Source organism: Paucibacter sp. TC2R-5 (assembly GCF_025717605.1).
Lineage (GTDB): Bacteria > Pseudomonadota > Gammaproteobacteria > Burkholderiales > Burkholderiaceae_C > Paucibacter_A > Paucibacter_A albus.
On sequence record NZ_JAJIRQ010000009.1, the window covers coordinates 1 to 56,165 of the forward strand.

Genomic DNA, 56,165 nt, shown 5'->3' on the forward strand with positions numbered 1-56,165 from the left:
AGGTGGGCGAGTTTGCGGAGCGGGTTATGCAGCGGTCTCTTTTCCGCTAAATCAAATATTGCCTTATTTACGATATTGTCATGGACAAAACAGTAATTAAGGAAATGCAGACGAAAAAAAGCCCCGTAAATCAATGGCTTACGGGGCATTCCTCCTTCAACTGCTACTACCTGCTACACCATTGCTGGTGCCCGAGGCCGGACTCGAACCGGCACACCTTGCGGCGGGGGATTTTGAGTCCCCTGCGTCTACCGATTCCGCCACCCGGGCTGGGTGTTGGCAGGTTTGTCGCTGCTGAAGCCCACGATTATGCCACGAGAATTTCAAAGCTGTAAACACTTATTTGAGTTTGACTGCCACAATGCCGTTCATGAGCAAGAAAATCAGCAAAAAACAGTACCCCAGTCTTGAGGATGTGATCGGCAATACGCCCTTGATCCGATTGCAGCGCCTATTGGAGCCAGAGTTGGCCGCGCGCGGCAATGTGATCCTGGCCAAGCTGGAAGGCAACAACCCCGCAGGCTCGGTGAAGGACCGGCCTGCCATCAGCATGATTCGTCGGGCCGAAGAGCGCGGCGAGATCAAGCCGGGCGATACCTTGATCGAGGCAACCTCGGGCAACACCGGCATTGCCTTGGCGATGGCGGCGGCAGTGCGCGGCTATCGCATGGTGTTGATCATGCCCGAGGATTTATCGATCGAGCGGGCTCAAACCATGAAGGCATTTGGTGCCGAATTGATCCTGACGCCCAGGTCCGGCGGTATGGAATACGCCCGAGATCTGGCCGAGCAGATGCAAAAAGATAGCAAGGGGCGGGTGCTGGATCAATTCGCTAACGCTGACAATCCGCGCGTCCACTATGAGACAACCGGCCCGGAGCTATGGCGTGACACTAGCGGGCAGATCACCCACTTCGTCAGCGCCATGGGTACGACGGGCACCATCACCGGGGTTTCTCATTATCTGAAGGAGAAAAACCCAGTGGTACGCATCATCGGTGCGCAGCCGGCCGAGGGTTCGCGCATTCCGGGCATTCGCAAATGGCCGCAGGCCTACCTGCCGAAAATCTATGACGAGCAGGCCGTTGATGAACTGGTTTTGGTGAATCAGGTCGACGCCGAGGAAATGGCGCGCCGCATGGCCAGGGAGGAGGGCATCTTTGCTGGCATCTCGGCGGCTGGTGCTTGCTGGGTGGCTTTGCAGTTGGCTCGCACGGTGGAGAACGCGACGATTGCATTCATCGTTTGCGACCGAGGTGACCGCTATCTGTCAACAGGCGTCTTCCCTGCCTGAATTGCTGCGGGTGCAATGCGGGCGGGCATTTAAGATAGGCTAGACAGGCGGATAAGCCATCAGCTCATTTAGCCAGATCAAGGATCAGTAGAAAATGGACGTGCAAAAAGAACTCGATACGCGGGGCCTGAACTGCCCTTTGCCTATTCTGAAGGCCAAAAAAGCCTTGGCTGAAATGGAGAGCGGGCAGCTTTTGAAGGTCATCGCGACCGATCCAGGTTCGACGCGTGACTTTCAAGCATTTGCCCGTCAAACCGGCAATGAGTTGGTGGAGCAAAGCACGCAAGCGGATGAATTCATCCATGTGCTGAAGCGGCGCTGAGCGCAAGGCTGAAAACACAAGTCGACTTGGCAAGTTGCATAAAAAAAAAGCCACGCATGCGTGGCTTTTTTGCGTCTGAGCGGGCAGGAAAAGTTCAGAGCTCCAAGGTCTTTAGGAATTCCCTGAAACCTGCGCCCAACTGCGGGTGCGCCATGGCCAATTCGACATTGGCCTGCAGAAAACCTTCCTTGCTGCCGCAGTCATAACGCTTGCCTTCATAGGCATAGGCAAACACCTTTTCGCGACGAAGAAGGCCTGCGATCCCGTCGGTCAGCTGAATCTCGCCACCGACGCCACGCGGCTGGTTGGCAATTTCGTGAAAGACGCCTGGGGTCAAGATGTAGCGGCCGGCGACGGCCATACGGGAAGGCGCATCTTCGGGTGCGGGCTTCTCGACGATGCGCGTCACGTCCATCAGCCTGTCATTGATGTGCGTGCCGGCGACGATGCCGTAACGGCGCGTGTGCTCGGCAGGAACTTCTTGCACCGCCAAGATGGACGCGCGCCAATCGGTGAACTGCTCAACCATCTGTTTGAGCACGGGAGGTCGGCCCACCATCAAGTCATCGGCCAGCAGCACGGCAAAAGGCTCGTTACCGACCAAGCGCTGCGCGCAAAGCACCGCATGACCCAGGCCCAAAGCCTGAGCTTGGCGGACGTAGACGCATTCCATATCGTCGGGCTTGACGCTGCGCACCACTTCCAATAATTCTTGCTTACCCGCCTGTTCGAGGGCTATCTCTAATTCGAAAGTCATGTCAAAGTGATCTTCGATAGGGCGCTTGTGGCGGCCGGTCACGAAAATCATTTCTCTGATGCCGGCGGCGTAGGCTTCTTCGACCGCATATTGGATCAAGGGTTTGTCGACCACCGGCAGCATCTCTTTGGGCTGCGCCTTGGTGGCGGGCAAAAACCGGGTACCTAAACCGGCAACGGGGAAGATTGCCTTCGTGATTGCATTGACTGCCATAACCGTACACTCTCCTATTGGCTGGGCGCATTGTTGCATGTGGAATTATCTGGAGCATTTGCGCTAAAGCCGAGATTACAACATCGAAAAATGACATGAGCCTGCTGATCCTGGAACCGCTTGAATCCGAAGTCATGCAATGGCTGTCGGAGCGCAATAGCGTACGCTTTGCGCCGGAATTGGTGGGCGAGACTGCGCAGCTTTTGGAGGCCTTGCATCAAACCCGAGCCTTGATCGTGCCGCCCAGCGTGGCCGTTGATGCCGCACTTTTGCGTGCGGCGCCGCGTCTGCGGGTGGTCGGGCGCATGAGTGCGGGCGGCGAGAATATTGATTTGGAGGCTTGCCGTGCCGCGCGTGTGGAAGTGATCCGCAGCTTGACGGCCACTGCCAGTGCCGAGGCCGAGTTCGCGATCGGCGCCTTGTTGGCTTTGCTGCGACGCGTGCCGGTCTTGGCCAGCGACGGCATGATGGTGGGCCGCGAGTTGGGCTGCGCGACGATTGGCTTGATCGGCATGACGCCGGCCTCACGCATCTTGGCGCAGCTGCTGCCGGCCTTTGGCACGCGTGTCATCGGTTATGACCCTAGCCTGCACCAAAGTGACCCTCTATGGGCGCAGTGGGGGATTGCGCCACTGCCCTTGCGCGACTTGATGGAGCAAAGTGACGGTGTGTGCGTGCAGCTCGGTTACTTCCCGCGCTACCGTGGCCTGATGGGCGAGCGCGTGCTGGGCTTTGCCAAGCCCGATCAGGTGCTGGTCAGCATCGCTCACTCGGCGATTTTTGATGATCAGGCCTTGGCCGACGCGCTCACCAGCGGCCGCATACTGGCCGTCTGGTTCGACAGCATGGAGCCGGGCCTGCAAGAGCCAGGCTGCCCCTTACACGGCGTGCCTTCGTTCCAGGTCACGCCCAGGTTGGCCAGCACGACACGCGAGTCGCGCGCACGCGCCGCCTGGGGCGTGGCGCGGCGCGTCGACGAGTTGCTGGCGGCGCCGCCGGAGCCGGCGCCAGAGTTCAGAATCAGTGCGCCAGGCGGCTTAGCTGATCCTTTAGCCGAACGACGTTGGCGCTAAAGTCGGTCAGGCGCTGACGTTCCTGTTCGACCACCGCGGCAGGCGCGCGTGCCACAAAGCTCTCGGTGCCGAGCTTGGCCGTGATCTTGACGATCTCGCCTTCCAGGCGTGCGATTTCCTTGTTCAGGCGTGCAGTCTCGGCTTCGACGTCGATCTCCACATGCAAGGCCAAGCGGGCCTCGCCATGCACCAGCACCGGCGAGTTGGCGCTGGCCGCTGCAAAAGCCGCTTCATCCGCGATGAACTGCACCTCGCTGAGCTTGGCCAGTGTCTTCAGGAAGGGCGCGGCCTCGCCCACAAAGCCGGTGTCTCCGCCCACCAGCAGCGGCACGCGCGCCGAGGCCGATAGATTCATTTCGCTGCGCAGGCTGCGGCAAGTGCTGACGATGGCCTTGAGGTTGTCCACCCAGGCACAGGCAGCCGCATCGATGCGCTCGGGCTGGGCGATGGGGTAAGTCGCATTGACCAGGTACTCGCTGGTCTTGCGTCCGGCGATAGGCGCCACCGTCTGCCACAGTTCCTCGGTGATGAAGGGAGCGATCGGGTGCAGCAGACGCAGAATGGTTTCCAGCACGCGGATCAGCGTGCGGCGGGTGGCGCGCTGCTGTGCCTCTGAGCCGTTTTGGATCTGTACCTTGGCGATTTCCAAATACCAGTCGCAGTACTCATCCCAGACGAAGGAGTAAATGGCGTTGGCGACGAAGTCCAGCCGGTATTCGGCAAAGCCTTGGGCCATCGTCTGTTCGACTTTTTGCAACTCGCTGCTGATCCAGCGGTCGGCTTGGCTGAAGGCCAGGTAGCCGTGGAACTCGGCGCCCGGCGCGCACTGCTCCTTGCTGTGCTCTTTCAGGCCGCAGTCCTGACCCTCGGTGTTCATTAGCACAAAGCGGGTCGCGTTCCAGAGCTTGTTGCAGAAGTTGCGATAGCCCTCGCAGCGCTTGGTGTCAAAGCTGATATTGCGGCCCAGCGAAGCCAGCGAGGCGAAGGTGAAGCGCAGTGCATCGGCGCCAAAGGCGGGGATGCCTTCGGGGAATTCTTTTTCGGTCGCCTTGCGCACCTTGGGTGCCGTTTCCGGGCGGCGCAGGCCGTGTGAGCGCTTGTCCAGCAAGGGCGCCAATGCGATGCCATCGATCAGGTCGACTGGGTCCAGCACATTGCCCTCGGACTTGCTCATTTTCTGGCCCTGTGCGTCGCGCACCAGGCCATGGATATAGACATGCTTGAACGGCACTTGACCGTTTGGATGCGCCGCGGACTTGGTGAAATGTTTGGTCATCATGATCATCCGGGCGACCCAGAAGAAGATGATGTCGTAACCCGTTACCAAGACGGAGGAAGGCAGGAACAAGTCTTGCTCCAGCGTCTTGGCGGGCCAACCCAGGGTCGAGAAGGGCACCAGCGCGCTGGAATACCAGGTGTCCAGCACATCTTCGTCGCGGGTCAAGGTGCCCGTGTAGCCGGCGGCCGTGGCCTTGGCGCGCGCTTCGTCCTCATCGCGCGCCACGAACAACTCGCCGCCCGCGCCGTACCAGGCCGGGATCTGATGGCCCCACCAGAGCTGGCGCGAAATGCACCAGTCGTTGATATTGCCCATCCAATGGTTGTAGGTGTTGACCCATTGTTCGGGGTAGAACTTCACATCGCCCGAGGCCACGGCCTCAACCGCGCCCTGGGCGATGCTCTTGCCGTCGGCGCCGGGTTTGTTCATCGCCACAAACCACTGATCGGTCAACATCGGCTCGATCACCTGGCCGGTGCGCTCGCAGCGCGGCACCATCAGCTTGTGTTTTTTGACCTCGACCAAGAAGCCGGCGGCCTCTAGATCAGCGACGATCTTTTTGCGCGCAACGAAGCGGTCCAGGCCTTGGTAGACGGGCGGTGCGGCCTCATTGATCTTGGCATCCAGCGTCAGCACGCAGATCAAGGGTAGGCCGTGGCGCTGGCCGACCGCATAGTCGTTGGTGTCATGTGCGGGCGTGACCTTGACCACGCCGGTGCCGAAGGCGCGGTCCACATAATCATCAGCAATGACGGGGATCTGCCTGTCGCACAGGGGCAGCACGACTTGCTTGCCGATCAAGGCTGCATACCGCTCGTCTTCAGGGTGCACCATCACGGCCACGTCGCCCAGCATGGTTTCCGGGCGGGTGGTGGCGACGACCAGATCGCCGCTACCGTCGGCGAGCGGGTAGCGGATATGCCAGAGGAAGCCGTCTTCCTCTTCGCTGCTCACTTCCAGATCCGACACCGCCGACTTCAGCACCGGGTCCCAGTTGACCAGCCGCTTGCCGCGGTAGATCAGGCCTTCATCGAACAAGCGAACAAAGGTCTCGCTGACGACTTTTGACAGACCTGCGTCCATCGTGAAGTATTCGTGCTCCCAAGATACGCTGTCACCCATGCGGCGCATCTGGCGCGTGATGGTATCGCCGGACTCTTTTTTCCACTCCCAGACGCGAGCAACGAAGTTCTTGCGGCCCAGATCATGGCGGGTTTTCGCACCTTCCTCGCCCTTGTCGGCCAGTTGACGCTCGACGACGATTTGCGTTGCGATGCCGGCATGGTCGGTGCCGGGCACCCACAGGGTGTTGTGGCCCAGCATGCGGTGGTAGCGAGTCAACGAATCCATGATGGTCTGGTTGAAGGCGTGGCCCATATGCAGGGTGCCGGTCACGTTGGGTGGCGGCAACTGTATGCAAAACGACTCGCGGGCGGCGTCCAGCGTGGGCTTGTACAAGCCCTTGGCTTCCCACAAGGGACCCCAATGGGCTTCAAGGGCGGCGGGTTCAAACGATTTGGCGAGTTCGGTCATGATGGCGCTGAAAAGGCAAGGGGCGTCTCCCGCAAAGGAGGCGCCCCATTCAATGAGTGGGAGTGGCTTGATTGTCCTACATGAACAAATGTTCCCCGGCGTTCTGGCTGCGCCGAAACGCCGGCCACCATTGCTCTCTTACATAAAAAGGTGCTCGCCGGCGTTTTGGCTACGCCGGAACGCGGGGTTTCGCGCTTGCGCGCTCATGTGATTGCCTCGCTGCGCCAGTCAATCACATGAACAAATGTTCCCCCGCGTTCTCACCCCCGAGAACAACGTAATTCACCTTGCGCAGGTCCACCAAGGTTTTGCCGCCGGAATACGACACCGAGCTTTGCAGGTCTTCTTGCATTTCTCGCAAGGTGTCGGCCAGCTTGCCTTTGACGGGCTCTAGGATGCGTTTGCCCTCGACATGCTTGTATTCGCCCTTGTTGAAGTCGCTGGCCGAGCCGTAATACTCCTTGAAGAGCTTGCCGTCCACCTCGACGGTGTTGCCGGGCGACTCTTCATGGCCGGCGAAGAGTGAGCCGATCATCACCATTGCCGCACCAAAGCGCATGCTCTTGGCGATGTCGCCGTGGTGGCGTATGCCGCCATCGGCGACGATGGGTTTGGTCGCGACGCGAGCACACCACTTCAGTGCTGATAGTTGCCAGCCGCCGGTGCCAAAGCCTGTTTTCAAGCGGGTGATGCAAACCTTGCCCGGGCCGATGCCGACCTTGGTGGCGTCGGCCCCCCAGTTTTCCAGATCAATCACACCTTCGGGTGTGCCCACGTTGCCGGCAATCACAAAGCTGTCGGGCAGCTTGTTCTTGATATGCGCGATCATGCGTTGCACGCTGTCGGCGTGGCCGTGCGCAATATCGATGGTGATGTAGTCGGCCCCAATGCCTTCGGCGGCGAGTCGGTCAATCACGGCGTAATCAGAGGCCTGCACGCCCGAACTGATCGACACGAACAAGCCCTTGTCCCGCATTGACTTGGCGTAAGCCACGGTGTCGAGATCAAAGCGGTGCATCACATAGAAGTAGCCGTTACGGGCCAAATGCTCGGTGATGCTTTCGTCCACCACGGTTTTCATATTGGCCGGTACTGCGGGCAATTTGAAGCGGCGCGGGCCGAACTGAACCGAGGTATCACATTCGCTGCGGCTTTCTACACGGCATTTACGTGGCAGCAGCAGGATGTTGTCGTAGTCAAAGATTTCCATGATGGAGTGGTTCCGGGTTCGCAAATTTCGGTGTGCGTTCACGCAGTGCACACCTGGGGCTGCGAGCGCTTGACTTGGACGTCCGGTCGGCTGGTCGCGATGCCATCAGCGAAGGATGGTGCGGCCAAAAAAAACCGGGCGCCAATATTTGGGCCCGGTGAGTGATTCTACGCGACTTGCGCGCGGGCCAAGCCGGCCATTTAGGCCATCAGCTTCAGCAATTCATGCGCTACCAATTCGGAAGAGGCCGGGTTCTGCCCGGTCACCAACTTGCCGTCAAGCACTGCATAGGGCTGCCAATCGGCCGCCTTGCTGTAGTCGCCGCCGTGGGCTTTGAGCATATCTTCGACCAAGAAGGGCACGATATCGGTCAATTGCACCGCCGCCTCTTCGCTATTGGTGAAGCCGGTCACGCGTCGGCCTTGCACCAGCGGCGAGCCGTCCGCGTTCTGGGTGTGACGCAAGACGCCCGGCGCATGGCAAACAGCCCCGACCGGCTTGTTGGCGCGGGCAAAAGCTTCGATCAAGGCGATCGAGACTTTGTCCTCGGCCAAGTCCCACAAAGGGCCGTGGCCGCCGGGGTAGAAAACTGCGTCGAAATCCGTCGCTGTAAGGCCGGCCAACTTGCTGCTGTTGGCCAGTACGGCTTGGGCTGCCACGTCAGCGCGGAAGCGCTCGGTCGCTGCGGTTTGCGCGCTCGGGTCGTCGCTCTTGGGGTCCAGTGGCGGCTGGCCACCCAGGGGTGAGGCTACGGTGATGGCAGCGCCTGCGTCCTTGAAGACATAGTAGGGCGCGGCAAATTCTTCCAACCAAAAGCCTGTTTTCAGGCCGGTGCTGCCGAGTTGATCGTGGGAGGTCAAAACCATCAGAATCTTCATTGTGTTTCCTTGCGGGTGTGCGGCTCTGAGAGCCGAGGGGTGTTTGATATTGGGCTTGGCGCTTGTGAAGGGGGGGGCAAGAGAGGCGGCGCTTGAGCGCGCTGCATTGCGCTTCATTGCGCGTCACTGCACTGAATCGGCTCTAGACGCGAGTTGCTTGCGCGTCACCACCAGCGCCTCTTGCAATGCCGAGTCGTCCAGACGCAGCTTGCTCAGCAGGCTCGCACCCAGCCACATTTGATACAGCGCCTGAGCAGCCTGCCCGGCCTCGATATGCCGCCCGACCGAGCCATCTTGCTGGCCGTCAGCTATGCATTCGGCCAGTCGCCTGATCACTTCATCGGTGCCCAAGCGCAGGCTTTCACGCATGCTCTGTGAGAGATCGGCCACTTCGGCCGCCAGCTTGACGACCAAGCATTTATCACCGCCGCCGGGGCCGGCTTGGGCGTGCGTCCACTGCGTGAAGTAGCGCATCAATCTCTCTGACGCGGGCAAGTCCGTCTGCTTGAACAACTCGTCCAGGCGCAGCCTATAGTCGTCGAAGTAACGGTCCAGCACAGCGCGTCCAAAATCTTCTTTGGACGCGAAGTAATGGTAGAACGAGCCTTTGGGAATATCGGCCGCCTGCAGTATTTGAGCGAGGCCCAAGGCCGAAAAACCTTTGCTTTCGATCAAGGGCCGCGCAGCATCCATGATGTGCAGTTTGTTGGCGTCATAGGTGGCTCGCATGACGCCAGTGTAGTTTAAATTAGACCGGTCGTCTACAAGGTGGATCTGCTTGCGCGCCGGACTTGCGCCCGCGCTGCCGGAATCGCCTGCTTTGGCAAGGCCCTCTTTGGGGTGCCCCCAATGTGGGTGCATGCGCTTGGACCCGATCGCGCAGACATTGCGTTCTGAGCGCAGACAAACAGCTGCGTTGGAGCTGATCATGTATTTCGATGAAGTGGACGCCGGGGACTACAGGATTTACGCGGGTGCTACCGACCGGCTCAACGGATATGGTTATGTGGCCGCCGTCGTGGTGGTGCGCATGCGCGCCGGCTTGCCGCGGCAAGAGGCTTTTCGGGACGAGAATCTGGCCGGCGGATTTACTTGGTCGTCGCCGGCAGAAGCCTTGCAGTTTGCGATCAATGCGGGGCGTGATGTGGTGATGTGCCGGGGCGGTGCCCTGGTTTGATCTGGCCGGACGGCCAGGTCGTAGACGCCGACCAAGCGGCGCAGCCGTGGTGAAACTCCGTCCGTTCAGGGCCTGGATCGCGGCCTGTGGACGGTATTCCGTCATTCATCACTTTGAGATCGCCAAACTCTTGGTGCGCAGCTTGCCAGCCCTTACGCTGTGCACATGTCGAATCTTGAAACTCATGCGCCACTTGGGAAAACTCAAGCTGTAGGCGCCAGCTTGCTCAGTCATGCACAGGCTTGGCAAGGCTTTATTGCCTACTTGACGCCGATGCGGCTGGGCCTTTCGCTCGGCCTCTCTGCCCTGGCCGCACTGCTGCTCAACCCCATTTTTGTCACACCCTTGCCTGAGTTGCTGGGGCGAACCTTGGTGATTGGCCTGCTGGCCCTGCTGGCATTTTCAGCTGCAGGTCAATGGCCCCGACGTTTGCCAAACTGGTTAGCGCGCTGGCTGCTGCAAGTGGTCGTGGTGGGTTTGACGGTGCCTTTTGCCACCGTCTTGGTCTACTTGGTGCTGGTCGGAGGCGACATCTCGTCCTTGCTGCAAAACCCGCACCGTATCTCCGGCTTTATTTGGATTGCCGGCTCGGGGCTGATGGTAGGCCCCTTGTTGGCAATGGGGGCGCTCTATCGGCACCGCGACGCAGAGGCCCGCAGCCAAGCACTTTCTTTCGAGTTGGAGCGCAGCGAGTTGGAGCGCCAAGCTTTGGATGCGCGCCTGCGGCTGCTGCAAGCGCAGATCGAACCGCATTTCCTCTTCAACACCCTCGCCAATGTGCGCGCATTGGTGGAAACCGGCTCGCCCCAAGCGGCGCCGGTCTTGCGCAGCCTGATCGCCTATCTGAGGGCAGCAATGCCGCGCCTGCAGAATGAGGCCGCGACCCTGGGCGATGAGTTAACGCTGGTGCGCTCCTATCTGGAGCTGATGCATTTGCGTATGCCAGACCGGCTCAGTTTCCATATCGACGTGCCGGAACAGTTGCGGGCCTTGCGTTTTCCGCCCATGGCCTTGTTGACCTTGGTGGAAAACGCGATCAGGCACGGTATCGATCCCAGCGAGGAGGGCGGGGTGATCGAGATTGGCGCCGAGGCGGCCACGGCGCAGGCACCGGTGCGGGTTTGGGTTCGCGATAGCGGCGTGGGCCTGCAACAAAGCACCGGCAGCGGCACCGGCCTGCGCAATCTGCGGGAGCGTCTGAAGATGTTTTACGGCAGCAGCGCGCGCCTGGATCTGACCGAGAATTCACCCCATGGCCTGCGGGCCGAACTTCTGTTTACCCAATGATTTCGAGCACCTCTCCGGACACAATTCGCCCGACCGCGCTGATCGCCGATGACGAGCCTTTGCTGCGCGAGAGCCTGGCACGCAGCCTGTCCGTGGCATGGCCGGAGTTGCAGATCGTGGGCTTGGCTCGAAATGGCCGTGAAGCACTGGAGCTGTTCGAAAGCCTGCAACCCGAGATTGTCTTTTTAGACGTGCACATGCCCGGCCTGAACGGTATCGAGGCGGCGCGTCAGCTGGCCCGACGGGCGCAGATTGTGTTCGTGACCGCCTATGAGGAATATGCGGTGCAGGCCTTTGAGCAGGGTGCTTTGGACTATCTGGTTAAGCCCATCGATGAAGCCAGGCTGGATGACACCGTAGCGCGGCTGAAAGCGCGGCGGGCCGCGCCTCAGTCCGGCGCGTCACAGTCGACGCAAGTGCTGGAGGCCGTGATTGCCCAGTTGCTGGAGCGGCTGGGTCAGCCTGCTGCTGCGGCTGTAAATGCGTCAAACGCCCCGGGCGCAGCCGAGCCGGCGCCCAAATATTTGCAATGGATTCGCGCATCGGTCGGGTCGACGCTCAAGCTGATTCCGGTTGATGACATCGTCTACCTGCGCTCGGATGAGAAATACACCTTGGTCGCCTGGAGCGAGGGCGAGGCCTTGATACGCACGCCGATCCGCGAGTTGATGGATCAGCTCGATCCGGACAGCTTTGCGCAAGTGCATCGCTCGGTGGTGGTGAACCTGCATGCGATCAGCCATATCACGCGCGGATTGAATGAAACGGCTGATGTGCATCTGAAGGGCCGCACCGAGGTGCTGCCCGTCAGCCGCAGCTACCTGCATTTGTTCCGGCAGATGTGAGCGTTCAGATTGCGCGCCCAGATGGGCTTCAGCGGCTAGGCTGAGACTGCCCTGTGATCACCACGGGGTCGAGGCGCCAGAGCACCGGTGTACTGCCCTCCGGTGTGAAGAACATGGCATCGACCACGCTGACGACAAAGAGCAAGATCAGCGCCGCCAGCAAGGCGGTGTGCAGTCCGGATTCGGAAAAGGTGTGAATCTTGTGGCTGACCATGATGGACTCCTTGATAGAGAGAATATTGATTCCCTCTACTTAACTCTAGGCATTGCAGGCTGATTTCACCAGGGGATCAGGCACAAAAAAAGCGCAGGAAAAACTGCGCTTTTCATTGGTGTTTGCCAATCGTCAAATGTTTTCGGTGCGCAGCATCAGCCAAGCCAGCGCCGGCCCGCTCAACAAAGGTGCCAGCCGCTCCCGCACCACGGCGTGATAGCGATTGAGCCAGGCAATGTTGTCGGCGCCCAAGAGATCGCGGTCGATGCAACGGGTGTCGATCGGGCATAGCGTCAAGGTCTCGAAGGCCAGCATTTCGCCAAACTGGCCGTTCTCGGGCGTTGACTGTGGCACATTGAGCACCAAGTTCTCGATTCGCACACCCCATTTGCCGGGTCGATAGACGCCTGGCTCGATCGAGGTGATCATGCCTTGCTCCATCGCCATATTGGCGTCAGGTACCCCCTTGGAGATGTTTTGCGGGCCCTCATGCACATTCATGAAGTAACCCACACCATGGCCGGTGCCATGGCCATAGTCCAGGCCATGGGCCCACATTGGCGCGCGTGCCAGGGCGTCCAGCATGGGGCCGAGCGTGCCGCGCGGGAAGCATGCACTTGACAGGGCCAGCGTACCTTTCAGCACCAGCGTGTAGTCGCGCTTTTGTTCGGCCGTCACTTCGCCAATCGGCCAGACGCGGGTGATGTCGGTCGTGCCGCCAAGGTATTGCGCGCCGGAGTCGATCAGCAGCAGGCCGTTGCCCTCAATCACCGCGTGAGAGGCGGGCGTGGCGCGGTAGTGCGGCATCGCGCCGTTGGCGTTGAAGCCGGCGATGGTGGGGAAGCTCAGACCTACAAAGCCCGGCCGTTTGGCACGCGCCGCGCTCAAGTGCTCGTCGATACTCAACTCGGTTAAACGCTCGCGGCCCAAGGCTTGCTCAAACCAAGCATAGAACTCGCACATGGCGGCGCCGTCTTGCACCATCGCTTCGCGCACAAACTGCGCCTCGGCGGCGGTCTTGCGGCTCTTGGCCAAGGTGCTGGGGTTGATGGCTTCCAGCACGCTGGCCTGCGCCGGCACGGCCTCGCGCAAGCCCAGCGTCACGCGGCGCGGGTCCATCAACACGCGCGCACCGGCGGGCAGGGCGGCCAAGGCGGCCGCGGCGGCGCCATAGGGCGCCAGGCGCACGCCGTCCAGCGCAAGGCGAGCTTCCAGGGCGGCGTCGATCTTGCCGGCTTCGACAAACAAGGTGATGGCATCGGCGCTGAGCAGGCAGTGCGCCATGAAGACCGGGTTGTAGTCCACGTCGGCGCCGCGCAAATTGAGCAGCCAAGCGCTGTCGTCGACGCTGGAGATGAAGTGGTGGCTGGCCCCCAGGCGCTTCATCGCGGCACGTACATCGGCCAGTTTTTCGGCCCGCGACACCACCGCTTGCGGCGGCAGATGCTCGTAAATCTTGGCTGTCGGCAGGCCCGGCCGGGTCGGCCAGATGCGCGCGATCAAGTCCAGATCGGTGCGAACTTGAATGCCGGCCCGCTGCATGGCGCTGCGCAGCATTTGCGCCAATGCCAGGCCCAGAATTTGGCCATCGACGGCCAGGCTTTGGCCCGGCTGCAACTGCTCGGCAATCCAGTCGATGTAATGCGTGGAGGCGCCGGTCGGAACCTTTTCCAGCGCGATGCCGGTGTGGGCCAACTCGCTGGCGGCCTGCGTCCAGTAGCGGCTGTCTGCGAACACCGCTGCACGCTCCAAGGTCACGACCAGGGTACCTACCGAGCCGGTGAAGCCGGACAGCCACTGCCGCCCTTGCCAGCGCTCGGGCAGGTATTCAGACAAATGCGGGTCGCTGGACGGCACCAAACAGGCATGAACGCCCGAGGTTTTCATCGCGTCGCGCAACTGTTCGATGCGCAAGCTGATTTCAGAAGTGCGGGTATCCATGGCTTGTCTCCGTCGGGGGACGCAGTGCCGGATAGGCGCTGCGCGAACCGAGCTGATGTTGGGGTGGTAAGAAGGCTGGCGCGGATTGTAGGCGGCCGCGATAGGTCAGCCGATCGGCAAACGCAGCTCGAAAATTGCGCCGCCCTGGGGATGGTTATGGGCAGATACGCCGCCGCCATGTGCCACCATGATCTTGCGGCACACCGCCAGGCCAAGGCCGGTCCCGCCTTCGCCTTCTTTAGTGAGCGAGCTTTGGGCGAAGGGCGAAAAAATGCTCTCCAACTCGCCTGCTGGAATGCCGGGCCCCAGGTCATGCACGCTGATGCAGAGCTGCGGACCATCGTGTACCGCTGCGATGGTGATCTGGCTGGTGGCGGGTGCTAGGCGCAGCGCGTTATCCAACACATTACGTAGCGCTTGCTGAAGCCGCCCGGCATCGACCGCTGCCAGCAAGGGCTGGGACGGCAGCTGCAGCTTGAGTTTGATCGAGCGATTGTCGGCCGGGCCGGCAAGCTCATCCACCACGGCCTGTATCAGCGGGGCCAGGTCTTGCTCGGTCAAGACCAGATGGCCGACGGTGCTTTCGAGGCGCGACAGATCGAGCAGGTTGTTGACCAGCTCCAGCATGCGCTGGCCCGAGCTGTGGATACGCGCAAACATGTCTTGCAGGCGGGCGTTCTGGCCGCTGCGGCTGACGCCTAACTCCGAAAATCCGATGATGCTTTGCAAGGGCGTGCGCAGCTCATGGCTCATATTGGCGACGAATTCGGTCTTGATATTGTTGGCCCGCTCGGCCGCGTCGCGGGCCTCGCCGATTTGGCGCTCGGCCTCGACGAAACGGCTAATGTCGATCGCGCTGCCCAGCAAGCCGGCGATCGCTCCATTCGCGTCGGTGAACACGGCCCGGTGCGTCAGGTAGTCACGTTCTCGTTCGCGAATCTCCACATGCTCGCTGCCGCCTTGTGCGACCAGGCTTTGGTCCTGCAGTTCAATCGGTTTGGCCAAGCTCGCCGGCCGCAGCTCGCTGAGCTTGCGGCCCAGCGCCAGGTTCTTGTCGATGCCTGTCATATCGCTCCAGGCCTGATTGACCATCACAAAGCGCAGCCCGCGGTCCTTGGCGAAGAGCGGGATCGGGCAGACATCGATCAGGCGAGCGGTGAAGTCCAGTTGCGCTTGCAGGCGCTGGCGCGCATCCTCGCGCTCGGTGACGTCGAGGGCAAAGCCGACGAATCCCGAGACCTCACTTGACAGCTCACCCCTTAAACCCTTCGGCGCAGCGTCGACCGTGTCGTTGGTGATCAGGCCTTCGTTCGGTTTGATGGGGGTTACCACCACCTCCAGCACACGCTGCCGGCCGTCGGCTGCGTCCAGGCGAAGGATCACCGGCAAGTTCATGAACCCGGTGTTTCTTCGGAACAGCCCGCGCGCCTTGACCCGGTCGCGCATGTCGATCAAAGCTTCAAAGGGCTGGCCCAGGCAGGACTGCACGCTTTTGTTGCCCAAGAAGTCGACGTGGTTGATGAACTGCAACAGGCCGTTGCTATCGGTATGGAACATCAGCTCCTGCACGTTTTGAATCAGCAGGCTTTGCTCGCGTTCTTTACTCGCCAGGCTCATATGGGCGGCCACCAGTTCCCGTTTTGCGTGCTCGTAAGCGCTGAGTGCTCGCCAGGCAATCAGACCCAAGCCCGCCATCAGCATCAAGCCCGTCAAAGTAAGCAGCCCGACCGCTTGCGCATAGCCGGCCGAGCGATCCCAGACCACGGCCTTGGGCAGTTCCAGAATCACCACCAAGGGGTGGCCGTTCACGCGCTGAAAGCTGCCCGAGCTGTCCAGCCCCGACAAACTGTTGCTGGCGCCTGCCGCGCTCGAAATTGAGCTGAAGCGCCCCTGCTCGTGATTGGGCAATAGCTCCTTGAACACGATGTGCTGAGCGCCCGAGCTTGTGGCCGCTCGCTTGAGGTCCCGGCTGGCGGCGATCAGCTCACCCTCTAAGCTAAGCAGAGCCGCAGCTTGCCCGCGATCCTGGACGAGTTGATCCAATATGTTGTCGAAATGCTCGGACTTCAGCACTGCCACCCAGTAGCGCACGCCATGTGCAGTTTGTTGCGCCAGGCTCAGCGGTAGCGAGACTCGGGCCCCACCTTTGGGCGGTTGAGTGGGGGGGGGCGCTTCGGCTTGATTCGCATCGCCTTGGGCCAAGTTCTTCAAGTCAAACAAATCCCGCCCCGGCCATGGGCGACCCAAGCCCGCCGGCTGGGCCTGGCTTGTCAGCTGCAATTGACGCAGTGAAATCTGACGACCGATATTGTTGGGCGAGCTGCTTGCCAGCACCAAACCTTGCGCGTCGAGCAAGGAGAAACTCCTGACCGCAGGCATTTTGGCCAATGACAGGGCCAGCAAGGCGTTCAAGGATGACAGTGGAGCGTTCTCCGCCTGACCGGCCTTGGATTGCATCAACCCCAACAAGGTCAGGTCGATGCTGCCCAGTGTCTGGCTGACTTGGCTTTCGAGGGTTTGCGAATACAGATCGCTTTGCTCGCGGCCAAGTTGCGCTTGCTGTCGGTGCTCGAAGGCAATAAAGCCGGCTGCCAAGAGCAGCAAGGCCAAGCTCAGCACGGCAGCGCCACGAATCGCCAGGTGACGCTTCAACCAAGCGGGCAGGGCGGGCGCGGCTGCCGCCGCCGGCGAAGTCAGCGGTTTTTGAGTGGCAGGACTTGCGCTGGGGGTCGTCATGACTGGGGGGTCTAGCTCAGGTTCGCAAAAATGCCCTTCAAGCCCATAGCTTCGGCACCTGCCGGCAAGACTTGACCCTCGCAGGCCCGGGGCAAGCTTGCCACGAGGCCTCGGCCGACTTTATAGCAAAGGGCTGTGCTTGAGAATCAAGCACAGCCCAAACTTAAAGCTCGGTGCGCAGCGCCCACAGTTCGGGGAACAAGACCACATCCAGCATCTTGCGCAAATAGCCCACGCCCGAGGTGCCGCCAGTGCCGCGCTTGAAGCCGATCACTCGCTCCACGGTGGTGACATGACGGAAGCGCCAGAGCCGGAAGGCGTCTTCCAGATCAACCAACTCTTCGCCCATCTGGTAGAGGTCCCAGTGCTTTTCAGGCTCGCGGTAGACGGTCAGCCATGCGGCTTTGACGCCCTCGTCCAATCCGCGCGGCTGCGTCCAGTCACGCTCCAGCGCGCTTGCCGGTACGCTGATGCCGCGCCTGGCCAACAGCCGCAGTACCTCGTCATACAAAGAGGGCGCGCGCCAAGCGGCATCCACCTCGGCCAGCAAATCGGGCCGATGTGCATGGGGCTTGAGCATGGCCGCATTCTTGTTGCCGAGCATGAATTCGATGCGGCGGTACTGGGCGCTTTGGAAGCCGCTGCTGTTCGACAAGTAGGGGCGAATCGCGGTGTATTCGGGCGGTGTCATCGTGGCCAGCACATCCCAGGCATGTACCAACTGTTCCATGATGCGCGACACCCGGGCCAGCATCTTGAAGGCCGCCGGCAGTTGATCATTCGCCACGCAGGCCACCGCCGCCTGCATCTCGTGCAGCATCAGCTTCATCCACAGCTCTGAAGTCTGGTGCTGAATGATGAAGAGTAGCTCATTGTGTTCGGGCGAAAGTGGCTGCTGTGCGCTGAGGATCTGATCAAGTTTCAGATAGTCGCCGTAGCTCATGTCCTTGGAGAAGTCGAGCTGCGCTTTTTCCTCTTCCACAATTCTTTCGCTTTGGTGTGGGCAGCTCATGTCACTGCTCCTTGTGTATTGAATTCGGGGCGCTTCCATTCTTCGTTTTTCAGCACCTGCACCAGATGTTCAACCGCGTCGTAGACATCGGCAAAGCCGATGTACAGCGGCGTGAAGCCAAAGCGCAGGATGTGCGGTACCTCGTCTAGGCGCGCCGGATCGCCGGCGCGGAAGTCGCCGATCACGCCGCGCGCGATCAAGGCCTGCATCACCGCGTAGCCCGCTTCATGCAAAGGCGCGTCCAGGCTCAAGCAGACTTGGCTGCCGCGCTGGTTTTCGTCGCGCGGTGAGGCCAAACGTATGCCCAAAGCGGCGCAGCGCGACTCTGCCAGTTCGATGAAAAGTTCGGTCAGCGCAATCGACTTTTTACGCAAAGCTTGCATGCCGCCCAAACTCTCGGCGGCCAGCACCGTGTCAACGCCGCACTCCAAGGCTGCCAGCGACAGCAGCGCTGGCGTGCCGCAGATAAAGCGCTTGATGCCGGCCGCAGCTTGGTAGTCAGGTGTGAATTGAAATGGTGCGGCGTGGCCCAACCAGCCCGACAGCGGCTGCCAGCAGCGCTGCGCGTGTTTGGCATGGACCCAAACAAAGGCCGGCGCGCCGGGGCCGCCGTTCAGGTATTTATAGCCGCAGCCCACTGCGAAGTCGGCCTTGGCACCATTCAAGTCGACCGGCACAGCGCCTGCCGAATGGGCCAGATCCCAGATCACCAGCGCCCCCGCAGCGTGAGCGGCGGCGGTGAGGGCCTTCATATCGTGTTTGTAGCCGGTGCGGTAATTGACCTCGGTCAGCATCAGCACGGCCAACTCGGCATTCAGCGTGGCGGCAATGTCAGCCACGTTGTCGACCAAATGCAGGCGTAGGCCCAACTGTTGTGCCAAGCTCTCGGCAATATAGAGATCGGTCGGGAAGTTGCTGCGCTCGGAGACGATGACTTTTCGCTCAGGCGCTTGCTCCAACGAAATGCGCAGCGCAGCCGACAAGGCCTTGTAAAGATTGAGCGAGGTCGAGTCCGCCACGATCAGCTCGCCCGGTGCTGCGCCAACCAAGCGTGCAATCTTGTCGCCGATACGGCCCGGCAAATCGATCCAGCCGGCCGTGTTCCAGCTCTTGATCAAGTCCTGACCCCATTCCTTTTGAATGACCTGCTGCACCCGGCCCAGGGTTTCACGTGGCAGCACACCCAGCGAGTTACCGTCCAGGTAAATGGTTCCAGCAGGCAGGTCGAACTGGTGCTTCAGCTCACGCAGCGGGTCTTCTTGATCCAGCACGTCGCAGTCTTGTCTTGTCGTCATATCGGTTTCTCCAATGGATCAGAGTTCGCGCAGGATGGCGCAGAAATTTAGAGTTCGCGCAGGATGGCGCGAACGGGCGAGGCGCAGGCCCCGGTGAGTTTGAGCGGTAGGGCGATCAACTCGTAGTCGCCCTCGGCCACCTCGTCTAAGACCAAGTTCTCCAGCACGCGCATGTCCAGGCGCAGCAGTTGCTGGTGACTGCTCAAAGTCTTGCTGCTGGCGGGGTCGACCGAGGGTGTGTCTAGACCGATGAGCTTGGCGCCCAGGCCGGCCAGCCATTCGACGGTTTCGGGGGCAAAAGCGCTGAAGTCGGGGTCCCAGTGCATGGCTGCCTTCTGGCAGCAACGCACCAGCACGCGAGCCGGCATCTGGGAGGCTGCATGCCTCAGATGTTCCACCTGAATCAGGGGACCGCAGTTAATCGCATGGATGACGCGGCAGCGGCCCAGGTAGGCGTCGAGGTCAACCTCGGCACTGCTGGCTGCGCCATCGGCGTAATGCAGCGGTGCATCGGCATGCGCGCCGACATGCGGCGACATGGTGATGGCACTGAGGTTGACAGGGCAGTCAGCCGACAGGCGCGCTGTCCATTTGAGGCTGAAGGGCTCGTCGCCCGGAAAGATCGGCGACTGCGCCGAGACCGGCGGAGAGATGTCCCAAATTCGTTTCATGCGTGATGCTTTCTTGTGGCTTGCTTGACGCTTTTCTTGGGGATGAGCTTGGCGGGCCAAACCATAGCAATGCGGCGATCGGCGTGGTGTCGGTTAATTCCAACATCGACCCATTCGCTTGGCAAGCCATGCACGCCACCGGGGCCTTGAGTTACAGCGGAATTCGAATTTCGCTTTGGCGGGCAAACACCCAGAAGGGCTGACTTCCGCAGGCCTTACGATCGCGGGCCTCCTTGCAGCCCACCTATGAACACGACCGAAATTTTCTTGATTGCGATGCTGATCATTCTCAGCGTCCCTTACCTGATCTGGCGCCTTTTTCGTACCGATCATTTCGCCCCCTTGGTGGTGGTGCAAATCATCACCGGCATCTTGCTAGGCCCCGGCGTGCTCGGTGCGGCATTCCCGAACTATTACGAATTTGTCTTCAATCCGGCGGTGATTCAGTCCCTCAACGGCATTGCCTGGTGGGCGGTGATGCTGTTTGTCTGGATTGCAGGTATCGAGTTGGACCTGAAGGCCGCTTGGCAGCACAGGCGTGAAAGCGGCATCACCGCCGGGCTGGCGCTGGGCCTACCGCTGGCCTTTGGTTGCGTCGCGGCGATCGCCATGTTGGCCAGCCCCGGCTGGATGGGTGAGAAGGCCCTCACTTGGCAATTCGTCTTGGGCGTGGGCATGTCTTGTGCGGTCACCGCCCTGCCGATTTTGATTTTGCTGATGGAGAAGCTGGATATTCTGCGCCGGCCCTTGGGGCAGCGCGTGCTGCGCTATGCCAGCGTTGATGATGTAGCGATCTGGGGCGTCTTGGCGTTGATTCTGATGGACTGGGGCCGAGTCGGACGACAAGCCGGCTTTATCGCCGCCTTTGTCGTCGTCGGCTTCATGTTCCGTTGGTTGATGCAGCGCCTGCCACAGAGCGACCGTTGGTTTGTCGGGCTGGTCTGGCTGGCGGCCTGCGCTTTCGGCGCCGACTGGTCGGGCCTGCATTTCATGGTCGGTGCGTTTTTGGCCGGCGCCATCATCGATGCCGACTGGTTCGATCAAAAGCAACTCGACGGCCTGCGACACAACGTCTTGCTGGTCATCATGCCGGTGTTTTTCTTGAGCACCGGACTGCGCACGCAATGGGGCGTGGGCGGCGCGGCGGTCTTTGTGGCGGCGGCTTGGTTGCTGCTGGCTTCGGTGGCCGGCAAGCTGATCGGCGTCCACATGGCCGGGCGGGTCTTGAAATGGGAGAAGGGCGAGGCCTCCTTGATCGGCTGGCTTTTGCAGACCAAGGCTTTGATCATGATCATTTTCGCCAACATCTTGCTGGACAAGAAGATCATCACCAACGAGACCTTCACCGCGCTCTTGTTGATGGCGGTGGCGAGCACCATGCTGACGGTTCCCATGGTCACACCGATGCTCAAGCGCCTGCGGGCATTGCTTGAGCGCTCGAGCTGAGCGGCAGCGGGTTTGGCTTGACGGTGGTGCGGCGCGGCAACGATGGCAAGGCCGATAAGCTGGCCTTTCTGCCGTTACGTCGCTGCAATGCGTGAGCAGCGCCAGCATTGCGCCCGACCGTCCTCGTTTTGCCATCCGGTCTGTGCAGACGGGTGGTCTTTTTTTGCACTTCGTCGCAAGCGCTTTGCCGGCTCAGGGCGGCTTCAATAGCATGCGCTCAGTCGGTTCATTTGGGCCGCATCAAGACAGGAAACCCATGATCCAACGTTTCAAGCTTGCCCGCCTAGCGGTCTTTGCATGTGTCGCCTCCGCCGCTTTCTTGAGCGGCTGCGCCATCCATATCACCACCACCAAAGACGGCGACAGCGCTACCGTCAAAAGCCCCGGTTCAGCCAAAATCGAATGTGTGGCCAGCCCAAGCGGCGAGTGCAATTACGTGCTCTTTACCAGCCGCTGTGAAACCGTAGAGGCGGACGCAGGCAAATCCACCACGACCTGCACGCATCAGGTGTTTGATCAGTTCAAGCTTGCCACGGGGCAGTCACGCCAACTGGCGAATTTGCCGGCCGGCTATAAGCAATGCATGAAGTCTGCCGGCAAACCGGAGTTGCCAAACTGCGATTGATGTTGCAGCCTTGGCTGCGGCTGAGGCCTTCGGCAAGACAAAAGCCCCTGCAGCCGAACGCTGCAGGGGCTTTCTCAATTTGTAGCCAGACCTGCGGGCCGACTTACTTCTTTTTCGGTGGCATCAGGACTCGGTCAACGATGTGCACCACGCCATTGCTGGCTTTGATGTCGGCTTGCTGCACCATGCCGTCTTCTACCGTGACAAAGTCGCCTGCGCGACCCAGTGCCAGTTCCGCACCTTGGACGGTCTTCACATTGCCGTTCTTGACGTCGGCAGCATTCAATTGTGCCGGCACGATATGAAAGCCGAGCACCGCCTTCAGTTGCTCTTTGTCTTTGGCCAAGACTTCCATGGTCTTTGCCGGCACGGCCTTGAAGGCCTCGTCGCTCGGGGCAAACACGGTCATCGGTCCAACGGCTTGTAGCGCCGACTTCAGCTCTGCTTGTTCAACCAGCCGATTGAGGGTGCTCAGCTGCGGGTTGGCGGCGATGGTGTCGGCCACGGTGGCGGGCACCGGTGCGGTGGCGCAAGCACTCAACAAGAGGGTCACTGCAGCGGCGCTGGACAGGGCGAGGGAACGGAGGGCTGTGATGGTCATAGGAGCTCTAGTGGAAGGAGTACAGCTTCTCAGCTTAGAGAGCGAATGTGACAGTCCAATGAATTTTGTATGTCAATCAACTCCGGAATAGTCCGTTCGGCTCTGGTCGAATTACAGTAGCACTCGGTCACAACAATGTCATATTCAAGTCATACGATGACGTTTGTTGTTAAACAAGCCCTCATTTGACAAGGCCACTCATGAAATTCACACAGATTCGCAATGGATTGTTCTTTGCCGCCGGCATGGCTGTTTTGCCGCTGCTGCATGCTCAAGACGTGACGGGTGCCGGCGCTACCTTCCCCGCGCCTTTGTATGCCAAGTGGGCTGATGCCTATAACAAGGCGACCGGTGTGCGAATCAATTACCAATCGGTGGGTTCGGGTGCTGGTATCAAGCAGATCAAGGCCAAGACGGTTGACTTTGGTGCAACCGACATGCCTTTGAAGGATGAAGAGCTGGCCAAGGACGGCATGATTCAGTTCCCCACCGTCATCGGCGGCGTGGTGCCAGTGGTCAATATCAAGGGCATCGCTCCAGGCCAGTTGCGCCTGACCGGTCAAGTCTTGGGTGATATCTATCTGGGCAAGATCGCCAAGTGGAATGACCCAGCCTTGGTTGCACTCAACCCAGGTGTTCCGCTGCCTGATGCGGCAATTTCGGTGGTGCGTCGCGCCGATGGTTCGGGCACGACATTCGTGTTCACCAACTATCTGTCCAAGGTGAACGAAGAGTGGAAGTCCAAGGTTGGTGATGGCACTGCCGTGAACTGGCCAACTGGTGCGGGCGGCAAGGGTAACGAAGGCGTGGCCGCATTTGTGCAGCGTCTGCCTAACTCGATCGGTTATGTCGAGTACTCGTATGTGTTGCAAAACAAGATGACATACACCTTGATGAAGAATAAGGATGGTGTGTTTGTGCGTCCTAGCGATGCGGCTTTCAAGGCGGCTGCTGCAGGTGCGGACTGGAACAAGACTTTCTTCCAGGTCACGACCGAGCAGGCCGGCAAGGACACATGGCCTATCACCAACCCGACCTACATCCTGATGTACAAGTCGCAAGACAAGCCTGCCAATGCCAGCGCAGCCTTGAAGTTCTTCGAGTGGGTCTATAACAACGGCGACAAGATGGCCGACGAGCTGGACTACGTGCCTTTGCCAGACTCGGTCAAGGAACTGGTGCGCAAGCATTGGGCTGCCAATATCAAGGACGCATCGGGCAAGGCTATTTCTTACAAGTGAGTTTGACTTGACCCTCTGCAACAGCCCGTCAGCCTCGGCTTGATCGGGCTGTTGTTGAATCAGGCGAGCCTTTTTTCTTTAACGCAGAACATGCGGAGGCCCTGTGGCCGCAATACTTCCAGCCAATAATTTCGAAGCCGGCCGCTCGGCAGACCTGGTTCAACCCCAGGGCCTGCCGCCAGCGCGCCGCAGGGTCGCCCCTTGGGCCGACACTGCATTTTCTCTGCTTGCCCATGGAGCAGCCTGGCTTACCCTGGCCTTGCTTGTGGGCATCATCCTGTCCCTGATCGTGGGTGCGGCGCCCGCAATCAAGGAGTTTGGCCTGGGCTTCTTGTGGACCACCGAGTGGGACCCCGTCAAGGAGAAGTTTGGCGGCCTGGTGATGATTTACGGCACCTTGATGACCTCCTTCATCGCTTTGCTGATCGCGGTGCCGGTCAGCTTTGGCATTGCCTTGTTCTTGACCGAGTTGTCGCCGAGTTGGCTCAAGCGCCCCCTGGGCGTCGCGGTGGAGTTGTTGGCGGCCGTGCCTTCCATCGTTTACGGTATGTGGGGCCTGATGGTGTTTGGCCCCATCTTGGCGACCTATGTGCAGCAACCCTTGCAAACCCTGCTGACCGGCGTGCCATTTTTGGGCAGTCTGGTGTCGGGTCCACCGGTTGGTATCGGTATTTTGTCGGCCGGCATCATCTTGGCCATCATGATCATTCCCTTCATCGCTTCGGTGATGCGGGATGTGTTTGAGGTGACGCCGCCGATGTTGAAAGAGTCAGCCTACGGCCTGGGTGCGACGACCTGGGAAGTGGTGCGCAATGTAGTTTTGCCATACACCAAGACGGGTGTGATGGGCGGCATCATGTTGGGTCTGGGGCGCGCTTTGGGTGAAACCATGGCGGTGACCTTTGTGATCGGCAATATGAATCAGCTCAATTCCCTGTCAGTGTTCGAAGCAGCCAATAGCATCACATCGGCATTGGCGAATGAATTTGCCGAGGCGGGCGAAGGCTTGCACCAGGCTTCCCTGATCTATCTGGGCCTCGTGTTGTTCTTCATCACCTTTGTCGTGTTGGCTTGCTCCAAGGTCTTGTTGTCGCAACTGAAGAAGAATGAAGGGGCACGTTCATGAGCGTTCCTGCAACAAGCGTGGCGACTGCCGCCAGCCAGCAACACGCCAAGCGTTTGGCCATGCATGCCAAGCGCAAGCGCGTCAATATGGTGGCCTTGACCTTGTCATTGGCCGCGATGTCCTTCGGCCTGTTCTGGCTGATGTGGATCTTGTTCGAGACCGTGGTCTTGGGACTGGGCGGCCTGCAACTGGCAACCTTTACCGAAATGACACCACCGCCGATGGCCGAGACTGGCGGCTTGGCTAATGCGATTTTTGGCTCGCTGATGATGGTCGGTCTGGCGACTCTGCTGGGTACTCCAATCGGCATCATGGCCGGCATCTATCTGGCCGAGTATGGCCAGAGGACTTGGCTGGGCGGCACCGTGCGCTTCATCAATGACATCTTGCTGTCAGCGCCGTCTATCGTGGTGGGGCTGTTCATTTACGGCTTGGTGGTGACGCGCATGCTGACCTTCTCGGGCTACGCCGGTATTTTGGCTCTGGCTTTGATCGTCATTCCGGTGGTTATTCGAACCACCGAGAACATGTTGAGCCTGATCCCTAATGCCTTGCGCGAGGCGGCCTACGCCTTGGGTACGCCAAAGTGGAAGGTCATCATTTCGGTGACGCTGAAGTCGGCCCGCGCCGGCGTGCTAACTGGCATCTTGCTGGCACTGGCGCGTATCTCCGGGGAAACGGCGCCGCTGTTGTTCACGGCCCTGTCCAACCAATTCTGGGCCACCGATTTGAGCAAGCCAATGGCTACTTTGCCGGTGACGATTTTCAAGTTCGCCATGAGTCCCTATGAAAACTGGCAGAAGCTGGCCTGGGCAGGTGTTTTCATCATCACGATGGGTGTGCTGGCGCTGAACATTCTGGCGCGCGTACTTTTCAAGAACAAGCATTGATAGATAGAGAGAGCGGAATTCACCATGGACGCAAAAGTTGATATGCCTGTCACCGAGCGGGCAAAGCTCTCGGTTCGGAATTTGAACTTCTACTACGGCAATTTCCTTGCCCTGAAGAACATCAATCTGGATATTCCTGAGAAGAAGGTGACGGCGTTTATCGGCCCGTCGGGCTGCGGCAAGTCAACCTTGCTGCGCACCTTGAACCGCATGTTCGAGCTTTACCCGGAGCAGCGTGCCGAGGGTCAGATCTTGCTTGACGGCAACGACATCCTGACCAGCAAAGACGATGTTTCGCTGATCCGCGCCAAGATCGGCATGGTCTTTCAAAAGCCCACGCCATTCCCGATGTCGATCTACGACAACATCGCCTTTGGTGTGCGTCTTTTTGAAACTCTGCCGCGCGTGGAAATGGACGAGCGGGTTGAGTGGGCGTTGAAAAAAGCTGCACTCTGGGCCGAGGTCAAGGACAAGCTCAACCAAAGTGGCTCCGGTCTGTCCGGCGGTCAGCAGCAGCGCCTGTGCATTGCGCGCGGCATTGCGATCAAGCCGGAAATCTTGTTGCTCGACGAGCCTTGCTCGGCGCTCGATCCGATCTCCACCGGCAAGATCGAAGAGCTGATCCATGAGTTGAAGAACGACTACACGGTCGCCATCGTTACCCACAATATGCAGCAAGCAGCGCGTTGCTCGGACTACACGGCCTATATGTACCTGGGTGATTTGATCGAGTTTGGCCCGACGGCCGAACTGTTCATGAAGCCCAAGCGCAAAGACACCGAGGACTACATCACCGGGCGCTTCGGCTGATCGGTCCCTTTGATCGCACTGGTCGATCGTTCAGACGGATGGGCCCGCAAAGTGGCCCTCCATCAACGCTGTTGTTAAACCAAAAATATTCAGGATCAAATCATGGGTGAAAAGCATCTTTCGACGCAATTCGACGCTGAGCTGAGCGGCATTTCCACGCGCGTGCTGGAGATGGGGGGCTTGGTTGAATCTCAGGTTGCACAGGCTGTCTTGGCGCTGACAACCTTCAGCGGCGAAATCGCCAGCGCTGTGCTCAAGCAAGAAGAGCAGGTCAATGCGATGGAAGTCGAGATCGACCGCGACCTGTCCAGCATCATCGCCCGGCGCCAGCCTACGGCACGCGATCTGCGTCTGTTGATCGCCATCTCCAAGACGATTGCCAATTTGGAGCGCGTCGGAGACGAAGCGGCACGGATCGCCCGCACGGTGCAGCGTTTGATCAATGCCGGTGTGTCGAGTCGGCTGCGTTTGCCCATGAGCGATTTGTCGTTTGAGGCCGAACTGGCAACGGCGCTGCTGCGCAAGGCACTTGACGCGTTTGCGCGTCTGGATGTCGAGCGTGCGGTCGAGGTGCTCAAGCAGGATGACCAGATCGACAAGGAATTCGACGGTCTGATGCGCAAGCTGATCACCTACATGATGGAAGACCCCCGCACCATCTCCTCATCGATCGACTTGATTTTTGTGGCCAAGGCGATCGAGCGGGTCGGCGACCATGCGAAGAATTTGGCCGAAGTCATCATCTATGTGGTCAAGGGTACGGATGTGCGTCACAACACGCCCGAGGCCGTTGAGACCATGGTTCGCTGAAGCGAAGAGGAGCTGTACATGAGCCGAGTTCTTGTGGTGGAAGATGAGTCGGCGATTGCCGAACTGATCTCCATCAATCTGCGCCATGCGGGTTTTGAGGTCACGATCGCTGCCAGCGCCGACCAGGCGCAGTATGAAGTTGATCGCATCTTGCCTGATCTGGTAGTTTTGGATTGGATGCTGCCCGGCCAATCGGGTCTGGCCCTTGCCCGACAATGGCGCGGCGCGGCTCGCACCAAGGAAATGCCCATCATCATGCTGACGGCCCGGGCCGAAGAGTCTGACAAGGTGTCCGGCCTTGACGCTGGTGCCGACGACTATCTGACCAAGCCGTTTTCGACCAATGAGCTGCTGGCGCGAATTCGCGCCGTGCTGCGGCGCAAGGCGCCCGAGGCGCTGGACACTCTGGTCGAAGTCGGGGGCTTGAATCTTGATCCGGGTACACGCCGCGTCAGCCGCGACGGTGCCGAGGTCAAACTCGGCCCCACCGAGTTTAGGCTGCTGCACTTCTTCATGACGCATCCCGAGCGCGTGCACAGCCGCTCGCAGCTGCTGGACCGGGTCTGGGGCGACCATGTCTTCATTGAAGAGCGTACGGTGGATGTGCATGTGAAGCGTCTGCGAGAGGCGCTGGAGCGTGTGCAATGCGCTCGCATGATCGAAACGGTACGCGGCGCGGGTTACCGTTTGACGCAACAGTCGGCGGTCTTGCCCGCCTGAGCATGAGCCCCGGATTGCGTGAAAGACCGGGGCTTTTTTTGGAGTTGGCGTGAATTGGCTGTTGCCTCGTTTTGTATTGGCCACGCTGGTGGCTGTCGCTGGTGTTTTGATCGGTCACTGGATGGGGCGTTTGTTGCCCTGGCCCTTTTTGGGTGAAGCGCTGAGCGCTGTCAGTGCAATTGCCGCTCTGGTGGTTCTGGATGCAGTACGCGGGCACCGTTTGCTGAAATGGCTGCGCGGCTCGCAGCTCGACGATGCGCCGCGCGACAGGGGCATCTGGGGCGAGCTGGGCTATCGGATCGAGCGCGCGGTGCGCGAGCGGGACAAAACCATTGCCGCCGAGCGGCTGCAGTTGCAGCAGTTTTTGTCGGCGATCGATGCCTCGCCCAACGGCGTGCTGATGTTGGACGCGCAGGATCACATCCATTGGTGTAATCGCGTCGCTGCCGATCATTTTTCGCTCGATCCGGTGCGGGATTTGCGCCAGCGCGTTACCAATTTGCTGCGCTCCCCTGCCTTTGTCTCTTTTCTCAGCACTGAGAGTTATGAGACGCCCTTGTTGTTGAATAACGTGCGCGGCTTCAGCACATTGTCAGTCATCGTAAAGCGTTATGGGGACGGCATGAAGTTGGTGCTGTCGCAAGACATCACCGAGCGCGAGCGAGCTGATGCGATGCGACGGGATTTCGTCGCCAACGTCTCGCACGAAATTCGCACCCCTCTGACCGTTTTGTCGGGTTTTATCGAGACCATGGTGTCGCTCTCCTTGACGGCTGCCGAACGCACGCGGGTGCTGACCTTGATGGGGCAGCAAACCGATCGCATGCAAGGTTTGGTCAGCGATTTGCTGACCTTGGCTCAGCTGGAGGGTAGTCCGCGGCCGACCGCAGACCGCTGGGTAAGCTTGGATGCCCTGCTGGCGCGGATCAACTCCGACGCGCAGGCCTTGTCCAATGACCGGCATCAATTGAGGATTCAGCTGGATACCCATATTGAGCTGGCCGGCATCGAATCGGAGCTGCTCAGCGCGGCGGCAAATCTGGTCAATAACGCCGTGCGCTACACACCGGTGGGCGGCGAGATTGACGTGTCCTGGCGGGACCTTGGTGATGGCTCGGGCGAGCTCTGTGTCAGTGATACCGGCTTAGGCATCGCGCGCGAACATCTGCCGAGACTGACCGAGCGCTTTTACCGGGTTGATGGCAGCCGCTCCCGAGAAACGGGCGGCACCGGCCTGGGCTTGTCCATCGTCAAACATGTGATGCATCGCCATGGCGGTGAGCTGCAAATCGAGAGCGAACCCGGCCGAGGTTCGAAGTTCCGCCTGACCTGGCCGGCGGTGCGCGTGCGTCATTTGGGCGAGCCCGCACTCGGCGTCGAGGCTGCCAACTCACCTCTGCATTGAGCACCGGCCGCGGCGGCCTACCTGGCTCGCCGTAAAACGGCAAAGCCGGTCGCGCGGTCCGTGGGGCGCCGCACAAGGGCGATCTTTTCCCAGCCTTCAGGTATCTGCGCCTGGCTGGACTGCAGCGCGTAACTGCAAGGGCTGATCGCCAGTGCGTGAACGCCGTCAACCCGCCAGTGCCCCTGAAACTCCAGCGCGGCCGATGTCGAAAGTGCTTGATCCGGGGTCGCAATGCAATCGACGTGGGCCGGAATCGTCTTCTGCAATTGCTCCACCAAGGGTCGGTTGCTGCGCGCATAGTCCAGCGGCGGCAGCAGCAAGGTCATGGCCAAAAGCCAGCCTAGGGCGACGCCGCCGGCCGGCAGGACCAAGCTTTTCCAAAGCGCATGCTGATGCCGGGCGGTGCGCCAGCGCACCAGCGCCAACCAGGCCAAGGTGGCCAGCACGGCAAAAAAGAGCGCCAAAGCATTGAAGTGGGGCTGGAATCCGGTTGCGAGCCTCCGTAAATTGGCCAGCGGCACGGCTGGCCAACCCAGCTGCATGGAGCTGTAGTAAACCCAAAAGAACAGCGCACCGGCACTGAAAAAGAAGACCGAAAACCAATCGATGGCCGCAGCGAAGCCGCGCTGCAAGGTCGGCAGAGCAAAGGCCGCCAGCAAAGCCAGGGCGGGCAGAGCCAAGAGTAGCGCGCGGTCCGAGCCGCCCATCAAGATGCTGGTGACGATAGGGATCAAGGCGCATACCAGCGGCAGCAAGATATGGCGGCGCTGCCAGTGGCTGCGCCAGCGCCAGATTGTCCAAGCTGCCAGCGGGCCTGCCGGCCAAGTGAACCAGGCCAGCAGATTCATCATGCGCTGGCTCAGCTCGACGGGAGCGGCGGTATTGATGCGCCAGGCCCAGGCATTGAACTCCCAGGCGCTCACCGTGGCCAACAAACCGGCCAAAAGCAGCCATTTCACCAGGGCGCGAGCGGGCGCATAGCGCGAGCGATTGCATAACCAGGCGCCGATTGCCGCCAGCACCATGGCCACGATCGGCGCACCACTGGCCGCCAAGACCGGCAGCGACACCAATGCCGCCCAGCGTGCCTTGACGGGGCGAAACGGTGCGGCGGCCAAGCCATATAGGAACAAGGACGAGGCCAGCAGTTGCAAAAGCTCCGGCGTCGTTTCATGACCCAGTTGCAGCAAACCCAGCGTGGCCATCAACGCGAGCAGAGCGCCGTCGGACAAGGCTCTTGCATAGTCGATCGACTGCGCTTCGCCGCCAAAGGCGAAGGCCACTGGCTGCGCGGCCTCTGTGCAAGCCAGGTGAAAGCAGCTGTACCAAACCAACATCAGCGTCAGCATCAAGATGAGCGCGAAGGGCAGGCGGGCGGCAAAGGCTGCGTCGGCGAAGGGCAAGGCCTTGATCGCAAGCGCGCCTATCCAGTAGGGCAGGGGGCCGCCTTCAGCGGGCACGCCTCCAATGGCTGGCTGCCACCAAGGCGCATGGCCTTGGGCGATGCTGGCCATAAAGCCAAAGGAGCTGAGATCGGCTTGCCGCCACGGGTCGCGTCCGAACAGGCCCGGCAAGATGTAGGCCGCACACAGCAGCAAGAGGGGAAATCTGGGCAGGCGCTGTGCGCCGCGCACAGCTACAACGGCAGGGGTAGGTAAGTTCACGCAGCTTTTGATGGTTCTAGTTCAGTGCGACATCATGCCGCATCGCTGCGACTTTTCGCATCCGGCACGACCCAGGATCGCCATGTCCGAGGCGAAAAAAAAGGCAGCCTGAGCTGCCTTTCATCTTCAGCCTCGGAGGGCTTACTTCTTGGTGCTGAAGCCTGCAAACTTGTTGCGGAACTTCTCCACGCGACCGCCCAGCGAGTCGATGCTCTTCTGGGTGCCCGTGTAGAACGGGTGAGTTTCGCTGGTGGTTTCCAACTTGATCAGAGGCAGTTCGCGGCCGTCTTCCATCTTGATGGACTCTTTGCTGCCCATGGTTGAACGTGTAACGAACTTGAAGCCGTTGGACTGATCCACGAAGCAGACTTCGCGGTAGTTAGGGTGAATGCCGTCTTTCATGATGGACCTCTCGCTTTGCGACTTGGCGCTGACGTATCTACAGCCTCGCCACACCATGTGGCGCACTTTTCGACAGCGGCAAAACGCGGATTATAGCCTGAATTTGAGCGCCTCGGCAAGCAAGGCGCTCGGGTGGTGCCTCTAGCGGGCACCATTGAAACCAACCGCTGACGACTTAACCGCCTCGACGCATCATGTCGAAGAAGTCCAAGTTGTTCTTGGTAGATTTCATCTTGTCGAGCACGAACTCCATCGCCTCGATCTCGTCCATGTTGTAGAGCAGCTTGCGCAGGATCCAGCTCTTTTGCAGGATCTCTGGCTTGAGCAGCAACTCTTCGCGGCGGGTGCCGGACTTGTTGATCAGGATCGAAGGGTAGACGCGCTTTTCGGCCATGCGGCGATCCAGATGGATCTCGCAATTACCGGTGCCCTTGAACTCTTCGTAGATCACCTCATCCATGCGGCTGCCGGTGTCGATCAATGCGGTGCCGATGATGGTCAGCGAGCCGCCTTCTTCGACCTTGCGGGCCGCGCCAAAGAAGCGCTTGGGGCGCTGCAGGGCGTTGGCGTCGACGCCGCCCGTCAACACCTTGCCGGACGAGGGCAAGACGTTGTTGTAGGCGCGAGCAAGGCGTGTGATCGAGTCCAGCAGGATGATCACGTCCTTTTTCAATTCGACCAGACGTTTAGCGCGCTCAATCACCATCTCAGCCACTTGCACATGGCGGGCGGCCGGCTCATCAAAAGTGGAGCTGATCACTTCACCGCGCACGGTGCGAATCATCTCGGTCACTTCTTCCGGGCGCTCGTCCACCAGCAGCACGATCAGATGAGACTCGGGATGATTGGCCACCAGCGCATGCGCGATGCTCTTCATCATCTCAGTCTTGCCGGTCTTGGGCTGGGCAACGATCAAGGCGCGCTGGCCTTTGCCGATTGGCGCGATCAAGTCAATGATGCGGCCGGTGACGTTCTCTTCGCCCTTGAAGTTGTCACGCTCAAGCTTGAACTGCTCTCTGGGGAACAGGGGTGTCAAGTTTTCGAACATGATCTTGTGCTTGCTCTCCTCGGGCGTCAACTCATTGACGCGGTCAACCTTGACCAGGGCAAAGTAGCGCTCGCCGTCTTTGGGTACGCGTACTTCACCTTCGATCATGTCGCCGGTGTGGAGGTTGAAGCGGCGGATCTGGCTTGGGCTCAGGTAGATGTCATCGGTCGATGCCATATAGCTGTCGTCGATCGAGCGCAGAAAGCCGAAGCCGTCCGGCAGGACCTCCAAAACGCCGTCGCCGAACACTTGTTCGCCGCCTTTGGCGCGCTTTTTCATGATCGCAAACATCAACTCCTGCTTGCGCATGCGGGCGACGTTGTCGATCTCCAGCGCCTCGCCCATCTTGATGAGTTCGGAGACGTGAAGCGCTTTCAGTTCGGAAAGATGCATGGGTGAGAACCCGGTAGGTCGTCAAAGGTCCTGCCAAGGACCGGGGACAGATACTGCGACAGCCAGTCGACCGCTGATGCGTGGCGACGCCGCTGTTGCCACGGGTGTGGCGGGCGGTGTCGTTGAACAGATAAGGATGCGGGAGCTTGGGCGCCGAGTCCACGCTTCAGAATCACCGTGGTGACATGAGCGTGTTGGCAATTTGGCTGTTGCTGAGTGCCGAAAACTCGGTTGAGTTGCGGCACGCAACAACAAGCTGACGATGATTATAGGTTAGCGTCGAGGAAGGCTGTCAATTGAGCCTTGGACAGCGCGCCAACTTTCGTGGCGGCTAACTGGCCGTCCTTGAACAGCATCAGGGTCGGAATGCCGCGAATGCCGAACTTGGCGGGCACATCGCGATTCTCATCGACGTTCATTTTGGTGACTTGAAGGCGGTCGCCGTAATCTTTGGACACTTCATCCAAGATAGGGGCGATGGCCTTGCAAGGGCCGCACCATTCGGCCCAGTAGTCCACCAGCACGGGCTTGCCGGCTTGGATCACATCGGCGTCAAAAGATGCATCGGAAATATGTTTGATCAGGTCGCTGCTCATGAATTGTCCTTGGGCTAGCCGGTTTGTGTTGCCGGCGTCGCGCTTTCGTGGCTGGTATGGGTGCCAGTTGATTTTGGCACAAAGCGGTGCGGCCCTTGGATTGCCAAACTTTGACGTCAATCGACGGCGCCAAAAAACTTGAACAATCCAAAGGCGCACCGATGCGCAAATTGCAGCGCTTTTCGAAATTTCAAGAAATATCTTGCGGACCTCTCAAAAAGCAGGCTAGAATAGTCATCTTAGTCGGGGCGTAGCGCAGCCTGGTAGCGCATCTGCTTTGGGAGCAGAGGGTCGTGAGTTCGAATCCCACCGCCCCGACCAAGAACAAATTTTAAAGACTTATAGTTTTCGAACTAGAAAGTTTTAAAGAAATTGAATGGCCTGTCACAGTTTTACTGCGGCAGGTTTTTTAATCTCAGTCGGGGCGTAGCGCAGCCTGGTAGCGCATCTGCTTTGGGAGCAGAGGGTCGTGAGTTCGAATCCCACCGCCCCGACCATCAATGAATTGAATAACCCGTTGCAAGCTGGCTTGCAACGGGTTTTTTCATTTCAGAAGCGAAATAAGTTTTCGCGGTTTGATCCGGATGAGCCCTGGGTATCCTCGGCTTTCTCTGGCTAAGCAGGGCGGACAAAATCCGCAGTTCTGGGCGGCACCCCGCCCGCAACCATTTTCCTTTTTCCTCATGGCTATCCAACAACTGACCGACGAGCAGATACGCACCTGGACCCGGGCGCAAAAAGATGAGTGGTGGTTCACAAATGTCTACCGCGGCAGCATGCCGCAGCTGACGCTGCGAGCAGCCTTGACCGGTTTTTTACTTGGCGCCGTATTGGCCGCGACCTCGCTCTATATCGGCGGCAAAACCGGCATCGGTATCGGCGTGGGGCTGACCTCGGTGATTTTGTCCTTCGCGCTGTTTCGGGCGCTGCATGCCGCAGGCCTGGCCGAGGATTACACGATTCTGGAAAACAACTGCACCCAGTCGATCGCCACGGCGGCCGGCTATGTGGTGGCACCGCTGTATTCCAGCCTGGCCGCCTATATGTTGATCACCGGCCGCATCATCCCGTGGTGGCAGATGATGATCTGGATGGTGGTGATCTCCATCCTCGGTGTTTTAGTTGCCTTTCCAATGAAGCGGCGCTTCATCAACGAGGAACAACTGCCTTTCCCCGAAGGCAGGGCCAGCGGTGTTGTGCTTGATTCTCTTTACACCGGCGACGCCGCTGAAGGTGTCTATAAGGCCCGCTTGCTGGGCGTGGTTGCCGGCGGCACGGCGCTCTATCAGGCCATCGTCAGCGACGGTTGGATGAAGCTTTTGCAGTTCAAAGTTCTGCGCATGGATAAATGGGCGGGCATGACCGAGCCCTGGCATTTGCATGAGCGACTGGATACCTACTACTACCAGGCCGCAGCCAAGATGGACTTGTGGATTCCCAAGATCATGGGCGTTGATTTCCGTATGCTGGGGCTTCGCTTCACAATGGACGCGGCCATGTTGGGTGTCGGCGGTTTGATGGGTATCGCGGTGGCCAGCAGTTGCATGTTGGGCTCCTTCATCAACTTCGTGGTCTTGGCGCCCATCATGATCAATGCTGGCGAGATCGTGCAGCGCATTTCGCCGACCGGCGCGGTGGTCCCGATTTCGCGCGCCGAAATTGTCAATCAATGGTCACTCTGGTGGGGTGTGACGATGATGGTGACTGGCTCCATCGTCAGCTTGCTGGCCAAGCCTGAACTCTTTACGAGTATGTTCAAGAAGAAGGACAAGGCAGCTGCCGCCGCGCAGGGGCCTGATGTGCTGGCTGGCATTGAAGTGCCGCTGTGGATTTCCTATGTCGGCGTGCCGATTTTTGGCTTCTTGGGCGCCTGGGTGACGCATGTGTTCTTCGGCGTACCGATGTTCTTGGCCTTGGTCTCTTTGCCGTTGATCTTTGTGCTGACCATCATCTGCACCAATGCGATGGCCCTGACCTCGTGGACGCCGACAGGCGCGCTGTCCAAGATCACCCAATTCACCATGGGCGCAATCGACCGTACGAACCCCGCCAGCAACCTGCTGCCGGCCGGCATGACGTCCGAGATTGCTTCCAATGCCGCCAACCTGCTGTCAGACATCAAGCCTGGCTATATGTTGGGCGGCAAGCCTCGGCATCAGGCGTTTGGCCATGTCATCGGTATTCTGGCTGGCGTGATGGCTTGCGTGCCGCTGTACTTCTTGCTGTTCTTGCCGGCCGACGCAAACGGCGTCAGGTCAGCGGCGACCTTGGTCTCCGAGCAGTTCGCAATGCCGGGTGCATTGCAGTGGAAGGGCGTGGCCGAGTTGATCGCCAAGGGCGTGCAGGGCTTGCCGGCGTCGGCCTTGGTGGCGATGTTTGTAGCCTTCGTTAGCGCGGTGGCGATTGAGATCATGCGCATCGTCAGCAAGGGCCGTTTCCCGCTCTCCTCGGTATCGATTGGCTTGGGTGTGGTGCTGCCTCCGGAATCGGTCTTTGCGATGTGGTTGGGCGCCTTGCTGTTCTGGTACATGGGCCGCAAGCACAAGGCTCCCGGCACACCGGGCCATCGCCTCTGGGTCGATGGCTGCGAGCCGATTTGCGCCGGCCTGATTTCGGGCGCAGCCCTGATGGGCATTGGCAATGCGATCGTCAATGTGTTGTTGAACTGAGTCGCTGCTGGGCGGCAAAGGGCATGAGTTGGCAGCAAGTGCTGCCGGCTCATGTCACAATCGCGGCCCCATTGAGCTTCAAACAGTTCATTTCCGACCATAGCTCAACCGGATAGAGCACCCGCCTTCTAAGCGGGCGGTTGCAGGTTCGATTCCTGCTGGTCGGACCATCTGGGCACACCTCTTTGGCGCGCGTCGCTGCCAATGCGAGTTTCCTGTCTACTGCTGTGGCATGACTTCGAGTTCAACCGGCGTGTGTTGGAGCTTCTCCAACCGGCGGCGCTGGGTCAAGCGATGGCGTAAGAATCAACGCCACAACTGATGCAGCTGGGCTCAGTGTTTCTGGTACTGCGTGTCACCGAACAGGTTTTCGCGTGCGCGTTCGTCTGTCAGCGATTTGCGCTTTTCCGACAGTACGGCCAAGCCTCGCTGAACGGCGGGGCGAGCGGCGATTTCGTCAAACCAGCCTTTCAGATGCGGGTAGTCGCTGAGCTCCACACCCTGGTTCTTCCATGAGCGTAGCCAGGGGAAGACGGCGATATCGGCAATGCTGTAGGTGCGCCCGCCGAGATAGGTGGAGCTCGCCAAGCGCGTGTTCATCACTTTGTAAAGACGCCGTGCTTCACTGCTGTAGCGTTCAATCGCGTAGTTGATTTTTTCGGGTGCGTAGATGCGAAAGTGGTGGGCCTGCCCGAGCATGGGGCCGACCCCGCCCACCTGGAACATCAACCACTGCAACACCTCGTATTTGCCCGCCGTGTCATGGGCCAAGAACTGCCCCGTCTTGCCGGCCAAATAAAGCAAAATGGCGCCGGACTCAAACAGCGATATGGGTTTGCCGTCTGGTCCGGCGGGGTCGGTCAGCGCAGGAATCTTGTTATTTGGACTGATGGAGAGGAATTTATGTTCGAATTGGGCGCCGCTACCTATGTCCACAGGGATCACCCGGTAGGGCAAACCGCATTCTTCCAACATGATGTGAACTTTGTGGCCGTTAGGCGTAGGCCATGAATACACTTCGATCATTTTGTTCTCCACCGGTCAAAGGAGGCGCGGCATGTGTCTTCACCGTTCAGTGCATTGTCCTAGCTCATGTTTTTTAAGCAAGTAAAACACTGGTTTGTTGTGCGAGCGAATGCGGCTCGCTGGCGGTCTATCCATGATTGGGCCGAAGGGCGCAATGCGCAGTTTCGGATTTCCAGGGACGGCCGCGGCTTCCTGATTGAGCAGCCCAAGGCTTTGCCTGGCAGTCTGCGCATCGAGTGGGGGCCGTCGCAGCGCGCCTACATCGAGGGCAACGAGTTGCGCATTCGCTGTGAATTGCGCTTGCATGGCGATCTGCAGATGATGGTGCTTTGTCGCAACCTGATGGACAAGCTGGAGTCTGCGGTGTTCGAGGCCTACACCGACACATTGAAGACCCGTGTGGATACCGACACGCCTGAAGAAATGCGCTGGTTGGTCATGTTTCCAAAATTCGGTCAAATCAGCTCCAAGCTGGTCCGCCAGCGCTTTGGCGCCGTGGGCGTCAACAAGGAATTGGTGGGCGCATGGCTAGAGGGCGATTTGAGCGAGGTCTTGGCGCAAGCAAGCCAGGACCTGCTGCCCGAGGGTCAGCCTTTTGTGCTGATGACGATGCGTGGCAATGCCTATTTGCGCACGGCGATGGCCGAGCCGACCTTGCCGCAGATCCAGGGCCTTGTGAAGCTGCTGGAGCTGGCCTGCCGGGAGTTGCTGCGGGTCAATGAAAGGCTCACCGACCGTGGGCCCTGGCCCACGACCACCTCGATTGCCTGGCAAAGCTCGCGCCCCGACGAGGATCCCGCTCAAGCCTGATCGGCTTGACGCTGCGCGAAGGTCCAGGCCAGGTCGGCCAGCGGTCTGGCGCCGGCGCCAGCGGCTTGGGCCTGTGCACTGGACGCCGTGCCGGTGCTGACGCGTTTGGCAATGCCTTGCAAAATAGCGGCGATGCGGAACAAGTTATAGGCCAGATAGAAATTCCAGTCGCGCTGCAATTGCTCAAGGTCACTGCGGCCGCAGCGCTCGCAGTAGCGGCGCAAATAGTCGGGCTCGAAGGGAATGCCCAGTGCCGCCAAATCCAGGCCGGCAAGCCCCCGCGCCGCCGATGAGCTGTGGATATGCCAGGTCATGCAGTGATAGCTGAAGTCAGCCAGGGGGTGTCCCAAGGTTGACAATTCCCAATCCAGAACGGCGACCACGCGCGCTTGTTCGGGGTGAAAAACCAAATTGTCTAACCTGAAGTCCCCATGGACGATGGACACTTCAGCAGGGTCCAGTGCTGAGGCGGGGATATTGGCCGGCAGCCAAGCCATCAAGCGGTCCATCGCTTCGATCGGCGCGGTGTTGACGGTCAAGGAAGCCAGATACTGCTTGCTCCAGCGTCCGATTTGCCGCTCGAAGTAGTTGCCGGGCTTGCCGTAGTTGCCCAGCCCAATGGCCTGAGGGTTGATGCGGTGCAGGGCCGCGATGACGCGGTTCATCTCCGCGTAAATGGCTGAACGTTCAGGAGCACTCATGCCCGGCAGCGCCGGATCCCACAGAACCCGGCCAGGGATGAACTCCATGATGTAGAAAGCGCGGCCGATGAGGGACTCGTCTTCGCACAAAGCCAGCATTTGCGGTACCGGCACTTCACTGCCGGCAAGTGCCGACATCACCATGAATTCACGCTCGATCGCATGGGCCGATGGCAATAGCTTGGCCACCGCTGCCGGCTTGGAGCGCATCACATAGGCCCGGCCGGACGTGTTCAGCTTGTAAGTGGGGTTGGATTGCCCGCCCTTGAACTGCTCAATGCTCAAGGGGCCGGCAAAGCCGCTCAAATGCTTGCCAAGCCACAGCGCCAAGGCGTCGCTGTCTATCGCTTGCGAAGGGGCTTTTGTTCCGGTGAAGGCTTCCATGAGTCTCTTTAAAGTTGCAAGTCGTTGTATGTCATTTGGCTTAGCGGTTGGCAATCGCCAAGAGCTTCTCCCGACTTAGCACCACCAAGCGCGTGGGCTCGACGCGCACAGCGCCGTCTCGCTCCAGCGCCTTGAGTTCCTGATTGACCCGCTGGCGCGAGGCACCCAAGAGTTGCGCCAAGTCTTCTTGCGCCAACTGCAAGCCGATGCGTATCTCCTCGCCTTGGCGCACCCCATAGGAGCGCGCCAGCAGCAAGATCTGCTTGGCCAAGCGCGAGGCCAGGGGCAGGGTATTGAGGTCTTCCACCGCATTGAACATCAGCCGCAAGCGGCGGCAGTTCAGGCGCAACAGCGCTTCGTAAAGCTCGGTGTGGCGCTGTAGCAGTTCTCTGAAATCCGGCTTGCGCACGATCAGCAAGGTGGTGTCGCCATGCGTCGTTGCGTCGTGGGTGCGCGGCATTCCGTCGAATAAAGAGATATCGCCAAACCATGTTCCGGGCTCTACATAAGTCAAAGATACCTGCTTGCCCGCCAAAGACACCGAGCTGATCCGCACAGCGCCCTTGGCGACTCCCACCCATTCCTCGGCGGCCTCGCCTCTGCAAGACAATAAGACGTCATCGCCCAAGCGGCGCACCGTGGCGCGCGACAAAATGTCCTCGCGCAAGGGCTCCGACAGTTTGGAAAACCAAGAACCGGCGTCGATTTCGCTGCGTTCGCTGAGTGTAAGAACCGTGCTATTCATACTGAGTCGCTGAAGTGACAACAGGGTATTGCCTGCCTTGCTTTCGATTGTCCATGAGTGCGGCGCCGCCGATTCAAGAGCGCGCGCGGGTGCGTCGGCAATGCGCCCCGTCAATTGGGCAGCCAAGCGGCCTTGTTTGCCGCCGCTGATCCTGCGAGCACATATACAACGCCGAGCTAGATGGCCGGATTGATGCGTGGTCAGCCATGCTAGAGTCAGCCGAAATAACATTGGCCCCTGGCATGGACCGAGATAACGCAGTGCCCCCCACTCATTTACGCGGCGCCGCTTGGCGCATTTGCTCGCTCAGCGCCTTGGCATTGGCCCTCATGGCTCAGCTTGGCAATGCGCAAGCCTTGGGGCTGGGCCGTCCACAAGTTCTTTCGGTGCTGGGTCAACCCTTGGTCTTGTCGTTCCCGCTGAGTTTGCGGGCCGGTGAGTCCTTGTCCATGGACTGCGTATCGGCCGAAGTCATGGCAGGTGGCGCGAAGCTGCCTGCCAACAAGGTCGGCGTTCGCCTGGAGGGTGAAAGCGAGACCAGTTTGCGGGCGATTCGAGTTCTCAGCTCGGTGCCGATTGAGGAGCCGATTCTGAGTGTCACCTTGAGCCTTGGATGCCCGGCCCGGTTGACGCGTCAGTTCAGTGCCTTGATGGACCCGCCGAGCGCGCAAGACGGCGCTTCGCCCGAGCCGCATACGAGCGGCGAAAGCCCGCGCGTTTTGTCACCGGCCTTGCGGGCTGCATTGGCCACCACAGACGCCAAACCGAAAGAGCTGCTGGGGGCGAATTTGTCGGATGCCATCGGGCAAGAGCGTCTGACTGCCGCCAAGCCTGCGCCTGCCGGGGGTAGCAAGGCGCAGGGCAAGGCAGGCTCGAAGAGCAGCGCGACTGAATCGGCCGCAAAGTCTGTTGTTAAGCAGTCCGATGCTTTGCCAGAATCGGCGCCGCCAAGCGCCGCAAGCCGCTCGCAAACGACAAAAGCTGCGCCAACTGCAAAGACAGAGAAGACTTCGGTTGCGAGCTTGACCGAGCCGAAGCTGCGTTTGGAAGCCTTTGATCCGAATTCCGCCGCAGCGAACAATTCGGCCGCCGCTGCTTCTGCGGCAGAGGCTGCCCTGGCGCGCTTGCAGAAGGTCGAGTCGGGCCTGCTTGGCTTGCAATCGGAGTATCGCGGTGATGCGCTGAAGCTGAACGCTATGCGGCAAGGTCTCGAGGCGGGGGCGGCGCCAACGCCCGCTAATGCCTTCAGTCCTTTGACATGGGTCTTGGGGGCGCTCGCGCTGCTGCTCAGCCTTGCCACAGCTTATCTGTGGCGCAAGCAGTCTCAACATCAAACGGGTGGCGACAGCAATTGGTGGGGGCATGCGCCCGAAGTCGCTGAGTCTCATGCAGGAAGCTCAAGTGATTCGCGGCCGTCGGGCGAAGCGCAGAACGTGGAGCTAGCGCAGCCACTCAAGGCGGAGCAACTGAACGCCGAAACAGGGGCCGCTGCGCCGCCGATTGCTGCGCCGCAAGAGCAGACGATTGCATTGCCTCATAGCGTCGGCGCCGAATATGCGCCCATTCCGAACACCATGCCGGCCGAGTTGCCCGACAAAGAGTTGTCCAGCTTGGCGCGATTCTCTCAGTTGATGGCCGCCGAGCCCAATCATGAGCCGCTGAGCGTGCAGTTTATTGATCCGTCCGACAGCATTGCCGCCGCATTCGGCGGGGTGGGCGCGGAGGGCACAGCTAAGACTCAGGCAGCCACAGACCAGCACCTTGTCAGCGTTGAAGAGTTGATCGACCTGGAGCAGCAGGTCGATTTCTTCTTGGTCTTGGGGCAGGACGAGGCCGCTGTCGACTTGCTGCATGGCCAACTGAGGCAGGGTGCAGACGGTGCCAATCACTCGGCATTGCCCTATCTGAAGCTGATGGAGATTTGCCAGCAGCGCGGAGACGCGCTGGCCTTTGCCGATATCGCGGGCCGCTACGCCCTTGAGTTCAATACTTCGCCACCAGCCTGGGATGTGAATTTGGAGTTAGGGCAGGGGCTTGAAGCCTATCCCGCCGTGATCAGCAGCCTGCAGTCACGTTGGTCCGACAGTGGTGCCAGCATGGTGGCGCTGCAGAAATTGCTGTCGTCCAGAGACGGGCGATCGGCGAGCTTTGATTTGCCGGCTTTGCGCGATCTTTTGTTGCTCTACAGCGTTGCGCGCGACCGCTCGGAGCATGAGGTGCGCGGCGAAGAAATTGATCTGTTTTTGCCCCTGGAGACCGACTTCCAGGCCGGCCATCCAACTGGTTTTGATCTGATGGCTACCATGGTTTGGCAGGGCAAGCCCGGCACGGGCTCGGACGCTGGCGGATCAGGGGGTAGTAGCGGCGCCGCGCCCCTGGCCAGGGACGTGGACATCGGCGTGGACATCTTGCTCGACGATGTTGTGAGCGCCCATGTGCCTAGCAGCACTGCGCCAAGCACTGGCTCGGGCAAGTTCTGATCAAAGTTGCTGCAGCAGCGCCAGGGCCTGCTGCAGGGTTTCGTCCCGTTTGGCAAAGCAAAACCTGATGATGGTCTGGCTGTCGCCTTCCGAATAAAAGGCCGACATCGGGATCGCCGCGACGCCCAGTTCCCGGATCAGCCACTCGCAAGCACTTTGACCCGGCATGTCACCCAGCCGTGCGACAGCACGGTAATCCACAGACTGAAAGTAGCTGCCCTCGCAGGGCAGCAGTCGCAGATTCGAGCCAGCTAAACCGGCTCGGAACAAATCGCGCTTGCGCTGATAGAAGGCAGGCAGCTGCAGATAGGGCTGCGGGTCTTGCAGGTAAGCTGCCAGCCCGTATTGCATCGGCGTATTGACCGTGAACACGTTGTACTGATGGACCTTGCGGAACTCGTGCATCAAGCTTTTGGGGGCCAGCACATAACCGATCTTCCAACCGGTGACATGAAATGTTTTGCCAAAGCTGCTGACGATGAAGCTGCGGGCCTGCAACTCGGGGTGGGACGCGACGCTCAGGTGCTGGGCGCCGTCATACACCATATGTTCATAGACCTCGTCGCTGAGCACCAGCACCTCGGTGCCACGCAAGGTGTCTGCCAAGGCTTGCATTTCTTGCGACGACCAAACGGTGGCGCTGGGGTTGTGCGGCGTATTGATGATCACTGCACGCGTGCGCGGTGTGATGGCAGCGGCCAGGCGCTCAAAGTCGGGGCGAAAGGTTCCCGGCGTCAAGGGTACTCGCACCGCCACGCCACCGGCCAACTCGATATTGGGCAGATAGCTGTCGTAGCAGGGCTCCAAGACGATGACCTCGTCCCCGGGGTGAACGATGCTCAGCAAAACCGTCAGGATCGCTTGTGTGGCGCCGGCCGTGATGGTGATTTCGTCTTCGACGCCATAGCTGTGGCCATACATTGCCGCCACCTTGGCTGCGACGGCCTGCCGCAGCAAGAGAACACCAGGCATCGGCGGATACTGATTGTGATGGGCCCGCATTGCTGCGTTGACCGCATCCAGCAAGGCCGGGTCACCATCAAAATCGGGGAAGCCTTGCCCCAGATTGACGGCCCCATGTGCTTGGGCCAGGGCCGACATGGTGCTGAAGATGGTGGTGCCGACGCGAGGCAGGCGGCTGCGTAGTTGCGGTGTTAGGGGCGTGAACTTGCTCATCTGGGCAGGGGGCTTCAGCTCAAAGACTGTAATCGGTGGTGTCGCCGCTCATCGCTCGCTCCAGCAGGTGTCGGTTCAGCCGGTCGGACAGCAGTTCGGCAAAGCTGTAGACATAGTTGCGCAGATAGGCGCCGCGCTTGAAGGCGATTCGGGTGACGTTTTGGCCAAACAAATGACCCAGCGGGCGTGCGACGAGATCGCCCCCAGGCGAGTCTTCGCGCACCGCCATCTCGGCCACGATGCCTATGCCCATGCCTAAGCGAACATAGGTTTTGATGACATCGGAGTCGATCGCTTCGAGCACAAAATTGGGATGCAAATTGCGCGCCGCAAAGGCTTTGTCGATGCGGGTGCGGCCGGTGAAACTGGGGTGATAGGACACGATGGGTTCACTGGCCAACTGCTCAAGCGTCGGCCGCTCGACCTGCGCCAGCGGATGGCCAGCCGGGACGACCAAGACATGCTGCCACTCGTAGCAGGGCAGGCTGACCAGCTCCTCGATATGGGCGAGCGATTCGGTCGCCAGGCCCACATCAGCGCTGTCGTCCAGCAGCATGCGCACGACTTGGTCGGGCGTGCCCTGATGCAGGCTGACGCGCACCAAGGGCAGTTGGCGGCGCAGTTGCGCCACCGGCCCTGGCAACACATAGCGGGCTTGCGTATGGGTGGTGGCGATCGAGAGCGTGCCGCTGTCTTGCTTGGAGAATTCCTCGCCGATGCGCTTCAGATTGCCCACCTCGCGCATGATGATCTCGATCGCGGCCAGCACTTGCTGGCCGGGTTCGGTGATGCGGCGCAGGCGTTTGCCGTGGCGCGAGAAGATGTCGATGCCCAGCTCTTCTTCCAACTCCAGAATCGCTTTTGAAACGCCGGGCTGGGATGTGAACAAGGCCTTGGCGGTCTCGGTCAGGTTGAGATTGCGCCGCGCCGCTTCCTGTACAAAGCGGAATTGATGCAGATTCATGGTCTTGCGTCGGGGCTGCCGGCAGGTCCGTCCAGCCAGGCAAGGCTGGCCTCGGTCATTGCCTGCACCACCGTCTCTTGATCGCCCAAAGCCGGGTGCAGCAGCCATTCGACCGCAGGCCCGCAGGTTTCGCGCAAGCGCTCAAGCAGCGGCGGGATATCGCGCCGCACATGGCCGCCGGTGCCGAGAAACATGGGCACGATGTGGATGCGCCGGCAGCCCATAGCAACCAACTCGTGGGCGGCGGTTTCCAGCTCGGGCTGCATGAATTCCAGAAACGCCAAGCGCATGGCCAGCTGGGGCCGGCGCAGCGCAATTCGTTTGCTGACTTCATGGAAAGGCCTTGCCCAATCGGGGTCGCGCGCGCCATGAGCAAACAGGAGTAAGCCGTCCATCGTGTGTGTTTCTTTCAGCGGTAACGCACCAGCCAGCCGAAGGCGGCCAGCGACAGGGCGAGGTAGAACAAGCTGGGGCCGGTCGCAACCAGCCAGGGAACCCAGTTTTGCAAGATGCCGACATGGCCTGCGACGTTGTTGAGCAAGACAAAACTGATGCCCAGCATGATGCCGCCAAAAACCTTCAGGCTGATGCCCCCGGCACGACCATGGAGATAGGCAAAGGGCAGCGCCAAAGCGACCATCACAAAGCAGGCAAAAGGATAGATGGCCTTGCGCCAAAACTGAATCTTGTGGACTTGAGCTGACTGCTCCTGGGCCGACAGATGTTGGGTGTAGCGGTAGAGCTCCAAGGTTGACATAGAGGCGGCGGGCAAGACCGCCGCAGCGATCACGCCGGCATGCAGCGAGCTCTTCCAGTTCAGCTCGGCCAACTTGGTTTCGCGCACCACCCGCAGCGTTTCCTTGTCGCCCACAGATGCCGGGGAATTCACCTTGTCGCTGACACTGACCCATTCGGTTTGCGTCACGTCCGACAAGCGCCAAAACCCTTTGGCATCCACCATGGCATGGCTTGCGGCCAAGCGTGCAACCAGACCACCGGCATGATCAAACTCGAAAATTCGCACGCCTTGCAAGCGGCCCGATGCATCCGCTTGGCTGACATTGATCGAGAAACTGCGCTCTTGGCCATCGATCAGTTGATGGTCTTTGAGCCAGGCGCCTCGCCGGGTCTGTTCGGCGGCGCCGACGAATCGAGCTCGCATGGTATCCGCCTGCAAGTCGAAATAGGGCACGGCCAAATCACCCACCAAAAATGTCAGGGCCGCAAAGGCAGCTGCCAGATAGGCCAGCAAGCCAAGTGCTCGCCCTGGCCCCAAGCCGCCGGTGCGCAGAATCGTGAATTCGCTGGACTGCGCCATGCCCGCCAGGGAGTAAATGCTGCCTATCAACACGGCAATCGGGAACAACTGGTAGAAGTGCCCCGGAATGTCCATCAAGGCCAGCAAGGCTGCTTTGAAGGCGCCGGCTTCGACGCGGCGCATATTGTCGAGTTCGTCGATAAAGTCGATGAAGAAGAACAGCGACAAGAAGGCCAGGGACACAAAAAACACCGAGCCGACGATGTCGCGGTAAAGCAAACGGCGCACCGTCTTCATGCGCGGGCTCCGACCGGCTTGCGCCAAGTGAAATGGATGCGGTTACCTTGGTCGCGCAGCCACAGCAGCGTCAGGGCCAGCAAAAAGATGCCGCCGTGAACCGACACCAGGGCCACAGCCATGCTGGTGCGCGCATTGCTGACCCAGCCTTGGCTCAAGCCGACCAGGTTGAAATAGACCACAAAGCTCAGCAGCGCAAACAGCAGGTTCCAGTTGTTTGGGCGGCGAGGGTTGGTGGCGGCCAAGCCCAAGCCCAGCAGCACCATATTGAAGCAAGCCAGGCACATGCCAATCCGCCAAGTCAGCTCGCCGTCATTGGCCGGCGAGGGCGCACGCAAGAGATCCAGCGTGGGCGTTGCCTTGGGTTTCAATTGGTCTGCGCTGCGCAGCACTTGGCTGTCCGCAAGAATCCGGTACTGCTCAAACTTTGCCCGCGTTCGCTCGCCCGTCACGGCATTGGCTTCATTGCGTTGACCTTGGTTCAGCACCAAAAAGCGGTCGGTGTCGGTCAACTCGATATGCCCCCGGGCCGCGGTGGTGACGGATTCGGTTTTCTCTTTGCTGGACAAGATGAAGACATTGCGCCCCGTGCGCTCATCCTTGGCGTCACGTTCGATGAAAAACACACTGCTGCCGTCCCTCGAGGACTGGAATTGGCCAGGAGCCACGCGCGAGAGGTCACTGCGTTTTTGGTATTGATCGCGCAGTTGAGCGCTATTTTGATTGCCCCAGGGCCAGATGATCAGTTCCAGAACAATCACCAACAACAAGATCGGCAAGCTCATGCCCATCACCGGCTTGACGAAGCGGCTCAGGCCGATACCGCTGGAGAACCAGATCGTCATTTCCGACTCCCGGTACATCCGGCCCAAGGTCGCCACCACTGCAATGAAGAGCGACAAGGTCAGCATGGTGGGCAGATGAGCCAAGGAGGCGTAGGCCATCAGCAACATCACGTCTTGCGGGGCGACATTGCCGCCGGCGGCTTGACCCAGGGTGCGAATCAACATCATCGTCAGCACGATGGTGAGGATGACCACAAAGGTAACACCGAAGCTGCGGGTGAGTTCTGAGCGTACTGAGGAATCGAATAACATCCGGGCACTTTATCTATTCGGCGACATTATGGACTTTCGTACACAGACTGCGTCCTTCGACGCATTGGCCGGCACCAACGCAGATGCCTTGATCGTACTGATAGCCGGTGAGGTGCTGCCTACCGACTTGGATGCTGGCCTGGCCTCGCTCGCCGCGGACGCGCTGAAGCTGGGCGACTTTGAACTCAAGGCGGGCAAGGCGATTGCTTTGCAGCGCCCGGCAGGCGTGAAGGCTCCACGCCTGGTGTTTGCTGCCGCCGGCAAGCCCACTCTGAAGGCTGCTCGTGCCGCGTTGCAACTCGGCCTGGCGCAACTGAAAGGGCGCGGCGCCGTGCATGCCGCTGTTGCCTTTGTTGGCTTCGACGCCATGACGGAAAGCCTGGCCGAGCAGTTTGTCTTGGCCGCCAGTGACTCGCTCTATACCTACCGGCACACCAAGCCCAGCGCACCTGAAGCGGGCAAGCTGGCAAAGCTGACTTTGCTGACGAACAAGGCCGATGCGGCCGCGCCCAAGGCCGCCAAAGCCGGTATGGCACGTGGTCAGGCGATTGGTGCCGGCATTGAGTTGGCGCGTGAATGCGCCAATCGCCCTGGCAATTACGCTACGCCGACCTACCTCGGTGAACAGGTCAAGGCCTTGGGTCGCACTCATGGATTGAAGGTCGAAGTGTTGGACAAGAAAGCGGTCGAGAAGCTCGGCATGGGTTCTTTCTTGTCGGTGGCGCAAGGCTCGGATGAGCCGCTGCGTTTCATCGTGGCACGCTACGACGGTGCGGCGAAAACGCAGGCGCCGGTGGTGTTGGTCGGCAAGGGCATTACCTTTGATTCGGGCGGTATTTCCCTGAAGCCTGGCGCCGAAATGGACGAGATGAAGTTTGATATGGGCGGCGCCGCCAGCGTCATCGGTGCCTTGCGCGCTGTTGCCGAACTCAAGCCCAAGCTCAACTTGGTGGCCATCATCGCTGCTTGTGAAAACATGCCCAGTGGCCGGGCACTCAAGCCGGGCGATGTGGTGACCTCAATGTCGGGTCAGACCATCGAGATTCTGAATACCGATGCGGAAGGGCGCTTGGTGCTGTGCGATGCCCTGACTTATGCCGAGCGCTTCAAGCCTGCGGTGGTGGTGGATGTGGCGACGCTGACCGGCGCTTGCGTGATCGCTTTGGGCGGTGTGCGCAGCGGCATGTATGCAAGCGATGACGAACTGGCAGCGTCCTTGTCAGCGGCTGGCGAGGCCGCCTTGGACCCTTGCTGGCGCATGCCTTTGGATGACGAGTACGAAGAAGGCCTGAAGAGCAACTTCGCCGATGTGGCTAATGTGGGCTCTCGTGCCGGCGGCTCTATCACGGCGGCCAAGTTCTTGCAGCGTTTTGCGAGCAAGTACCGCTGGGGTCATTTGGACATCGCAGGCACCGCCTGGAAGGGCGGCGCGGCCAAAGGCGGCACCGGCCGGCCGGTTGGTTTGTTGACGCACTTTGTGCTGTCGCAAGTGCGCTGAGAGTCGATCATTTGTTGATTCGGTTCAAGCCATGACTCAGGTGAGTTTTTATACCGGTGTGCCTGAGCGACTGGCCTATGTTTGCCGACTGCTGCGCAAAGCGCAGCAGTCGGGCTCACGGGTCGGTGTGTGCGGCCCTGCAGCCCTGTTGAAACGCTTGGACGCCGCTCTTTGGGCGTTTGAGCCGGCTGAATTTGTGCCTCATCTGGACTTGTCTGCAGGACTTGCAGACTCGTTGCTGATTGCCGCGACGCCAATCCAATTGCATGAGCAGGCCTTGGCGTTTGCTCATCGGGAAGTTCTATTGAACTTGGGTGTCGAGGTGGCCGAGGGCTTTGATCAGTTCCAGCGCGTCTTGGAGGTCGTCTCTCAAGACGAGGGGCAAGTTCAGGCGGGCCGGCGGCGCTTTAAACACTATGAAGCGCTGGGACTGAACATCAGCCACCACAAGGTGCCTGCTTGAACCCGGTGCTTCCCTTGCTGCGGCAAGTGCCGACCCTGACCGAGGTGTTGGAGGAGACCAGCCTGGGGGCGCTGCCCGCGCAGGGGTGGGGGCAAGGGCTTGATCTAGAGTTGGAGGCTCCGGCAGAGGTCATGCCGGGCTACGTTGAAAGCGATGCAGAGCAACGCAAGCAAGCGATTCTTGCCCTGGTGGACAAGGCCATCGAAGAGTTCCGCACCGAGCTCTTGTCGCGGCTGGAGCCTTTGCTTGACCAAGGCTCGGCAACACAGTCGGATTGAAGTGCTGAGTGAACTTGGAATTACGCCCTCGTTATTACGCTCTTTTAAAGCGGCTGTTTCACTCTAACGACAACTAGCCACAACGCCGGCAGGAAGTCTTCGGTTTCCCATGGTTTCCCCATATAGGTTGAGGCAGTTTTTGGGGTATGTTCTTCCAGTTGAGAATTCAACGGCAAAAAGCTCTTCTTCTTCCTATCCGGAGGTAATTCATGCAAGTTAAGTTGAACGTTGTTGTGGGCGCCGTGGCGCTGCTGCTGAGTGGCGCTGCCATGTCCCAAGAGGTGCTGGTCGTCAAGATCGGCCACGTTGGTCCAACCAGCGGCGCTATCGCGCATCTGGGCAAGGACAATGAGTTGGGCGCCCGTATGGCGATTGCTGAACTGAACGCCAAGGGCGTGATGATTGGCGGCAAGAAGGCCAAGTTTGAACTGCTGGCAGAAGACGACGCTGGCGATCCAAAGCAAGGCACTGCAGCCGCTCAAAAGCTGGTCGACTCCAAGGTTCAGGGCGTTATCGGTCACCTGAACTCGGGTACATCGATTCCTGCTTCCAAGGTCTACAGCGATGCAGGCATTCCGCAGATATCCCCATCTGCTACTAACCCCAAGTTCACTCGCAACGGCTACAAGACCACCTTCCGTGTGGTGGCTGACGATGTGCACCTGGGCGGCACTTTGGGCAAATATGCAGTGAAAGAGCTGAAAGGCCAGTCGATCGCAGTGATCGATGACCGTACGGCTTACGGCCAAGGCGTGGCCGACGAGTTCGAAAAGGGCGTGAAGGCCGCTGGCGGCAAGATCGCTGGACGCGAATTTACCAACGACAAGGCAACGGATTTCACCGCCATCCTGACCTCGCTGAAGGCTAAGAAGCCTGACGTGATTTTCTTCGGCGGCATGGACGCCGTGGCCGGCCCGATGTTGCGTCAAATGAAGCAGTTGGGCATTGATGCCAAGTTCGTTGGCGGTGATGGCATTTGCTCGGGCGAGTTGCCAAAGCTGTCTGCTGGCACGATGGCTGACAGCCAGGTCTACTGCGCTGAAGCCGGTGGTGTCGAGGCCGGCGAAGGTCAGAAGATCGCCGAAGCCTTCAAGGCGAAGTTCAAGGAGCAGTACAAGGTTGACGTGCAGATCTACGCACCTTATGTCTATGACGCCGTCAATGTGATGGCCGCCGCCATGGTCAAGGCTGGTTCTTCCGACCCAGCCAAGTATCTGCCTGTGTTGGCCAAGACCGAGGGTTACAAGGGCGTGACGGGTACGATTTCCTTTGACCCCAAGGGCGACATCAAGAATGGCGCTTTGACCATGTACACCTACAAGGGTGGCGCGAAGTCGCAAATCGCCGTCGTGCGTTAATCAGCCGGCGAATATTTCCGCTGATTCGAGTCTCCTGCGGGCTGCAAAGCTCGCAGGTCTTAAAAGCCCGCAGCCTCGCAACTGCGGGCTTTTTCCTTTTCTCCACAAGCTCAGCTGAAGTCTGCGAAAGCGAGGGCGTCTGACGGTTCTGAAGCCATGCGCTTGCGCGCTGAGCCACCAGGTCCGGTGGGCAGAGTTGCTGATAAAAGGAAATCTTTGGTACTTGGATTTGAGGTCAAGCCGCGAGCTTGGCGTCAATAAAGTCCGTCAGTGAACCCACGGTGGCAAAGGTCGAGCCATCGATTTCGCCGTCGTCGACGGTGATGCCGAGCTTTTCTTCCAGGCTGATGAGCAAACTGACCACGGCCATTGAATCGAGCTCAGGGATGGCGCCAAGCAAGTGAGTGTCGCGGTCAAAACCGGCGCTACGGCCGGCCAAGCTCAGGACTTCGTCCAAAATCCTCAATACTTGCTGCTGCGTGTCCATAGTGTTCGAAATCCAGATAACCGAGGCCCGCCCGCTTAAAGGGGATGCAGGCGAAACAAGGGGCAAAGGGGCAGGTTGGGCCTTAAGCCGGTCCTGGCCTGTTGAAAGGTTGCGCATCTTAGCCGCTGCGCTAGCGCCAGGACTTCCATGGCAGTCTTGATCATCTGCGAGGGCTTCACCTGCCATCTCGCTTGTCCGGTGACTTGTCACTGCAAATCGGTGTGCGATACTTTTTTGGCGCCCCACCATATTTCACAACTTGACTGAATCGAACTGCCTGAACGAGCTTTTGTCCTGCGCTGCGGAGCGATTTGCTGATGCGTCGGCGCTGGTTTATGGGCAAAAGCATCAAACATATGCGGAACTCGCTATGGAGGCCGCTGCATTTGCCTCAGGCTTGATGGCTTTGGGTGTGCAGCGCGGGGAGCGAGTCGCCATCTACCTGGAAAAACGTTTCGAGACGGTGATTGCCAGTTTTGGCGCACCGGCCGCAGGCGCGGTGTTTGTGCCGCTGAACCCCTTGCTGAAGGCCGAGCAGGTGAGCTTCATCCTGCAGGACTGCGCAGTGCGTGTGCTGCTGACCTCGCCTGAGCGCTATGCCTTGTTGGGCGAGGCTTTGAAAACCTGCCCGGCCTTGCGCCATGTTGTCTTGACCGATGGCGCACAACAGCCCCAAGCAGGGCAGGGCCATAGCCAGCATGTCTGGCGCGACATGCTGGCGGCGCCTGCGCGAGCCGGCCACCGCGTCATCGACACCGATATGGCCGCCATTCTTTACACCTCGGGCTCTACGGGACGACCCAAGGGCGTGGTCTTGTCACATCGCAATATGGTGGCCGGCGCCAAGAGCGTGGCTTCCTATCTGGACAACAGGCCCTCAGACACTTTGCTGGCTGCCTTGCCCTTGTCCTTTGACGCAGGCTTCAGCCAATTGACCACTGCCTTTCACAGTGGCGCGCGGGTTGTACTGCTGAACTATCTGATGCCGCGCGATGTATTGAAGGCGATGGAGCGCGAGAAGGTGACCGGCCTAACTGCCGTGCCGCCGCTCTATATCCAGCTGGCACAATTGGAGTGGCCCGCCGCCATCAATGAAAATCTGCGCTACTTTGCCAATACCGGCGGGCGTATGCCGCGCGAAACTCTGGATAAGCTGCGGGCGCGCGTGCCCTCCGCCAAGCCGTTTTTGATGTACGGCCTGACAGAGGCCTTCCGCTCGACCTATTTGCCGCCCGAGGAAGTGGATCGCCGGCCCGATTCAATCGGCAAGGCCGTCCCCAATGCCGAGATCCTGGTGCTGCGCGAAGACGGCAGTCTCTGTGACGCCGAAGAGCCGGGCGAGCTGGTCCATAGGGGCGCCTTGGTCGCCATGGGCTACTGGAACGATGCTGAAAAGACGGCCGAGCGCTACAAGCTGCTGCCGGCCGGTGCTCCGGGTCGGCAGGCCGGGTTGCCATTGCCAGAGTACGCTGTGTTCTCCGGCGACACGGTGCGGCGGGACGCCGAAGGTTATCTGTACTTCATTGGTCGGCGCGACGAGATGATGAAGACTTCAGGCTACCGCGTTAGCCCAACGGAAGTGGAAGAGGTTCTTTATGCCAGCAAGCTGGTCGGTGAATGCGTCGCCTTTGGCGTTGATCACCCGACCTTGGGCCAAGTGATTCAGGTGATCGTCACACCACCCAGTGGTGTAGCCGAGCTGGACCTGGCGGCCCTTCAAGCGGCCTGTCGCCAGCATATGCCGGCCTATATGGTGCCGGCCGGCATCGAGGTGCAGGCCGGACCATTGCCGCGCAACCCTAATGGCAAGATCGATCGCAAGCTGCTGTCTGCCGATTGGGTAGAACGCCACCTCGCCTGAGTACTTGAGAGATACCCCAAGCCATGTCTGATGCAGTTGCAGTGAAGCGCGCACCGATCCACGCGCCGATGTCGCAGTTCCAAGTTGAAGCAAGCGGCGAACTCCTGGTCGGCGGCCAGAAGTTGTCCGTGCTGGCCGAGCGGGTCGGCCAAACGCCGTTCTTCGCCTATGACCGCGAGCTATTGCGGGCCCGTGTGGCGCAGTTGCGCAAGGCATTGCCGGCGCAGGTGAAGCTGCATTTTGCGATGAAGGCCAACCCGATGCCGGCGGTAGTCGGTTTGATGGCGGGCTTGCTCGACGGTATCGATGTGGCCTCGGCCGGTGAGCTGAAGGTGGCCTTGGACGCCGGCGCCGACCCGGCCGAGATCAGCTTTGCAGGCCCCGGAAAGCGGGATGTCGAGTTGCGCCAGTCGGTCGCAGCGGGCGTTCTGATCAATGTGGAATCAAGCCGTGAGTTGCCGGTCTTGGCCGAGGCTTCGGCGCGCTTAGGGCTTCCCGCACGCGTGGCGATCCGCGTCAACCCGGACTTTGAGCTGAAGGGCTCGGGCATGAAGATGGGTGGCGGCCCCAAGCAGTTCGGCATCGATACCGAGCAAATGCCCGAATTGCTGGCCGAAGTGGGTCGCCTTGGCCTGGCCTTTGAAGGCTTCCATTTGTTCGCGGGCTCCCAAAATCTTCGGCCCGAATCGATTTGCGAGGCGCAGCAGAAGTCCTATGAGTTGGCTCTGCGTTTGGCGGCGCTGGCGCCGTCTCCGGTCAAGTTCCTGAATCTGGGTGGCGGCTTTGGTATCCCTTACTTCCCAGGTGAGCAGCCGCTCGATCTCGCACCGATTGCTGCCAATTTGCAAGCCTTGGTGGAGCGCGCGGCGACTGAGTTGCCCGAGGCCTCGCTGGTCATCGAGCTAGGGCGTTACTTGGTCGGCGAGGCGGGCATTTACGTCACGCGCATCGTCGACCGGAAAACTTCTCGCGGCCAGGTCTACCTGGTCACCGACGGTGGTTTGAATCACCACTTGGCGGCCTCTGGCAACTTCGGCCAGGTGATTCGCAAAAACTACCCGGTGACGATAGGCAACAAGGCCGGCAGCCTCGAGCGCGAGTCGGTGTCGGTGGTCGGGCCGCTGTGTACGCCTTTGGATTTATTGGCCGACCGGATGGATTTGCCGGCGGCCGAAATCGGCGATTTGGTGGTGGTGTTTCAGTCCGGTGCCTATGGGCGCAGTGCTAGTCCCGAGGGGTTTTTGGGGCATCCGGCCAGTGCTGAGGTCTTGGTCTAAGTCCAGTCTCGTCGAACAGCTTCATTAGCGCGTGATTTCGTGTATTGCGAAGACTGAATTGAAAATTCAAGTCAATTGAGTTTGATTGCGAAGGGTTAAAGTCGAGCCATGCGGCTTGACCTGACCTCCCTCAACCTTGTGCTCGCGATCGAGCAAACGCGCTCGATCACGCGCGGGGCGCAGCAGGAGAATTTGGCGTTGGCGGCGGCGAGCAAGCGGGTGTCGGATCTGGAGGCCAGGCTTGGCGTGCAGTTGTTCGAGCGACGCTCGCGCGGCGTCGAGCCGACCGAGGCCTGCCGGGCGCTGGTGCGCCATATCCGCTCGCTGCATGCCTCGCTGCACGCGCTGGAGAGCGAGGTGGTGGAGTTTGCGCGCGGCATCAAGGGCCATTTGCGCATCGCAGCCAACAGCGGTGCGATTGCCGAATGCCTGCCGCCTGATTTGGCTGCGTTCAGTCAGGCGCACTCCCAAATTCGTATCAGCCTGGAGGACCTGACCAGCGCCGAAGTGCAAGCGGCAGTGGCCGAAGGGCGCGCCGATGTCGGCGTGTTCACTAGCCCTTTGCTGGACAACCGCCTGCAGACTTGGCCCTACCGCAGCAGCCGCTTAGGCGTGTTGATCCCGAAGCGACACGCCTTGGCAGGCCGCGCCTCGGTCAGTTTCAAAGATCTGCTGGACTTCGACCTGGTCGGCTTGCATGCCGGCGCATCGGCGCAACAGTTGATGCGCGAGCAAGCGTTGCTGCTGGGCCGCACGCTGAATGCGCGCTTGGCCGTGCGCGGCTTCGACGCGATTGCCCAATTGGTCGAAGCCGGCCTGGGCGTGGCTGTCTTGCCGGCCGTGCCGGCGGAGCGCTTTTCGCGCGTCTTTGAGGTCAGCCTTCTGACGCTGGATGAGCGCTGGGCCGAACGTGAATATTGTCTGGGCGTTGCCGCCCAAGAACGCCTGCCCGCCGTGGTGCAGCATTTTGTTGATGCGCTCTGCCCGCAGAAAATCGAGAACTGAAAAGGACTAGCCATGACCGCACGCACGCTCTACGACAAGCTCTGGGATGAACATGTCGTCCACACCGAGGAGGATGGCACCGCCACCCTCTATATCGACCGCCATCTGTTGCATGAGGTGACCAGCCCGCAGGCTTTTGAGGGCCTGGATTTGGCCCATCGCAAAGTCTGGCGTTTATCCGCGAACTTGGCGGTCAGTGACCACAATGTGCCGACGACCGACCGCAGCGAAGGCATTGCCGACCCGGTCTCCAAGCTGCAAGTGGATACGCTGGATCAGAACTGCGATCGCCACCAAGTGACGCAGTTCAAGATGAACGACAAGCGCCAAGGCATCGTCCACGTGATCGGCCCGGAGCAGGGCGCCACGTTGCCCGGCATGACCGTTGTTTGCGGCGACAGCCACACCTCCACGCATGGCGCGTTTGGCGCGCTGGCGCATGGCATCGGCACCTCCGAGGTCGAGCATGTGTTGGCCACGCAGACGCTGCTGGCACGCAAGGCCAAGAATCTGCTGGTGCGGGTCGAAGGCGTGCTGCCGCGCGGCTGCGGCGCTAAGGACATCGTCTTGGCCATCATTGGCAAGATCGGCACAGCAGGCGGCACCGGCTACACGATCGAGTTTGGCGGCGCCGCCATCCGTGCCTTGAGCATGGAAGGGCGTATGACGGTCTGCAATATGGCGATTGAAGCGGGCGCTCGCGCCGGCCTGATCGCGGTGGACGACACCACCATCAACTACTGCAAAGGCCGGCCTTTCTCGCCGACCGGTGTGGAGTGGGAGCAGGCCGTTAGCTACTGGCGCGGCCTGCATTCGG

The 56,165-nt window shown here is 60.0% G+C and carries 51 protein-coding genes and 4 tRNA genes (1 of these 55 running past the window's edge); 29 read left to right on the forward strand and 26 right to left on the reverse strand.

Going from position 1 to position 56,165, the window contains the following annotated elements; all coding sequences use genetic code 11:
• Positions 1-185: 185 nt before the first annotated feature.
• Positions 186-270 (reverse strand) — tRNA-Leu (locus tag LNV08_RS19125).
• 100 nt (positions 271-370) lie between these two features.
• On the opposite strand from LNV08_RS19125, the gene cysM reads away from it, so the two are divergent.
• On the forward strand, positions 371-1,294 hold the full coding sequence (gene cysM, locus LNV08_RS19130) for a cysteine synthase CysM (protein ID WP_263535344.1): 924 nt from the start codon (positions 371-373) through the stop codon (positions 1,292-1,294).
• Between the two features lie 94 nt (positions 1,295-1,388).
• Positions 1,389-1,616: a sulfurtransferase TusA family protein gene (locus tag LNV08_RS19135; protein WP_263535345.1), complete on the forward strand. Its 228-nt coding sequence runs from the start codon at positions 1,389-1,391 to the stop codon at positions 1,614-1,616.
• 94 nt (positions 1,617-1,710) lie between these two features.
• Here LNV08_RS19135 and galU read toward each other — a convergent pair whose 3' ends face one another.
• Positions 1,711-2,586, reverse strand: coding sequence for a UTP--glucose-1-phosphate uridylyltransferase GalU (gene galU / locus LNV08_RS19140; RefSeq protein ID WP_263535346.1), 876 nt, complete (start codon positions 2,584-2,586; stop codon positions 1,711-1,713).
• A gap of 95 nt (positions 2,587-2,681) precedes the next feature.
• Between galU and LNV08_RS19145 the strand changes: the two genes are divergently transcribed.
• On the forward strand, positions 2,682-3,659 hold the full coding sequence (locus tag LNV08_RS19145; protein ID WP_263535347.1) for an NAD(P)-dependent oxidoreductase: 978 nt from the start codon (positions 2,682-2,684) through the stop codon (positions 3,657-3,659).
• On the opposite strand, the gene LNV08_RS19150 is transcribed toward LNV08_RS19145, so the two are convergent.
• The 4 genes from LNV08_RS19150 to LNV08_RS19165 form a co-directional block, all read right to left on the reverse strand.
• Positions 3,607-6,471: a valine--tRNA ligase gene (locus LNV08_RS19150; protein WP_263535348.1), complete on the reverse strand. Its 2,865-nt coding sequence runs from the start codon at positions 6,469-6,471 to the stop codon at positions 3,607-3,609. The two genes, LNV08_RS19145 and LNV08_RS19150, sit on opposite strands and share 53 nt — an antisense overlap.
• A gap of 232 nt (positions 6,472-6,703) precedes the next feature.
• Positions 6,704-7,681, reverse strand: a complete 978-nt coding sequence (locus tag LNV08_RS19155; RefSeq protein WP_263535349.1) for a GMP reductase — start codon at positions 7,679-7,681, stop codon at positions 6,704-6,706.
• A gap of 200 nt (positions 7,682-7,881) precedes the next feature.
• On the reverse strand, positions 7,882-8,559 hold the full coding sequence (locus LNV08_RS19160; RefSeq protein WP_263535350.1) for a type 1 glutamine amidotransferase domain-containing protein: 678 nt from the start codon (positions 8,557-8,559) through the stop codon (positions 7,882-7,884).
• A 123-nt stretch (positions 8,560-8,682) separates the two neighbouring features.
• The gene (locus LNV08_RS19165; RefSeq protein WP_263535351.1) at positions 8,683-9,288 is read right to left on the reverse strand and encodes a TetR/AcrR family transcriptional regulator; all 606 of its coding nucleotides are present in this window, start codon (positions 9,286-9,288) and stop codon (positions 8,683-8,685) included.
• Between the two features lie 199 nt (positions 9,289-9,487).
• On the opposite strand from LNV08_RS19165, the gene LNV08_RS19170 reads away from it, so the two are divergent.
• The 3 genes from LNV08_RS19170 to LNV08_RS19180 all read left to right on the forward strand — a co-directional run bounded on the left by LNV08_RS19170 (position 9,488) and on the right by LNV08_RS19180 (position 11,868).
• Positions 9,488-9,736: a hypothetical protein gene (locus LNV08_RS19170; RefSeq protein ID WP_263535352.1), complete on the forward strand. Its 249-nt coding sequence runs from the start codon at positions 9,488-9,490 to the stop codon at positions 9,734-9,736.
• 165 nt (positions 9,737-9,901) lie between these two features.
• A complete protein-coding gene (locus LNV08_RS19175) occupies positions 9,902-11,023 on the forward strand; it encodes a sensor histidine kinase (RefSeq protein WP_263535353.1) in 1,122 nt (373 codons plus the stop codon).
• Positions 11,020-11,868 carry a LytR/AlgR family response regulator transcription factor gene (locus tag LNV08_RS19180; protein WP_263535354.1) on the forward strand — a complete coding sequence of 283 codons (849 nt, stop codon included), beginning with the start codon at positions 11,020-11,022 and terminating at the stop codon, positions 11,866-11,868. The genes LNV08_RS19175 and LNV08_RS19180 overlap by 4 nt, the downstream gene beginning before the upstream one ends.
• Before the next feature lie 28 nt (positions 11,869-11,896).
• On the opposite strand, the gene LNV08_RS19185 is transcribed toward LNV08_RS19180, so the two are convergent.
• From LNV08_RS19185 to kynB, 6 genes are all read right to left on the reverse strand, one after another.
• Complete coding sequence (locus LNV08_RS19185) at positions 11,897-12,082, reverse strand: hypothetical protein (RefSeq protein WP_263535355.1); 186 nt, start codon at positions 12,080-12,082, stop codon at positions 11,897-11,899.
• A gap of 132 nt (positions 12,083-12,214) precedes the next feature.
• Complete coding sequence (locus LNV08_RS19190; protein ID WP_263535356.1) at positions 12,215-14,023, reverse strand: aminopeptidase P family protein; 1,809 nt, start codon at positions 14,021-14,023, stop codon at positions 12,215-12,217.
• Between the two features lie 105 nt (positions 14,024-14,128).
• On the reverse strand, positions 14,129-16,759 hold the full coding sequence (locus tag LNV08_RS19195) for an ATP-binding protein (RefSeq protein ID WP_263535357.1): 2,631 nt from the start codon (positions 16,757-16,759) through the stop codon (positions 14,129-14,131).
• A 163-nt stretch (positions 16,760-16,922) separates the two neighbouring features.
• Positions 16,923-17,771, reverse strand: a complete 849-nt coding sequence (gene kynA, locus LNV08_RS19200; protein ID WP_263535358.1) for a tryptophan 2,3-dioxygenase — start codon at positions 17,769-17,771, stop codon at positions 16,923-16,925.
• Complete coding sequence (kynU, locus tag LNV08_RS19205) at positions 17,768-19,066, reverse strand: kynureninase (protein WP_263535359.1); 1,299 nt, start codon at positions 19,064-19,066, stop codon at positions 17,768-17,770. The genes kynA and kynU overlap by 4 nt, the downstream gene beginning before the upstream one ends.
• 47 nt (positions 19,067-19,113) lie before the next feature.
• The gene (kynB, locus tag LNV08_RS19210) at positions 19,114-19,737 is read right to left on the reverse strand and encodes an arylformamidase (protein WP_263535360.1); all 624 of its coding nucleotides are present in this window, start codon (positions 19,735-19,737) and stop codon (positions 19,114-19,116) included.
• A 246-nt stretch (positions 19,738-19,983) separates the two neighbouring features.
• On the opposite strand from kynB, the gene LNV08_RS19215 reads away from it, so the two are divergent.
• Positions 19,984-21,183 (forward strand): cation:proton antiporter, encoded by a 1,200-nt coding sequence (locus LNV08_RS19215; RefSeq protein WP_263535361.1) that lies wholly within the window; start codon positions 19,984-19,986, stop codon positions 21,181-21,183.
• Positions 21,184-21,439: 256 nt separating this feature from the next.
• The gene (locus LNV08_RS19220; RefSeq protein ID WP_263535362.1) at positions 21,440-21,808 is read left to right on the forward strand and encodes a hypothetical protein; all 369 of its coding nucleotides are present in this window, start codon (positions 21,440-21,442) and stop codon (positions 21,806-21,808) included.
• A 103-nt stretch (positions 21,809-21,911) separates the two neighbouring features.
• Here the strand turns inward: LNV08_RS19220 and LNV08_RS19225 are convergent, their stop codons facing one another.
• Positions 21,912-22,409 carry a fasciclin domain-containing protein gene (locus LNV08_RS19225; RefSeq protein WP_263535363.1) on the reverse strand — a complete coding sequence of 166 codons (498 nt, stop codon included), beginning with the start codon at positions 22,407-22,409 and terminating at the stop codon, positions 21,912-21,914.
• A gap of 245 nt (positions 22,410-22,654) precedes the next feature.
• On the opposite strand from LNV08_RS19225, the gene pstS reads away from it, so the two are divergent.
• The 7 genes from pstS to phoR all read left to right on the forward strand — a co-directional run bounded on the left by pstS (position 22,655) and on the right by phoR (position 29,411).
• The gene (gene pstS / locus LNV08_RS19230) at positions 22,655-23,650 is read left to right on the forward strand and encodes a phosphate ABC transporter substrate-binding protein PstS (protein WP_263535575.1); all 996 of its coding nucleotides are present in this window, start codon (positions 22,655-22,657) and stop codon (positions 23,648-23,650) included.
• Positions 23,651-23,804: 154 nt separating this feature from the next.
• Positions 23,805-24,776, forward strand: a complete 972-nt coding sequence (pstC, locus tag LNV08_RS19235) for a phosphate ABC transporter permease PstC (RefSeq protein WP_409993982.1) — start codon at positions 23,805-23,807, stop codon at positions 24,774-24,776.
• The gene (gene pstA, locus LNV08_RS19240; RefSeq protein ID WP_263535364.1) at positions 24,773-25,666 is read left to right on the forward strand and encodes a phosphate ABC transporter permease PstA; all 894 of its coding nucleotides are present in this window, start codon (positions 24,773-24,775) and stop codon (positions 25,664-25,666) included. The genes pstC and pstA overlap by 4 nt, the downstream gene beginning before the upstream one ends.
• Positions 25,667-25,690: 24 nt before the next feature.
• On the forward strand, positions 25,691-26,476 hold the full coding sequence (gene pstB, locus LNV08_RS19245; protein WP_263535365.1) for a phosphate ABC transporter ATP-binding protein PstB: 786 nt from the start codon (positions 25,691-25,693) through the stop codon (positions 26,474-26,476).
• A gap of 102 nt (positions 26,477-26,578) precedes the next feature.
• Complete coding sequence (phoU, locus tag LNV08_RS19250; protein WP_263535366.1) at positions 26,579-27,286, forward strand: phosphate signaling complex protein PhoU; 708 nt, start codon at positions 26,579-26,581, stop codon at positions 27,284-27,286.
• 18 nt (positions 27,287-27,304) lie between these two features.
• Positions 27,305-28,006 (forward strand): phosphate regulon transcriptional regulator PhoB, encoded by a 702-nt coding sequence (gene phoB, locus LNV08_RS19255; RefSeq protein ID WP_263535367.1) that lies wholly within the window; start codon positions 27,305-27,307, stop codon positions 28,004-28,006.
• A 49-nt stretch (positions 28,007-28,055) separates the two neighbouring features.
• On the forward strand, positions 28,056-29,411 hold the full coding sequence (phoR, locus tag LNV08_RS19260) for a phosphate regulon sensor histidine kinase PhoR (protein ID WP_263535368.1): 1,356 nt from the start codon (positions 28,056-28,058) through the stop codon (positions 29,409-29,411).
• Between the two features lie 17 nt (positions 29,412-29,428).
• Here the strand turns inward: phoR and LNV08_RS19265 are convergent, their stop codons facing one another.
• From LNV08_RS19265 to trxA, 4 genes are all read right to left on the reverse strand, one after another.
• A complete protein-coding gene (locus LNV08_RS19265) occupies positions 29,429-31,075 on the reverse strand; it encodes a hypothetical protein (protein WP_263535369.1) in 1,647 nt (548 codons plus the stop codon).
• Between the two features lie 141 nt (positions 31,076-31,216).
• Positions 31,217-31,477 (reverse strand): type B 50S ribosomal protein L31, encoded by a 261-nt coding sequence (locus tag LNV08_RS19270; protein WP_263535370.1) that lies wholly within the window; start codon positions 31,475-31,477, stop codon positions 31,217-31,219.
• A gap of 175 nt (positions 31,478-31,652) precedes the next feature.
• Positions 31,653-32,918 carry a transcription termination factor Rho gene (gene rho / locus LNV08_RS19275; protein ID WP_263535371.1) on the reverse strand — a complete coding sequence of 422 codons (1,266 nt, stop codon included), beginning with the start codon at positions 32,916-32,918 and terminating at the stop codon, positions 31,653-31,655.
• Positions 32,919-33,184: 266 nt separating this feature from the next.
• Positions 33,185-33,514 (reverse strand): thioredoxin TrxA, encoded by a 330-nt coding sequence (gene trxA / locus LNV08_RS19280; protein WP_263535372.1) that lies wholly within the window; start codon positions 33,512-33,514, stop codon positions 33,185-33,187.
• A gap of 244 nt (positions 33,515-33,758) precedes the next feature.
• Between trxA and LNV08_RS19285 the strand changes: the two genes are divergently transcribed.
• The 4 genes from LNV08_RS19285 (at position 33,759) to LNV08_RS19300 (ending at position 36,353) form a co-directional block, all read left to right on the forward strand.
• Positions 33,759-33,835 (forward strand) — tRNA-Pro (locus tag LNV08_RS19285).
• A 99-nt stretch (positions 33,836-33,934) separates the two neighbouring features.
• Positions 33,935-34,011, forward strand: a tRNA-Pro gene (locus LNV08_RS19290).
• Between the two features lie 186 nt (positions 34,012-34,197).
• A complete protein-coding gene (locus LNV08_RS19295; protein WP_263535373.1) occupies positions 34,198-36,183 on the forward strand; it encodes an OPT family oligopeptide transporter in 1,986 nt (661 codons plus the stop codon).
• A gap of 93 nt (positions 36,184-36,276) precedes the next feature.
• Positions 36,277-36,353: transfer RNA gene (locus LNV08_RS19300), tRNA-Arg, on the forward strand.
• A gap of 163 nt (positions 36,354-36,516) precedes the next feature.
• Here the strand turns inward: LNV08_RS19300 and LNV08_RS19305 are convergent.
• A complete protein-coding gene (locus LNV08_RS19305) occupies positions 36,517-37,209 on the reverse strand; it encodes a glutathione binding-like protein (RefSeq protein ID WP_263535374.1) in 693 nt (230 codons plus the stop codon).
• A gap of 66 nt (positions 37,210-37,275) precedes the next feature.
• On the opposite strand from LNV08_RS19305, the gene LNV08_RS19310 reads away from it, so the two are divergent.
• Positions 37,276-38,019, forward strand: a complete 744-nt coding sequence (locus LNV08_RS19310; protein WP_263535375.1) for a hypothetical protein — start codon at positions 37,276-37,278, stop codon at positions 38,017-38,019.
• On the opposite strand, the gene LNV08_RS19315 is transcribed toward LNV08_RS19310, so the two are convergent.
• Together LNV08_RS19315 and LNV08_RS19320 are read right to left on the reverse strand one after the other, a co-directional pair.
• A complete protein-coding gene (locus LNV08_RS19315) occupies positions 38,010-39,104 on the reverse strand; it encodes a phosphotransferase (protein ID WP_263535376.1) in 1,095 nt (364 codons plus the stop codon). The two genes, LNV08_RS19310 and LNV08_RS19315, sit on opposite strands and share 10 nt — an antisense overlap.
• A gap of 40 nt (positions 39,105-39,144) precedes the next feature.
• On the reverse strand, positions 39,145-39,849 hold the full coding sequence (locus tag LNV08_RS19320; protein ID WP_263535377.1) for a Crp/Fnr family transcriptional regulator: 705 nt from the start codon (positions 39,847-39,849) through the stop codon (positions 39,145-39,147).
• A gap of 260 nt (positions 39,850-40,109) precedes the next feature.
• On the opposite strand from LNV08_RS19320, the gene LNV08_RS19325 reads away from it, so the two are divergent.
• A complete protein-coding gene (locus tag LNV08_RS19325; protein ID WP_263535378.1) occupies positions 40,110-42,329 on the forward strand; it encodes a FimV family protein in 2,220 nt (739 codons plus the stop codon).
• On the opposite strand, the gene LNV08_RS19330 is transcribed toward LNV08_RS19325, so the two are convergent.
• Genes LNV08_RS19330 through lptF form a run of 5 tightly spaced genes read right to left on the reverse strand, consistent with a single transcriptional unit; the run spans position 42,330 to position 47,121 of the window.
• Positions 42,330-43,505 (reverse strand): pyridoxal phosphate-dependent aminotransferase, encoded by a 1,176-nt coding sequence (locus LNV08_RS19330; protein ID WP_263535379.1) that lies wholly within the window; start codon positions 43,503-43,505, stop codon positions 42,330-42,332.
• Between the two features lie 19 nt (positions 43,506-43,524).
• Positions 43,525-44,469, reverse strand: a complete 945-nt coding sequence (locus LNV08_RS19335; protein ID WP_263535380.1) for a CysB family HTH-type transcriptional regulator — start codon at positions 44,467-44,469, stop codon at positions 43,525-43,527.
• Complete coding sequence (locus LNV08_RS19340; protein ID WP_263535381.1) at positions 44,466-44,864, reverse strand: sirohydrochlorin chelatase; 399 nt, start codon at positions 44,862-44,864, stop codon at positions 44,466-44,468. The genes LNV08_RS19335 and LNV08_RS19340 overlap by 4 nt, the downstream gene beginning before the upstream one ends.
• 14 nt (positions 44,865-44,878) lie before the next feature.
• The gene (gene lptG, locus LNV08_RS19345; protein ID WP_263535382.1) at positions 44,879-46,024 is read right to left on the reverse strand and encodes an LPS export ABC transporter permease LptG; all 1,146 of its coding nucleotides are present in this window, start codon (positions 46,022-46,024) and stop codon (positions 44,879-44,881) included.
• Positions 46,021-47,121 carry an LPS export ABC transporter permease LptF gene (gene lptF / locus LNV08_RS19350; RefSeq protein WP_263535383.1) on the reverse strand — a complete coding sequence of 367 codons (1,101 nt, stop codon included), beginning with the start codon at positions 47,119-47,121 and terminating at the stop codon, positions 46,021-46,023. Before lptF ends, lptG begins: the two co-directional genes overlap by 4 nt.
• Before the next feature lie 28 nt (positions 47,122-47,149).
• Between lptF and LNV08_RS19355 the strand changes: the two genes are divergently transcribed.
• The 4 genes from LNV08_RS19355 (at position 47,150) to LNV08_RS19370 (ending at position 50,718) form a co-directional block, all read left to right on the forward strand.
• Positions 47,150-48,619 carry a leucyl aminopeptidase gene (locus LNV08_RS19355; RefSeq protein ID WP_263535384.1) on the forward strand — a complete coding sequence of 490 codons (1,470 nt, stop codon included), beginning with the start codon at positions 47,150-47,152 and terminating at the stop codon, positions 48,617-48,619.
• A 31-nt stretch (positions 48,620-48,650) separates the two neighbouring features.
• Positions 48,651-49,082, forward strand: coding sequence for a DNA polymerase III subunit chi (locus LNV08_RS19360; RefSeq protein WP_263535385.1), 432 nt, complete (start codon positions 48,651-48,653; stop codon positions 49,080-49,082).
• Entirely contained in the window at positions 49,079-49,360 is a 282-nt protein-coding gene (locus LNV08_RS19365) for a hypothetical protein (RefSeq protein ID WP_263535386.1), read from the forward strand. Before LNV08_RS19360 ends, LNV08_RS19365 begins: the two co-directional genes overlap by 4 nt.
• 209 nt (positions 49,361-49,569) lie before the next feature.
• Complete coding sequence (locus tag LNV08_RS19370) at positions 49,570-50,718, forward strand: branched-chain amino acid ABC transporter substrate-binding protein (protein ID WP_263535387.1); 1,149 nt, start codon at positions 49,570-49,572, stop codon at positions 50,716-50,718.
• A 235-nt stretch (positions 50,719-50,953) separates the two neighbouring features.
• On the opposite strand, the gene LNV08_RS19375 is transcribed toward LNV08_RS19370, so the two are convergent.
• Positions 50,954-51,205: an acyl carrier protein gene (locus LNV08_RS19375; RefSeq protein WP_263535388.1), complete on the reverse strand. Its 252-nt coding sequence runs from the start codon at positions 51,203-51,205 to the stop codon at positions 50,954-50,956.
• A gap of 259 nt (positions 51,206-51,464) precedes the next feature.
• Here LNV08_RS19375 and LNV08_RS19380 point away from each other — a divergent pair, with 259 nt between their 5' ends.
• The 4 genes from LNV08_RS19380 to leuC all read left to right on the forward strand — a co-directional run.
• The gene (locus tag LNV08_RS19380; RefSeq protein WP_263535389.1) at positions 51,465-53,066 is read left to right on the forward strand and encodes an acyl-CoA ligase (AMP-forming), exosortase A system-associated; all 1,602 of its coding nucleotides are present in this window, start codon (positions 51,465-51,467) and stop codon (positions 53,064-53,066) included.
• A 23-nt stretch (positions 53,067-53,089) separates the two neighbouring features.
• A complete protein-coding gene (locus tag LNV08_RS19385; RefSeq protein WP_263535390.1) occupies positions 53,090-54,343 on the forward strand; it encodes a pyridoxal-dependent decarboxylase, exosortase A system-associated in 1,254 nt (417 codons plus the stop codon).
• Between the two features lie 108 nt (positions 54,344-54,451).
• Positions 54,452-55,348 (forward strand): LysR family transcriptional regulator, encoded by an 897-nt coding sequence (locus LNV08_RS19390; RefSeq protein WP_263535391.1) that lies wholly within the window; start codon positions 54,452-54,454, stop codon positions 55,346-55,348.
• A gap of 12 nt (positions 55,349-55,360) precedes the next feature.
• A protein-coding gene (leuC, locus tag LNV08_RS19395) for a 3-isopropylmalate dehydratase large subunit (protein ID WP_263535392.1) crosses the window boundary here: on the forward strand, positions 55,361-56,165 show its 5' portion. Its footprint extends 611 nt past the window's final position; 805 of the gene's 1,416 nt are visible here — the first part of the coding sequence; it begins with the start codon at positions 55,361-55,363; its stop codon lies off the right edge, out of view.

What these genes read in the sequence shown, in the direction of transcription:
- cysM (WP_263535344.1), top strand. Translation starts at nt 371, where the DNA reads ATGAGCAAGAAAATCAGCAAAAAACAGTACCCCAGTCTTGAGGATGTG.
- LNV08_RS19135 (WP_263535345.1), top strand. Translation starts at nt 1,389, where the DNA reads ATGGACGTGCAAAAAGAACTCGATACGCGGGGCCTGAACTGCCCTTTG.
- galU (WP_263535346.1), bottom strand. Translation starts at nt 2,586, where the DNA reads ATGGCAGTCAATGCAATCACGAAGGCAATCTTCCCCGTTGCCGGTTTA.
- LNV08_RS19145 (WP_263535347.1), top strand. Translation starts at nt 2,682, where the DNA reads ATGAGCCTGCTGATCCTGGAACCGCTTGAATCCGAAGTCATGCAATGG.
- LNV08_RS19150 (WP_263535348.1), bottom strand. Translation starts at nt 6,471, where the DNA reads ATGACCGAACTCGCCAAATCGTTTGAACCCGCCGCCCTTGAAGCCCAT.
- LNV08_RS19155 (WP_263535349.1), bottom strand. Translation starts at nt 7,681, where the DNA reads ATGGAAATCTTTGACTACGACAACATCCTGCTGCTGCCACGTAAATGC.
- LNV08_RS19160 (WP_263535350.1), bottom strand. Translation starts at nt 8,559, where the DNA reads ATGAAGATTCTGATGGTTTTGACCTCCCACGATCAACTCGGCAGCACC.
- LNV08_RS19165 (WP_263535351.1), bottom strand. Translation starts at nt 9,288, where the DNA reads ATGCGAGCCACCTATGACGCCAACAAACTGCACATCATGGATGCTGCG.
- LNV08_RS19170 (WP_263535352.1), top strand. Translation starts at nt 9,488, where the DNA reads ATGTATTTCGATGAAGTGGACGCCGGGGACTACAGGATTTACGCGGGT.
- LNV08_RS19175 (WP_263535353.1), top strand. Translation starts at nt 9,902, where the DNA reads ATGTCGAATCTTGAAACTCATGCGCCACTTGGGAAAACTCAAGCTGTA.
- LNV08_RS19180 (WP_263535354.1), top strand. Translation starts at nt 11,020, where the DNA reads ATGATTTCGAGCACCTCTCCGGACACAATTCGCCCGACCGCGCTGATC.
- LNV08_RS19185 (WP_263535355.1), bottom strand. Translation starts at nt 12,082, where the DNA reads ATGGTCAGCCACAAGATTCACACCTTTTCCGAATCCGGACTGCACACC.
- LNV08_RS19190 (WP_263535356.1), bottom strand. Translation starts at nt 14,023, where the DNA reads ATGGATACCCGCACTTCTGAAATCAGCTTGCGCATCGAACAGTTGCGC.
- LNV08_RS19195 (WP_263535357.1), bottom strand. Translation starts at nt 16,759, where the DNA reads ATGACGACCCCCAGCGCAAGTCCTGCCACTCAAAAACCGCTGACTTCG.
- kynA (WP_263535358.1), bottom strand. Translation starts at nt 17,771, where the DNA reads ATGAGCTGCCCACACCAAAGCGAAAGAATTGTGGAAGAGGAAAAAGCG.
- kynU (WP_263535359.1), bottom strand. Translation starts at nt 19,066, where the DNA reads ATGACGACAAGACAAGACTGCGACGTGCTGGATCAAGAAGACCCGCTG.
- kynB (WP_263535360.1), bottom strand. Translation starts at nt 19,737, where the DNA reads ATGAAACGAATTTGGGACATCTCTCCGCCGGTCTCGGCGCAGTCGCCG.
- LNV08_RS19215 (WP_263535361.1), top strand. Translation starts at nt 19,984, where the DNA reads ATGAACACGACCGAAATTTTCTTGATTGCGATGCTGATCATTCTCAGC.
- LNV08_RS19220 (WP_263535362.1), top strand. Translation starts at nt 21,440, where the DNA reads ATGATCCAACGTTTCAAGCTTGCCCGCCTAGCGGTCTTTGCATGTGTC.
- LNV08_RS19225 (WP_263535363.1), bottom strand. Translation starts at nt 22,409, where the DNA reads ATGACCATCACAGCCCTCCGTTCCCTCGCCCTGTCCAGCGCCGCTGCA.
- pstS (WP_263535575.1), top strand. Translation starts at nt 22,655, where the DNA reads ATGGCTGTTTTGCCGCTGCTGCATGCTCAAGACGTGACGGGTGCCGGC.
- pstA (WP_263535364.1), top strand. Translation starts at nt 24,773, where the DNA reads ATGAGCGTTCCTGCAACAAGCGTGGCGACTGCCGCCAGCCAGCAACAC.
- pstB (WP_263535365.1), top strand. Translation starts at nt 25,691, where the DNA reads ATGGACGCAAAAGTTGATATGCCTGTCACCGAGCGGGCAAAGCTCTCG.
- phoU (WP_263535366.1), top strand. Translation starts at nt 26,579, where the DNA reads ATGGGTGAAAAGCATCTTTCGACGCAATTCGACGCTGAGCTGAGCGGC.
- phoB (WP_263535367.1), top strand. Translation starts at nt 27,305, where the DNA reads ATGAGCCGAGTTCTTGTGGTGGAAGATGAGTCGGCGATTGCCGAACTG.
- LNV08_RS19270 (WP_263535370.1), bottom strand. Translation starts at nt 31,477, where the DNA reads ATGAAAGACGGCATTCACCCTAACTACCGCGAAGTCTGCTTCGTGGAT.
- rho (WP_263535371.1), bottom strand. Translation starts at nt 32,918, where the DNA reads ATGCATCTTTCCGAACTGAAAGCGCTTCACGTCTCCGAACTCATCAAG.
- trxA (WP_263535372.1), bottom strand. Translation starts at nt 33,514, where the DNA reads ATGAGCAGCGACCTGATCAAACATATTTCCGATGCATCTTTTGACGCC.
- LNV08_RS19295 (WP_263535373.1), top strand. Translation starts at nt 34,198, where the DNA reads ATGGCTATCCAACAACTGACCGACGAGCAGATACGCACCTGGACCCGG.
- LNV08_RS19305 (WP_263535374.1), bottom strand. Translation starts at nt 37,209, where the DNA reads ATGATCGAAGTGTATTCATGGCCTACGCCTAACGGCCACAAAGTTCAC.
- LNV08_RS19310 (WP_263535375.1), top strand. Translation starts at nt 37,276, where the DNA reads ATGTTTTTTAAGCAAGTAAAACACTGGTTTGTTGTGCGAGCGAATGCG.
- LNV08_RS19315 (WP_263535376.1), bottom strand. Translation starts at nt 39,104, where the DNA reads ATGGAAGCCTTCACCGGAACAAAAGCCCCTTCGCAAGCGATAGACAGC.
- LNV08_RS19320 (WP_263535377.1), bottom strand. Translation starts at nt 39,849, where the DNA reads ATGAATAGCACGGTTCTTACACTCAGCGAACGCAGCGAAATCGACGCC.
- LNV08_RS19330 (WP_263535379.1), bottom strand. Translation starts at nt 43,505, where the DNA reads ATGAGCAAGTTCACGCCCCTAACACCGCAACTACGCAGCCGCCTGCCT.
- LNV08_RS19335 (WP_263535380.1), bottom strand. Translation starts at nt 44,469, where the DNA reads ATGAATCTGCATCAATTCCGCTTTGTACAGGAAGCGGCGCGGCGCAAT.
- LNV08_RS19340 (WP_263535381.1), bottom strand. Translation starts at nt 44,864, where the DNA reads ATGGACGGCTTACTCCTGTTTGCTCATGGCGCGCGCGACCCCGATTGG.
- lptG (WP_263535382.1), bottom strand. Translation starts at nt 46,024, where the DNA reads ATGAAGACGGTGCGCCGTTTGCTTTACCGCGACATCGTCGGCTCGGTG.
- lptF (WP_263535383.1), bottom strand. Translation starts at nt 47,121, where the DNA reads ATGTTATTCGATTCCTCAGTACGCTCAGAACTCACCCGCAGCTTCGGT.
- LNV08_RS19355 (WP_263535384.1), top strand. Translation starts at nt 47,150, where the DNA reads ATGGACTTTCGTACACAGACTGCGTCCTTCGACGCATTGGCCGGCACC.
- LNV08_RS19360 (WP_263535385.1), top strand. Translation starts at nt 48,651, where the DNA reads ATGACTCAGGTGAGTTTTTATACCGGTGTGCCTGAGCGACTGGCCTAT.
- LNV08_RS19370 (WP_263535387.1), top strand. Translation starts at nt 49,570, where the DNA reads ATGCAAGTTAAGTTGAACGTTGTTGTGGGCGCCGTGGCGCTGCTGCTG.
- LNV08_RS19375 (WP_263535388.1), bottom strand. Translation starts at nt 51,205, where the DNA reads ATGGACACGCAGCAGCAAGTATTGAGGATTTTGGACGAAGTCCTGAGC.
- LNV08_RS19385 (WP_263535390.1), top strand. Translation starts at nt 53,090, where the DNA reads ATGTCTGATGCAGTTGCAGTGAAGCGCGCACCGATCCACGCGCCGATG.
- LNV08_RS19390 (WP_263535391.1), top strand. Translation starts at nt 54,452, where the DNA reads ATGCGGCTTGACCTGACCTCCCTCAACCTTGTGCTCGCGATCGAGCAA.